Here is a 55,865-nt window from a genome sequence, read left to right on the forward strand (position 1 = left end):
TTCCAGAGCGCCCAGCCCCTGGCCCTGGCCGGCGCCGAGCAGGTCGCCACCACCAGGGTGCGCTGGGTGCATCCCAGCGAAGTGGTGCAAGTCGGCGGCCTGCTGCACGGTGATGAACTGTTGCTGACCACCGGCGCGGCCCTGCTGGGGTTGCGGATCGAAGCCCAGCACGCATACTTGCAGTCACTAGTGCAGCGCGGGGTAGCCGCCCTGGTCATCGAGCCACCCGCAGATGGACCGACCATCTCCGCGAAGTTCATTCAGCGGGCCGAGGAGCTGGGGTTGCCGTTGTTCCGGCTACGGGCCACCGTGCCCTTTGTTGAGTTGGCCGAGAAAATCAACCGGCAGATCGTCTCGGAACACGCCGCAACCCTGCAACAGGCCGACGAAGTCTCCCAACGCCTCGCAAGGCATATTGCCTCGGCGGGGCCGAACCTAACACCCCTGCTGGAGATGATCGCCTCCGCGCTGCGGGTCCGGGCGACGATGGAGGATCTTTCCGGACAGGTCATCGCGGAATCCGGGCCTGAGGGCCAGGAAGATGAGCAAGGGGCCGGCGCTGTTGCCACGGACTTGTTCGTCGGGGCCGACGTGGCGGCGCGACTGGTGCTCTACAGCAAAATCGGAACCGCGCCGGAGCAACTGGAATTGGTGGCCCAGCGGCTGGGAAGCATTGTCAGCCTGGCCTTTGCCCAGCACTACCGTCCTGGACGCCTGCAGATAGCCGACACCTCGCTGTTGCGGGCCATTGTCAGCGGGGCCGGCACACATTTCATTGTCGAGCGGGCCCGACAAGCGCAGGTGCCGGAAAACCATCCGAGCTGTCTCATGGTCTTTCAGAGCTTTGACATGTCCCGCGTGCGCTCGGTGCTGGAAAACACCCTGCATTCGAGGTTCCCCTCCATTCGCACCTATCTGGAGGCCCATCGTCTCTATGCCATGGTCCAGTTGGACCCGCACGATCCGCGCGGAGCGCGGACCCAGCTGGTGCAGCTGCTGCGCGAGGCGTTGAGCGGCATGTCCGTCGAGTGCTGTGTCGGTCCGCTGGCTTCGAAAATTGCCCATGCCCGCTGGTCGCTGGCCGAAGCGCTGACGGTCGAGTCCCTGGCAAGCCCCTTCCCTAACGAGGGGCAGGTCCGCGACGCTTCGGATTATGCGTTGGAGCGGGTGCTTAAGCGTTTTACCGATTCGCAGGCGCTCAACGAGTTTATTGACGAGCAGCTGGGGCTGCTGATCGCGGCGGACAAGGCCAGGGGCAGCAGCCTGCTCAAGACGCTGGAAGTGTGGCTGGGGTCGGGCTGCAATTCCACGTCGGCGGCCAATCGGCTGTACCTGGAGCGGCAAACCATGCATAAGCGACTGACCAAGATCTTCTCGCTGATCGGTGGGGACCCACGGGAGACCGGCAGGATCCTGACCGTTCATCTGGCCTGCCAACTTGCTCTGCGCTTCTAGCCGGGCGGCCGCGGGGCAGCCTGCGAGCCCGGGCCGCAGGGTGGCGGTTAGAGAACGGCGCGTACCGTCTGTTCGAAGCTGACCACGTGTTCGGCGGCCAGTTGGGCTGCCTGCTCTTCGCATCCGTCCAGGATCAGCTCGATCAGCGTGGCGTGTTCGGAAATGTGAGCGTGAATGTCCGGTAACCGGTCCAGGACCATGCACCAGATCCGGGTCGCGAGGTTGTCCAGGCGCACCAGCGTTTCCTCCAGGTGGTGGTTCTGGGCGGCACGATAAATGAGCCGGTGCACTTCCAGGTCGTATTCCATCAGCTGGCGCCGGTCCCGCAATGGATCGAGCTGGCGGATCGCCTGCATCGTGCGGGTCAGCTCCTCGCGCAAGGCGCCGCCGCGATTCTCGGCCGCCCGCTGCGCGGCCAACGGCTCCAGAACCTGACGCATTTCGGAGATGGCGGCCAGCTCGGTGATGTCCACCCCGGTGGCGAAGGTCCCGCGGCGCGGGTAGGAGATCACCAGGTGGTCCACTTCCAGGCGCTTCAGCGCCTCGCGGATGGGGGTGCGCCCCATGCCGAGGTCGGTAGCGAGCAGCGCCTCGTTGATCGGGTCGCCGGGGGCGATGTCCATCATGATCAGGCGGTCGCGCAGAATCCGGTAGGACCGCTCCGCCATGGACTCACTGGCCACGGGTACCTCGGTTGTACTTGTCATCTTGGCGGCTCCCTTCACCTTCATTCTGCCTTGGAATCGTGCGGCTAAAAAATAATTCCCCAACCCATTGACGGGCTGTGAGTTAGATCATACGCTAAGACGCAGACATTGATATATCAGTTGTCGGCAATTCGTACACTTTGGAGGGATAGATGCTGGAAACCCAGTCACCCGTCGCAGAATCGCTGACCCAGTCGTTGGGTGAGCTTGATCCTGAGGTGGCGGCGCGGATTGATGCTGAGTTGGCGCGTCAGCAGCGTGGCCTGGAGATGATTGCTTCGGAGAATCATACGGCGCAGGCGGTGATGCAGGCGCAGGGTTCGGTGTTGACGAACAAGTATGCCGAGGGGTACCCGGGCCGCCGCTATTACGGTGGCTGTGAAGAGGTCGACGTGATCGAGACTCTGGCCATTGAGCGCGTGAAGGAGTTGTTCGGCGCGAAGTTCGCCAACGTCCAGCCGCATTCGGGGGCGCAGGCCAACGCGTCGGTGTATCACGCGCTGGTGCGTCCGGGGGATACCGTGCTGGGGTTGAATCTGGCCCACGGCGGGCATTTGACCCATGGGATGAAGCTGAACTTCTCCGGACGGTTGTTCAATATCGTGCCCTATGGGGTGGATGAGGCGACGAACCTGGTGGACATGGACGAGGTCGAGCGTCTGGCGGTTGAGCATTCCCCGAAGATGATCGTGGCCGGCTGGTCGGCGTATCCGCGCCAGTTGGACTTCGCCCGCTTCCGTGAGATCGCGGACAAGGTCGGTGCGTACCTGTTCGTGGGGAATCCAACCATTCCTGGGTCTCTTCCGGATCCCGGTCGGATAACTGATACGTCAGACCACTACGGATACCGGTGATCTGCTCGTCCGTGGCCCGGGCGCCCTCGGTGGCAGCCGGAGTGCCGGAGTGGCGGTTTGCACCCGTGGTCGGCGCGTCTTCAATGATGGTCATGGATACAGTCCTTCATGGGTCGAAGCGTGTTGGCTTAGGGTAAAACAACACGCTTAAACTTCCGCTTTATGGAAACTCTCTATCGCATACTAAGATTAAGTGAGTGCCCTCACAAGTCTTGGGATGAAACATGTGTCATTCATTCCGCCGGGTCCTACGGTTAAAGCCGAAGCCAACACACGTATTGCCAACACCCCAGGGAGCCATAGGTGACAACGAATCCGGTATCCGTTTCGGAAGAATCCCGCCGCACCATCATCATCACCGGAGCGGGCTCCGGCATCGGCCGGGCCAGCGCCCGCCTGCTGTTGAGCCAGGGGTGGAACGTGGTGCTGGCCGGACGCACCGAGGAAAAGCTGCACCAGGCGGCCGACGGAAATCCCCGCGCCCTCGCCGTGGCCGCCGATGTTGCCCAGAGCGCGGACGTCGCAGAACTTTTCGAGAAGGCCAGTGCACGCTTTGGTCGCATCCACGCCCTGTTCAACAATGCCGGGACCTTCGGGCCCGCCGTCCACGTCGGGGATTTGAGCGAAGAGGACTGGGACGAAGTCTGCGCGGTCAACCTCACCGGTGCCATCAACTGCGCCCGGCAGGCCTTTAATCACATGAAGGACCACGGTGGCGGACGCATCATCAACAACGGGTCCATCGCCGCCCAGGTTCCCCGCCCCCAGTCGGTGGCCTACGCGGTCACCAAGCACGCGATCACGGGGTTGACGCGCTCCATGGAATTGGACGGGCGCCCCTGGGGCATCACGGCCTCACAGATCGACATCGGCAACGCGGCCAGCGAGATCATGGATCAGCTGGGCACCTCCACCGGCGCCCTGCAGGCGGACGGCACGCGCAAGGTTGAGCCCACCTTCGCGCTGGAGGAAGCGGCCCGCGCCGTCGCATTTATCGCCAATGCGCCGGCGAGCGCGGCCGTTAACCAGCTGACCATTACCGCAGCGGGAATGCCCTACATCGGGCGGGGTTAAGCAAACCCGTCACAGGCCACTGCCGGGCGGGCGGGGAGCGGGCGTAGAGTGGGAACCTGGCTGCGGCCAGAAGCACTGACGCACAGCACGGCAAGGAGCACTTTTTTGACGTCCGACAACGCGGCTGCCACGCCCCTGGAAATCATTGAACCGGAGAACTGCGGCAATGCCCCGCGCGCCCAGGTCATTCGCGACCTGGTGGTCGCCGTGCAAAGCAAGGATGCCGAACACCTGGCGCAGTGGCTGGCCGATGACGTGCAGTGGGAAATTGTGGGCTTCCAGCGCCTGTCCGGTTTGACCGAGGTGCTCAAGTGGGTGACCAACGCCCGGGACAACACGCAGCTGCGGATCAACAGCATCCTTACCCATGGCCGGGAGGGGAGCGTGGACGGGCGGGTGACCAATGTACAGAACATTTCCGTCGCCTTTTGCTACATGATCCGTTTCACCAGCACCGCGAAAACGGCAAAGATCGCACAGGTGCGCAGCTACCTGGTCTCCCGGCCCATCTAGGCCGGCAGCTGCCGGAGGGACCCTTGGCTTAGAAGAACTGGCCCAGCAGGCCGGTCAGCTTGTCGAACGCCGATTCCCAGGCGGCGGTACTGCTGGCCAGCACCTCACGGGGCAGCGGGCCCTGGGTGAGGGTAACGATGGTTTGCCCGGCGAATTCCTTCAAGTCGATCCGGGTGTGAATTACCAGATCCAGCGTCATTTCATGCGGTCCGTCGGCGCTGACCAGGCAGGTGTACTCATCGAATTCGGTGATCGTGGCCTTCAACGGCACTTCCTGGGTGGGGTCCTGGTGCTGGTACATGACCAGTTCGTGGCGTCCGCCGACCTTGGGTTCCAGGACCACGGAGGATTCCTTGATCCCCCATCCGGCCGGACCCCACCATTGGGCGATAATTTCCGGTTCGCAGAACGCGGCCCACACGGCGGTGCGCGGCGCGGCAAAATGGCGGGTCAGTACCAGTTCGGTCATCTCATCCATGCCTTGAAGATTACCGCGTACTTCACCGCCACAGCGAGGTATCCGGTGTGCCGTTGGCCTCAGCGTCCGGAAGGACCCGGGGACTTAGCGCGGCTGCATGCGCGCCGCGGTCTGCACCGTCTGCGCATCCGCCTGGGTTCCGCGTGCTTCGTGGGCCCGCAGCACCTTGACCGCACGCTCCCATTTCACCCGTTCCCGCGGACTGGAGTGCACCGAGCGTTCCGCGGGGCCGAAAATCGTCAGGCCAGCGTACTTCAGGCGCCACAGGAAGCGGTATCCCAGGCTTAGTCCGGTGGTATCGGTGATGACGGGCAGTGATGACTCGTCCATGATTTCCCCTTTAGCTCTGCGCCCGATGCGGGCCTTACATCTATTGTAGGCAAATAATTGGGGCACCAACTAATTAGTCGGCGTTATCATCAGCACTTTGTGCCGCGCTGATCAACCGGGTCATCAGCCGCTGGATGTCATGCACATCCTGCTCATCCATCTGCAGCCGGCGCATCATCTGCACCGGGACCTGCAGGGCCTGTTCACGCAGCTGCGCCCCCTTTTCGGTCACCTCGATCAGGATGGCCCGCTCATCCTCCGGATTGCGTCGCCGGGTGACCAGCCCGTGGGCCTCCATGCGCTTGATCAGCGGGCTGAGGGTCCCGGGGTCCAGATGCAGCTGGGCGCTCAGCTCCCGCGCCCCGATCGGGCCCTGTTCCCACAGGGCCAGCATCACCAGGTATTGCGGATGGGTGAGCCCCAGGGGTTCAAGCACCGGACGGTAGGAGGAGATGACCGATCGGGAGGCCACTGCCACCGCGAAACACACCTGGTGCTCCAGCTTCAGCAGATCGTCCTGATTCAACTCCGCCTGTCCCACGTTCGGGCCTACTTCCTTTTTGATGATGCCGCGTGCCGAACCCGGCACCGGGGCTATTGCTCGAGCCGCGCCACCGTTTCAATGGTTTCCCCATCGGGCAGCGTGCCCCGGGCATAGTGCGCATCACGCACCTTGCGGGCCCGTTCCCATTTCATCCGCTCGCGGGGACTGGACCCGACCGAACGCTCGGCCGGACCGAACACGTACAGTGCGCAGTAGCGGATCCACCACCTGAGCCGGTATCCCAGGCTCAGCCCGGTGGTGTCGTGGACAATCGGCAGTGGTCTGTCATCCATGTGGGGCCATCCAGGGTCCTGTGCGGGCCGGGGCGGCCCTATATCCAGTGTAGGCTCACCGCGCGGTTGTGTGGGTGCAGTAACTTGGAAGATGCACCACTCGACCGCGGGCCGCCCCGCCACTTCACCTCAAGGAGATCCGTGAACGTCACGCCCAGCACCATCCCCGGCGCCGTCACTCACTGGATCGCCCACCAGTCCCCGGCCACCTTCTCCTCGGTGATGGCCACCGGGATCATTGGCTACGGGCTGGGTTTGGCCGGGCACCGCACCGTGGGCCAGCTGTTCTCCTGGACCGCGGTGGGCCTGCTGCTGATCCTGCTGGCCGCCCTGGTGGTGCGGCTGATCACCCACGGCCGGGCGATGCTCGCGGATCTGCTCAACCCCTCGGCCGCGTTCGGGTTCTTCACCATCGTGGCCGCCTGCACCGTGGTCTCCCTGGACCTTGGCGCCCTGGGCCTGACCCGCATCTCGCTGGGGATCGCCACCGCCGGCGGGATCCTGTGGGTGGGGCTGTGCTATGTGATCCCGGCGCTGCTGGTGCTCATTGAGCGTCCCGAACCGGGCATCGCGCACGCCAACGGCTCCTGGTTCCTGTGGGTGGTGGCCACCCAGGCGGTGGCCGGCACCTTCGCCTTCCACCCCTACATCTTCCGGCTGGGCAATATTGCGGCGCTGGCGATCTGGCTGCTGGGTTGCATGCTGTACCTGATGATCGCCACCCTGGTGACCATCCGGATGCTGCGCTACCCCAACCATCCCGAGACGCTCTCCCCCACCTACTGGATCTTCATGGGCGCCACCGCGATCACGGTGATGACCGGCTCCCAGCTGCTGTCCCTGGCCAATGCGGGGGTGCTGGAGCCGTGGCTGCACCCGATGATCGCGTTCACCTGCTTTGCGCTGCTCTCGGTGGGGGTCTGGTTCATCCCACTGCTGGTGCTCTTCGGATACTGGCGCCACGTGGTGCGCCGCCACCCGCTGCGCTATGAGACCAGCCTGTGGGCGATCGTCTTCCCGCTGGGCATGCTGGCCAGCTGCTGCCAGTTCCTGGGACGCGAAACCGATTTCCCGGCGCTGCAGCACTTTGGCCAGGGGTTCATCTGGGTGGCGGTGGCCGCCTGGGTGGGCACCACCGCGTTATGGCTAGGCATGCTGGTGCGGAGATCCTAAGCTGGGTGCATGAGCAACCTTGAGCAGGCCCCTGCGGAGATCGGCTGCACGAATGCCGAGCCGACCGAACAGGTCCAGATCCTGGAACCGCGCCCGGTGCCGCTGGGCGGGCCGCGCGCCATGACGGTCTACCGCACACTGCCGCAGAAGCAGCGCAGCCTGATCGGGGCCTGGTGCTTCCTGGACCACTACGGTCCGGACGATGTCTCCAAGAGCCTGGGGATGGCCGTCCCACGTCACCCGCATACCGGCCTGCAAACGGTGTCCTGGTTGTTCACCGGGGCGATCGACCACATGGACTCGGCAGGTTTCAAGGCCACGGTGCGTCCCGGGGAGCTGAACCTGATGACCGCCGGGTACGGGATCACCCATTCGGAATTCTCCACGAAGGACACCACCGTCCTGCACGGCGCCCAGCTGTGGGTGGCGTTGCCGGAGCATGCCCGCAACATGGAACCGACCTTCGAAAGCTACCGCCCCGAACCGCTGACCGGCCCGGGCTGGAGCCTGTCGGTGTTCCTGGGCACGCTGCGCGCCGAGGGGCAGGAATCCACCTCCCCGGTGAGCGTGTACACGCCGCTGACCGGCGCGGAGCTGACCCTTCAGGCGGGGGCCTCACTGTGCATTGAGGTGCCCGAGGGGCACGAGCACGGGGTCATGGTGGACACCGGCGCCCCCACCGTGAACGGCCAGGAACTGGGCCACCGCGACCTGGGCTATCTGGGGCGGGGCACCGGCGAACTGCGCATCCAGGCCGGGCAGGACCCGGTGCGGGTCATCATCATCGGCGGGGAGCCGCTGAACGAGCAGATCCTGATGTGGTGGAACTTCGTGGGCCGCACCCATGAGGAGGTGGTCGCCTTCCGTCAGCAGTACCAGGCGGAGATCGGCGCCGAGCCCGGGGACGCCTCCGAGGACCGCTTCGGCCCCTTCCCCAAGGACACCCCGGCCGCGCTGCCGGCCCCCACCCTGCCCACCGTGCGGCTGCGTCCGCGCGAAAACCCGCCGGTGTAGCGCCACCGGCCAACCGATTTTCCATCATCCGACAACCCAGCGACACAAGGAGCACCATGAGCCAGATCGTCCCGCAGGCTCTGCCCGAACGCGACCGCTACGTCCTTGACGATGCGGGCAAGCACATCGGCGCCGCCCACTACCGCGACTACCAGGGTGAGAACGGGGTGGAGCGGATCTTCTTCCACACCGTGGTCGATGAAGAGTACAGCGGCCAGGGCCTGGCCTCGAAGCTAGCGGCCTTCGCCCTGGATGACACGGTCTCGGCCGGGATGAAGATCGTCCCGGTCTGCCCGTACATCAAGAAGTATGTGGGCAAGCACCAGGAGTTCGAGCCGGACGTGGTCCCGCCGCGCCCGCACCACCTGCAGATCCTGCCCAAGGCCTAACCGGGACGGCGGCCTACCCGCCGAGCGCGTGCAGGGTGAAGGCGCTGAGGAACCCGAGGGTGACCAGCAGCCCGGTGTAGTCGTGGTCCACCGCGTACGCCTCGGGGATCATGGTGTCCGCGATCATGGTCAGGATGCCGCCGGCCGCGACCGCGGTCGCGAACGCCAGCACCTCGGCGGGCATCTGTGCCAGCGCGATGGCACCGATGAAGGCGGCCAGTCCGCTGGCCACCGCGATTGCGCCCCACAGCGCCAGCACGGCGCGGCCCGGGCGGCGGGCCTGTTTCATGTCCGCGGTGCTGGCCAGTCCCTCGGGGATGTTGGAGATGAAGATGGCAGCGAGCATGGTGGGGTTGATTCCCGCTCCGGCCACGACTCCCAGGCCCAGGGCCACCGATTCGGGAATCCCGTCAATCAGCGCCCCGACGGCGATTGCGGTGCCGGAGGAGTCCTGGGTCCGCGGGGTGCTGGCGTGGCGTCGCGCCGTCAGCCAGGCCAGCAGCCGATTGGCGCCGAAGTAGAGCCCCGCGCCGGCGAGCACCCCGGCGACGCTGGCCGCCAGGCCGCCCTGCTGGTAGGCCTCCAACACCAGCTCAAAGCTCAGCGCACTGATCAGCACCCCTGAGCCGAAGGCCATGATCGCACAAACCCAGATCCGCGGAATGCGCAGCCACCAGGCCGCCCCGGCCCCCAACAGCAGGGCCGAACCGGCCACGGTGCCCCACAGCAGGGCTTGAAGGCTCTGGATCATGGCACCCACTATAGCGGTGCCTGGATGCCCGGGCTGAGCGGGATCAGCCCAAAAACACAGCCCTACATTCAAGGCCCTGACATCACCCCGATCGGGTCTGCCGCATCGTGCTGCCCGTGGATGCAGAAATCGGACTCGCTCCTGCCCAGGTGCCAGTGAGGACCAAGACTCTGGACAATCTCTGCTTCGCCGACTCGCCGCCCCGATAACGGCGTGTAGTAGCTCGATTTAAAGACAACCGTGGTGCTTTTGGCGTTGATCTCTGCCGTTACCTGCGTCTTCACCTGCGGGCTGCCGGCCCTCTGGCTGGAGTCGGATGCGCCTTCGGGATTTGTCCTACCGTGGCTCGGGTCAAGCCAGGGGTTGCCCCTACCCTTCGCTTTGCATGTTGCTGAACCGGGAGTAGTGGCCCTGGAAGGCGACGGTAATGGTCTTGGTGGGACCGTTGCGGTGCTTGGCCACAATCACGTCGGCCTCTCCGGGACGATTTTCCTTGTCGTACACGTCCTCGCGGTGCAGCAGGATCACCATGTCCGCATCCTGCTCAATCGAGCCGGATTCACGCAGGTCCGAGACCATCGGCTTCTTGTCCGTACGCTGTTCCGAACCACGGTTCAGCTGCGAGAGCGCGATGAGCGGGACATCGAGCTCCTTGGCCAGCAGCTTCAGGTTACGGGAGAACTCCGAGACTTCCTGCTGGCGTGATTCAACGCGCTTGCCCGAGCTCATCAGCTGCAGGTAGTCCAGCACGATCATCTTCAGCTCGTTGCGCTGCTTCAGGCGGCGGCACTTGGCGCGGATCTCCATCATCGACATGTTCGGGGAGTCGTCAATGAATAGCGGAGCCTCATTCAACCGTCCCATGGTGGTGGCGATCTTGGTCCACTGGGCATCCTCCACCGACCCCTTGCGCAGGTCCTGCAACTGGATCGAGGCCTCCGCGGAGAGCAGACGCATCGCGATTTCATTGCGCCCCATTTCCAGGGAGAAGAACACGGTGGCCATGTTGTTCTTGATTGCCGCCGAACGCGCAAAGTCCAGGGCGAAGGTCGACTTGCCCACGGCCGGACGCGCGGCGATGATGATCATCTGCCCGCCCTGCAGGCCCTGGGTCAACTCATCAAACTCGTAAAAGCCGGTGGGGACACCGGTAATGCCGTCACCGGCGTTGGCCGCATTTTCGATCTCATCGACGGTGCCCTCGATGATCTCGCTGAGCCGGACATAGTCTTCGCTCGAGCGATTCTCCGCAACCTTGTAGACCTCGGCCTGCGCCTCGTTGACGATGGCGTCCACGTCCCCGTCCGGGGAGTAGCCCATCTGCACGATCCGGGTCCCGGCGTCGACCAGGCGGCGCAGCACGGCGCGTTCGCGCACGATCTCGGCGTAGTAACCGGCGTTCGCGGCGGTGGGCACGGACTGGATGAGGTTGTGCAGGTATGCGGCACCGCCTACCCGGACGATTTCGCCCCGCTTGGTCAGCAGGTCCGAAACGGTGACGGCGTCAGCCGGTTCGCCCCGTCCGTAGAGATCAATGATGGCCTCATAGATCGATTCATGGGCCGGACGGTAGAAGTCGTTGCCGCGGACCACCTCAATGACATCGGCGATCGCGTCCTTGGAGAGCATCATGCCGCCCAGAACCGACATTTCCGCGGCGATGTCCTGCGGCGGCGTACGCCCCGCCTCGGAGTCGCGGTTCTCGTAAGCCTGCTCAGCGCTGGCAATAGACATTCAAATCCCCTTCTACCCACCGGGAACTCGGCGACCGGTTCACCGTCCACCTCGTATCGTTCCATCGGACCCCGACAGTTAGGGGGCGCTGGGGAAACTTGTGGATATTTCAGTTCCAGAGCCAACAGTAGGCCTCTTATGTAAGGGCGTAAACTCGCTTATCCACAGGATCTGTGGACAAGCGGCAGCTATCTGTGGAAGGGGTTGTGCAGGAACTGGGGAGAACGCTGTGGATTTCCCCACTTAAACGCAACTAATACCTGATTGACTTGGTGTTTCAGGTTTTCACACGTGTGGATAAAAATTAAGTTTTCCTCCGCGGCATTGTGGGTTTTGGATCTTTTCCACAGCCGGAAAGCCCACAATTCGGGGGCGTGGAGGCGTCAACCACGGTTATCCACCCCCAATCCACAACGCTGTGGAAAGCTTTGTGGATTACTTCAGATCTAAAAACTCGCTACTCATCGCAGGACCACCCATCACGGTCCCTCGGATGCGGGGCTTCGTCCACAGATCCCCGGCCTGCCTCATCTCGGGACTGTGCACTGCGCCTGACACGCAACCCGGTTTGAAGCGGTTAACGCAATGAATCCCACCGCGGCGTACGACGCAGTGGGATTCATCGATGCCGCCCTGCCCTTAGACCAGGGCCGGCACCTTGAGGGTGTGGAAGGCGGAATCATGGAAGATCGACGGGGTGTGTGCCGAGGCCTGGTGGCCGTGCACCTGCAGCAGGACGACCCAGTGGTCCCCGGCTTCGACCTCGTTGTAGATGGAGGTATCGAGCCAGAGGGTGGATTCCTCGATGAACAGCGCCTGTTGCTCGGTGATGTGGGTGTGCAGCCCGGCGAAGCGGTCACCCTTCTTCGAGGCGATCTGGGCGCAGACCCCCTCGTTGCGGCTGCTGAGCACCGAGACTCCGATGCGCTGTGCCCGCCGCAGCTTCGGCCAGGTGTTGGAGGTCTTCTGCACGGCGAACATCACCAGCGCCGGATCCAGGGAGACCCCAACGGTAAACGAGGAGGCAACAATTCCGGTCTTGACGCCATTGATTTCGGCGCACAACGCCGCGACGCCCGAGGGGTGCTGGGCGAAGACCTTGCGCAGGGTCAACGGGTCGAGATCCTGATTCAATGACATGATTCGTATCCTTAGCATCAGGCCCACCGTGGTCGGCGACGGTCGAATGCCCATAGCGCCGCAGGGCCAAGCTGCTGCACTGTGGATTCGAAGGTTTTACGCCTCGGTGTGCGGTACTTGTTCCACGCGGTGGCGCGCGGAACCGAATCCTCACCTGGAGCACCCCACTACCGTTTAGAGGGTTGCCGGCCAGCTAGCCAGGGCTTGTCAGCTGACGCTCTTGATTCTGTCTACGACACTATGGCCCGTCGCGGCGTAACGTCAAACATTTCCTGTCTTATACCGCAATCTTCGACATATTGTTTCGCCCGCCCCCTCCTTCCGCTAGGCTCGCCGCCGATAATTTCGCCCGGCGCAGCTCAGCAACGGACACCGCCTCCTACGCTGGTCGCCCCGCGGGCGCCGTTGAGCGCAATGGCACGCAGTTTCTTTGTCTGGGGTTCAGTTTCATGCCACGATGTCTTGCGAGGTGCCCTGCGTCACAGTGCGGGGCCGGATAGTTACCGACCCCGAGGAGCCCCCATGGCATCGTTGCTGGCCAACCACTCAGAATTGACTCCCCTGCGCTTCCTGGAACGCTCCGTGGAGGTCTACCCGGAGAAAACCGCGGTGATTCACGGTTCGCGCAGCTACACCTGGGCCCAGTTCGAGGAGCGCGTCCAGCGGCTGGCCCAGGTGCTGGCCCAACGCATTTCCCCGGGCGACCGGGTCGCGGTGCTGGCCCCGAACACCCCGGAAATGCTGGCCGCCCACTACGCGGTCCCGCTGGCCGGCGGCATCCTCGTTGCCCTGAACACCCGCCTGGCCGCCCACGAGCTGCAGTACATCTTGTCGCACGCCGAGGCCCGGCTGCTGTTGGCGGACACCGAGCTGCTGGGCAACACCGCACGGCTGCGCCAGGAGGTGGCGAGCCTGGAGGCGCTGATCGAGGTCACCGACGACCAGTACACCGGCCCGCGCCCCCAGGTGCCGGTCGACGCGGTGTTGGAGGACCTGCTGCGCCACGCCCCCGCCGACCGCCTGCCCTATGCGGTCGGCGACGAGCGGGCCCCGATCTGCCTGAACTACACCTCCGGGACCACCGGCAAGCCCAAGGGGGTGCTGTATTCACACCGCGGCACCTATCTGAACGCGCTGGGTGAGGCGTTCCACCAGCAAATGGACGCGCACACCCGCTACCTGTGGACGCTGCCGATGTTCCACTGCAACGGCTGGTGCACGCCCTGGGCGGTAACCGCCGCCGGCGGCACCCACCTGTGCCTGCGGGCGGTGCGCGAGGACGCCGTCTGGGATGCCATCGACCAGCTGGGCACCACCCACCTGTGCGGGGCACCAACCGTGTGCTCGATCATCGCCGACGCGCCCCGGGCTCACCGTGTGGGCCAGCCGCTGCGCATCACCACCGCCGGCGCTCCCCCGTCACCGGCCATCATTGGCAAGCTGCACCGGCTGGGCATCGAGGTGGTGCACGTCTACGGGTTGACCGAGGTCTACGGCCCGTACACGATCTGCGAGTACCAGCAGCACTGGGATGAGCTGGACGCCGAGCAGCGGGCCGCCAAGCTCTCCCGGCAGGGGGTGGGCATGGTGACCGCGGAGTCCGCCCGCGTAGTGGACCTGGACATGAACGACGTGCCGGCCGACGGACAGAGCATGGGCGAAATCGTGCTGCGCGGCAACAACGTAATGATCGGCTACTACAAGGACGAGCCGGCCACCGAACAGGCCTTCGCCGGGGGCTGGTTCCACACCGGGGACCTGGGCGTGATGCACCCGGACGGCTACATCCAGCTGCGCGACCGGGCCAAGGACATCATCATCTCCGGCGGGGAGAACATTTCCACCGTGGAGGTCGAGCAGGTGCTGGCCAGCCACCCGCAGGTGCTGGATGTGGCGGTGGTGGGCATCGCGGATGAGAAGTGGGGCGAACGCCCCATCGCCTACGTCATCCGGGCCAGCGGCTCACAGGTGGATGAGGCGGCCCTGATCGCCCACGCCCGCGAACAGCTGGCCGGGTTCAAGGTGCCGCGCACCATCGTTTTCCCGCAGGATTTGCCGCGCACCTCCACGGGCAAGGTGCAAAAGAACGTGCTGCGCACCCTGCCGCTGCCCTCCGCGGCCACCACGCGCTAAACCCGGCGCGCGGTGGGCTGACGTGCCGGCGCCTGGCTTGCTACGCTGTTGCTCCCCGGGGTTGAGGAGGGCAGCATGCGAGGCCGACACTGCTGGTACCCGCTGGCCGCCCTTTGCCTGCTGCTGGTCGCCTGCAGCGGGCCGGTGCCAATCCCGCCGGCCGCCCCGCAGAGCGACGCCAGCCCCACCGCCAGCGGGCCCACCGGGCCCTCCCCCGCGCACCGCGCGGAGGTCTCGGTCATCACCCGGAACCTGCAGGCCCCGTGGTCGATCTGCCGGGCCATGGACACGACGCTGGTCAGTGAACGGGACACCGCCCGGATCCTGGAGGTCGACACCACCGGGCGCCAGCGCACAGTGGGTACCGTGCCGGGGGTGCGCTTGGGCGGTGAGGGCGGGCTGCTGGGGCTCGCGTTCGCCGAACCGGACCAGCTCTACGCCTATTCGACCGGGGCCACCGGCAACCGGATCCAGCGTTTTACGCTGCACGGTAAGCCCGGCTCGCTGCGCCTGGGGCAGCAGCGGACGGTCATCGATGAGCTGCCCTCCGCCGGGATCCACAATGGCGGGCGGATCGCCTTCGGGCCGGATGGCAAGCTCTACGCCGGGGTCGGGGACGCCGCGCAGCCGGACGCCGCGCAGGACCCCGAGAGCCTGGGCGGCAAGATCCTGCGCCTGGAACCCGATGGCGGCATCCCTGCGGACAACCCGTTCCCCGGTTCGGCCGTCTACAGCCTGGGCCACCGCAACGTGCAGGGCCTTGCCTGGGACGGGCGGGGCCGGATGTACGCCAGCGAGTTCGGGCAGAACACCTTCGATGAGCTGAACGAGATCCGTGCGGGGGGCAACTACGGCTGGCCGCAGGTGGAGGGCCAGGCCGAACGGCGCGACCGGCGGTTCACCGACCCGATCGCGCAGTGGCCCACCGGGCAGGCCAGCCCCAGCGGGATCGCGATCGCCGACGGATGGGTGTACCTGGCCAACCTGCGCGGGCAGCGGTTGCGCCGCGTGGAGCTGGCTAACCCGCAGCACCAGCAGGAGCTGCTCACCGGCCAGGGGCGATTGCGCGCGGTGCTGGAGGTCGGGCCGGGACAGCTGTGGATGCTGACGAACAACACCGACGGGCGCGGCACCCCACAGCCCGGGGATGACCGGATCATCCAGCTGCGCCTTCAGGCGCCGCCGGGCAGCTAGTGCCGCGGCCCGTCCAGCATCCGGGCGAGCCTGGCGCGCCAGCGGGCTGGCCGGGCCGGGGCCGGACGCATCAGGTAGAGGGCCCACAGGCACAACCCGCCGGCCACCGGGGCGTGCAGCTGCATCCACTCATACCAGCTGGCGGTGCCCGCCAGCACCCACAAATCCACCCAGCCAAGATCCGCCCCGAAGGCGCCCAGCCAGATCGGCAGCACATAGAGGATCCCGCAGCCCACGAACGCGCCCACGTACCGCCATCCGGACGGCAGCCGGGGATCCAGGTGCGCCAGCGCCGCGGCCCACGCCACGGCCAGCAGTGCGCCCACCAGGCGCAGGGGGTTGAGCATCAGCTCCCCCAACCCGGTGCCGGCGGAGAATACGGCTTCACCGGTGGCCGACTGTAGCAGCTGGATCAGGTAGCCGGGCAGCGGGGGAAGCACCAGCAACACCGGCGGCAGGCCGGCCAGGATCAACCCGTTTTTTCGGCTCATTCTCCCAGTATGCCCGGCGTGCTAGCGTGCGTCGGCCAGCAGCCCCGAACGCACCGGCTGCATGTCCCCGGTCTCGATGTAGCGCTGGTGCCAGGACAGCGCCTCATCGAGCAGGTGCGGGGTGTGCTTGCCATAGCTGTTCTTCCGGGCCCGGTCGAAGTAGTCCTGCAGCATCGGGCGGTAGTCCGGGTGCGCGCAGTTATCGATGATCACCTGGGCCCGCTGCTTGGGTGAGAGACCGCGCAGGTCCGCCAGGCCCTGTTCGGTAATCAGGATCATGGTGTCGTGCTCGGTGTGGTCCACGTGGCTGGCCATCGGCACGATCCCGGAGATCTTCCCGCCCTTGGCGATGGAGGGGGACATGAACACCGACAGGTAGCCGTTGCGGGCGAAGTCCCCCGAACCGCCGATGCCGTTCATGACGTGGGAGCCGACCACGTTGGTGGAGTTCACGTTGCCGTAGATGTCCGCCTCGATCATCCCGTTCAGTGCGATGCAGCCCAGCCGGCGGATCACCTCGGGGTGGTTGCTCATCTCCTGCGGGCGCAGCAGGATCCGTTCCCGGTAGTAGTCCACGTTCTGGTTGAACTCGGCGATCCCGGCCTCGGAGAGCGAGAAGCTGGTGGCGGAGGCGAATTCCAGGGTGCCGTCCTTGATCAGGCTGAGCATCCCGTCCTGGATCACCTCGGTGTAGGACTGCAGTCCCTTGTAGCCGCCGCGGGACAGGCCGGCCAGCACCGCGTTGGCGATGTTCCCGACGCCGGACTGGATGGGCAGCAGCTTCTCGGTCAGCCGCCCGGCACGGATCTCATGGTCCAGGAAGTCCAGCAGGTGGTCCGCGATCTTCTCGCTGGTTGCATCCACCGGGGCGAAGGGTGAGAGCCGGTCGGGTGCCTTGGTCTCCACCACGGCGATGACCTTGGAGACGTCCACGTCCAGGTAGGGCTGGCCGATGCGGTCCTTGACCGTGGTGATCGGCACGGGCTGGCGGTGCGGGGGCAGGGCGGTGCCGTAGTAGATGTCGTGCATCCCGTCCATGGCTGCGGACTGTTCCTCGTTGACCTCGATGATCACCTTGTCGGCCATCTCCAGCCAGGTCTTGTTGTTGCCGACCGAGGAGGAGGGGATCAGCTGGCCCTCGGCGGTCACCCCCACGACTTCGACGATCGCCAAGTCGATCTTGCCGTAGAAGCCGAACCAGGCGTGCTGGGCGACGTGGGAGAGGTGGATGTCCATGTATTCCATCTCACCGTCATTGATGCGTCGGCGCAGCTCCGGATCCGACATGTAGGGCAGGCGCAGGTTCATGCCGTCGGCCTTGGCCAGCACCCCGTCCAGTTCCGGGGCGGTGGATGCGCCGGTCAGCACGTTGATCTTGAAGGCCTGGCCCGCATCATGGGCCTGCTGCATGTGTTCGGCCAGCGCGCCGGGCACAGCCTTGGGGTATCCGGCACCGGTGAAGCCGCTCATGGCTACGGTCATGCCCGGCTGGACCAGCCGTGCCGCGTCAGCGGCACTCATCAGGCGGTCGGTGAATGCACGGTGGTGAATTCTGTGGTGCACGGGTGGTCCTCTCTGCGATCGATACGTACGACGGTGTGGCGTATCCCAGCGAAACACTCTATCGCCGTCGGCGGGGATGATTCCTCTTTTCGTGCGCCATGGAAGGTGAGGGGGCGAACTGCTCGCTGGAAAGTAGTGAATCTGCGGTAAGAGGACAGTGAATGTGCCGCTCGTTACGCGCCATGTTGCCAGGACATGACCCCGGACACGCGCGCACTTGAAGTGGCCCACAGCCGATGCGGACTCCCCTGTGTTGCAAAAATGCCGTGGTGCGCCGTGCCAGCGCATAGGCTAGCTTCCAACAAGGGGCCGGCTGTTCAGGGCCGGCCAAAGAATGTGAGCCACCACCATTAGGAGCCTTAGATGGATGACACCGCCTCGGACCCACTGCTTTCGCAGATGCGCCGGAACAGCCGATTCACCGAAGCCACCGGCCTGATCATTGACGAGGTCAGCAGTACCTCAGTCACCGGGCACGCGCAACTGGGCGAGGAGCACCATACCCCGTGGGGCGTGGTGCACGGGGGCGTGTACGCCTCAATGGTGGAAACCGCCGGCAGCGTCGGGGCCAGCTACGCGGTGGCCGACCGGCAGCAGTTCGCCGTAGGGGTGCACAATGCCACGGACTTCCTGCGGCCCACCAGTGCCGCCCAGGTGCGGGTCACGGCCCGGGCCCTCTTCCAGGGCCGGACCCAGCAGTTGTGGGAAGTAATCATCACCGACGTCGACAGCGGCAAGGACCTGGCCCGCGGGCAACTGCGCACCCAGAACATTCCGGCGCCACAGGATTCCGGGCAGTAGTCCTTCCACGAGAATCCCTTGTCACAGGTGAATTAAGATTCCCGCCCTGCCGCTTGGCGGGAGGCGGTCAAAACCCGCTCCAGTGCCGCAACCCGCCTAATCTAGGCCGCGCCCAGCCCACCAGGACGATCAGCGCCACCGCAGGCTGCGCAGTGACGCAAAAGTGATTACGGCTGCGTGGATGGACAGACCAGGTTGAGCGCTTCGACGGTAATCCGCCCAGCCAGCAGGAATACGACCTCGGGAAGGACCACCGTCGGGGCATCGAGCAACAGCGCTGGGTGACATGCAGGTCGGTTACCCGTCCGCTACGGCGCATCCACAGCAGTGCGACCCAGGGCACAAGGAGCACAAAAAAACCGCGACCAGCGTGGTTGGCCAGCTAGCATTGGGGTGCCGCACGGGGAGGCTGCGCAGAAGCAACAAAACCACTACCGGCAGCGCAAAGCGTTCCTAGTCAAGCAAGTAAATTTGTGCACTACCCTAGCGAAAAAGAAGTGCCAAACCCGTTGATAATGTACCTATGTATAGATTAAACTTAAGTCGTGAGCGAGAGTAGGCTAGTACTCCAGGTGAAACGGGCACTGTTGCCCTACCTGGTTTTGCGGCAACTGCAGGAGGAACCGGCGCATGGTTACCTTATCCTTGCACGGCTGGAGCAGTTGGGGGTTCACGGAGTCAAAAGCGGGACCCTCTATCCGCTTTTGCGCTCCATGGAGGAAAACGGAGAAGTCACGTCCCACTGGCAGACCGCTGACAGTGGACCGGCCCGCAAGGTCTTCCAGCTTTCCGATCAGGGAATTGCCGCGATCGAACTGCTAACCGAATGGTTTTCGGATTTGGATTTTACTGAACAGGACGAGGAGCGGGCATGACATCGCTGGATTCATACATCGAGGAACTGCGCACGAGCCTGGCGCTTCGTGATCTGCCGCCGCAGACCATCAGAGAAATCTTGCGAGAGGTGATCTCCGAATGCTCCACATATGACCAAGCCCAGTCCCAGTTCGGCGCTCCCGATCAATACGCCGCGCAATACCCGCCCGGCACCCCGCGTAAGTACCAGACAATTTTCACGATCATCGGATTGGGCGCCGCCCTGGCCTGGCAACTGGGGATGCATTTGGTGCGCGATCTGCTCTTCGAACCAGGAAGCTTCACGTCCGTACTGCTTACGAACCTTCCGCCCCTGGCCTTTATCGCCGCCGGCTTGCTGACCGACTTCTTGCGCTTCACCCGCCGCGCACGGTTGAGCCGTTAAACGTCAGCGGGTGGCCTGCCTTCCCGAAGGAAAGCAGGCCACCCGCTGTACAGAAGTGGTCGAGAAGACTTACTTCTTGGCCGCAGCGACGACCTGCAGGCGCAGGTTGGCGCTGACGTCGTCGTGCAGACGAACGGTGGCGGTGTAGTTGCCGGTCGACTTGATCGACTCGGTCAGCTGGATGCTGCGCTTGTCCAGCTTGCCCAGGCCAGCAGCCTCAACGGCGTTGGCGACGTCGGCGGTGCGCACGGTGCCGAACAGGCGACCGGTGGCACCAGCCTTGACGGTCACCTTGACCGGCTGGGACTTCAGCTTGGCAGCCAGTTCCTGCGCGTCCTCGAGGTTCGCGATGGCGCGAGCGGCACGTGCAGCCTTGATCGACTCCACCTGCTTCTCGCCGCCCTTGGTCCACACGATTGCGTGGCCGCGGGGCAGCAGGTAGTTGCGTGCGTAGCCGTTCTTGACCTCGACGATGTCGCCAGCGGTACCAAGACCGGATACTTCATTAGTCAGAATGATCTTTGCCATGGTGGTATCCCTCTTCCTTAACCGCGGCCAGCGCCGGAGTAAGGCAGCAGGGCCACTTCGCGGGCATTCTTGATAGCCTGAGCGATCTTGCGCTGTTCCTGCACGGACACGCCGGTCACACGACGAGCGCGGATCTTGCCGCGGTCGGAGATGAACTTGCGCAGCAGTGCGGTGTCCTTGTAGTCGATGACGGTGATGTCAGCGGCCTTCAAGGGGTTGGACTTTGGTTTGGGCTTACGGATTTCAGCCTTAGCCATCGTGGAGCTCCTTTAGTTTGGGAGCCCGCAGATTCCTCTGCGGGATGGTGAATAAATAGTGGTTAGAAAGGCGGTTCGTCGCTGCCGGGATTGCCCCAGCCGCCATGGTTGCCGCCGCTTGAGCCGCCGGTGCTCCACGGGTCGTTGGATGGTGCATTCCATCCGCCACCCTGCTGCTGTTGCTGCTGCTGTGGGGCACTTTGCTGCGGGGCGTTGGAGAAGCCTCCACCGCCGCCAAAGCCGCCGCCTCCGCCGCCGGAGCGCTGGGTGCGGGTGACCTTGGCCGAAGCGAAGCGCAGCGAGGGGCCGATCTCGTCGACCTCCAGCTCCATGACGGTGCGGCGTTCGCCTTCCTTGGTGTCGTAAGAACGTGAGCGCAGCCGGCCCTGGGCGATGACGCGCATGCCCTTGGTCAGCGACTCGGCAACGTTCTCTGCGGCTTCACGCCACACCGATGCACGAAGGAACAGGGCTTCGCCGTCCTTCCACTCATTGGTCTGGCGGTCGAAGGTGCGCGGAGTCGAAGCGATCGTGAAGTTCGCGACGGCGGATCCGGAGGGCGTGAAACGCAGTTCCGGGTCGGCGGTCAGGTTTCCGATCACGGTAATTACAGTCTCGCCTGCCATGCTCTCTCCTCAGGTTGTTCGAACGTTGTTCTTACGAAGTGGAAATGCTGCTCGCGTAATTAGACGCGGGCTTCTTCCGGACGAGTGACCTTGTGGCGCAGGATCTGCTCGTTAAGCTTCAGCTGACGCTCGAGTTCCGAGGAAGCGGCCGGCTCCGACTTGTAGTTCACTACAATGTAGATGGCTTCGGACTTCTTCTGAATCTCGTAAGCCATCTTGCGACGGCCCCAGATGTCAACGTTGTCGATCGAGCCGCCAGCGGAGCGGATGACCTCGAGGTACTTCTCGATGGTCGGTTCCACGGTACGGTCGTCGACCTCGGGGTCGATGAGGACCATGAGTTCATAAGCACGCATGTGAACCCACCTCCTTTGGGCTAAACGGTCACGGTATTTCCGCAACAGGAGGTTCTTTGCGTTATCCAATGCCTCCCGTGCCCGCTTTTTGGGCACGATGCAGCACAGACTTTCCAATCCTACCCGATTCCCGGCGGCCGGGGATGCGCGGGTGGCCCAGATCATGTTCGATGATCCGCATGCCGCCCTGGTTCCCGTCTAGCGGCCGTCCAGGGCAGCTTCCAGGCGCTGGCCGAACACCGGTGCCAGGGTGCGCATGTAGGTGTCGGAAATATGGTGCTTGTCCCGGTAGACCAGCACGTTGCCGATCACGACCGGGCACCGTTGTGCAATGCAGAACTGGTCACTGAAGTCCAGGACCTGCACGCGCGGTTCCCTGGCCGCCGCTTCGCGTGTCACGTCCCCCCGTTCGAAGGCCTTGGAGCGCGCAACGGAGCAGCGCGACAGATCCTGCTGATGCTGCTGCACGCAGTCCCGGGCATACTGCTTTGTTCCCGGGCGCGGGGTGTCCACCACGGCAAAGACATCCAGCCCGGCATCCTCCAGCTCGCCCCAGAGTTGCGCGTACCCCTGCGCCGGGTCACCGACGAACTCGGCCCCCGCCCAGTTCGCGGTGACGACGGCGTCAATGTCCGTGCGGGAGGTGAGCAGTTTCGTGGTCTGCCCGGTGGCCTGTCGGCAGCTGATGCTCCCCTGCCGTTCGGCCGTTCGCTCGCCCGCACTGTAGGGGCAGGAGTTCTTCAAGTAGGTGATTACTCTCCAGCCCCGCTGGACGGCATGAGCGTGCAAGGCCTCATACCAGTGGGCGGCGTGTGAATCACCGACCAGGGCCACGGTGAAGGTGGCCTGCGGGCTGCCGAATTCACATTCGGTGATCGAGGTTGACTGTGGTTCCTGCACGCAGGACCCCAGTTGTGGCTGGTCCTGCTCGGCCGTGGCCGGGATGGGGACGATCTGGTTTTGGCGGGGCAGCAGCGCCGGGGCGCCGGCGGTGACCGAGGCGGCCCCAAAGCCCTGGGGCGGCGCGCTGAGCAGGGCCGTGACTTCGCGCCGTTCGCGGTCGATGGACTGCTGCTGCAGCAGCACCGGGGTCAGCGCCAACAATGCCACCAGCCCCATGGCTACCGCCCCCGCCCCCAATGCGCGGTGCGGCGAACCTGCCAGTGGACGGTAATTCCGAGCCGGGTTTTCCACCAGATACAGGCTGGCGGCCGCCAGCGCCAGACTGATCCCCAGCAGCACCAGAGACTCCACCGGCGAGCGGTTGGCCCCGGTGAACTGTTCGGCGAAGACGATCAGCGGCCAATGCCACAGGTACAGCGAATAGGAAGCCAACCCCACCCACTGCACCCACCGCCAATGGACCACAGGCCGCAGCGATCCGAGGCCGCTGGTGTCCCCGGCCGCAATGATCGCTGCGCAGGCAAGCACCGGCAGCGCCGCGGCAATCCCGGGAAAGACCGTGGCCGCATCATAGTTCCCGGCCGCCCAGAGGATCAGGGCCAGCCCCAGCAGCACGGCGGCGTTGCGCACGGACCAGGCGCACACCCAGCGTGGAAGGCGCAGCCTGCCGGCGGCGCGGGCGTGCACGGCCAGCGCGAGAAGCCCGCCGGCGGCCAGCTCCCAGATGCGGGTGGTGGTGACGAAGTAGCCAGCCGCGTTGCCGCGGTACCCAGTAAGGACCGAATAGCTCAGGGAAAGCCCGGCCGCGACGCTGAACCCCACCCACAGCACGCGTTCCAGGCGCGCCGGCGTGCCGGCCCCGCGCCCGGTGCGGGCGCTCAGCCAGCACGCGCCGAGCACCAGCAGCGGCCAGAACAGGTAGAACTGTTCCTCAACGCCCAGCGACCAAAAATGCTGCAGCGGCCCCGGCGCCTGGTCGGCGGCCAGGTAGTCGACCGAGTCGGCCGCCAGCACCCAGTTCTGCACCGAGAATGTGGAGGCGAGTGCTTGGATCCCCAGCTCCTGCCATTGGGTGCGCGGCAGCAGCAGGAGGGATCCACCGACCACCGCCGCGATGACCACCAGGGCCGCGGGCAGGATCCGGCGGGCGCGGGCGGCAAAGAACGCGGGCAGGTTCACCGTGGCGGTGCGCTGCGCCTCGCGCAGCAGGTGCCCGGTAATCAAGAAGCCGGAGATCACAAAGAAGATGTCCACTCCGATGTACCCGCCGGGCAGCAGCCCCGGTTCCAGGTGGTAGGCGACCACCAGCAGCACCGCCAGGGCGCGCAGGGCCTGGATTTCGGGCCGGAAATTCTTTGCGGGCACGGAATTCGAGCTCATGGTCTTCGATCTGAGCATGTCCGGGTTAACTCCCGGTGACCAGATGATGACCAGTTGCGCGCCGCCCTGGCGGCGGGAATTATGCCGCGAAGAATTCCTTGGAGACCCTGCTCAGGTACCAGGGATCATCCACGCCGCACATTTCGCGGGCCGAATGCATCGACAGCAGGGGGATGCCCACGTCGATGGTGCGGATGCCGATCCGGGTGGCGGTCAGCGGCCCGATGGTGGAACCGCACGGCACCTGGTTGTTCGAGACGAACTCCTGGTACGGGACCTGCGCGGCCTGGCACCAGCCGGCGAAGGCCGCGGCGCCCACCGCGTCGGTGGCATAGCGCTGGTTGGCGTTGATCTTCAGCAGCGGCCCGGCGTTCAGCTGCGGACGGTTGGCCGGGTCATGGCGTTCGGGATAGTTCGGGTGCACGGCGTGTCCGGCATCGGCAGAGAGGCATACCGAGTTGGCCAGAGCCCGGGCGGTGTGTTCGGCCCCGGCCTGGAAGGAGGCCTGGATCCGGGAGATCAGTTCCTCCAGGAACGGTCCGGCGGCCCCGGAGCGGGAGGCCGAACCCAGCTCCTCGTGGTCGAACGCCGCCAGCATCGCAATGTGGTTGCCGCTGGGCTTGCGGAAGTGCTCAATCAGGGCGATCAGTCCGGCATGCACGCTGGAGAGGTTGTCCAGCCGCCCGGAGGCGAAGAAGTCCTTGCCGTGCCCGAACACTTCCCCGCGCTGGGCGGCGGCGGTGAGCACGTCATAGCCGGCGATCTGCTCGGCCTGCACCCCTGCCGCGGCGGCCAGTTCACCCAGGATGTCGGCCTCGGCCAGGTCTCCGGCCCCGAACACCGGGTTGGTGTGGGTCTGCTTGTCCAGCTTCAGGCCCTCATTGACCTGGCGGTCCAGGTGGATGGCCAGTTGCGGGATGCGCAGCAGTGGTTCGGTATGGGCCAGGTGCACCGAGCCGTCGCGCAGCACCAGCCGTCCGGCCAGCACCAGCTCGCGGTCCAGCCAGGAGTTCAGCAGTGGCCCGCCGTAGACTTCCACCCCGGCCTGCCACCAGCCGTTGGAACCGGTGGTCGGCTTCGGCTTGAGCTTGAATCCGGGGGAGTCGGTGTGCGCCCCGAGGATGTGGAAACCAGTGGTGGCCGTGGCGGCCTCGGGCTGCACCCAGGCGATGACCGCCCCGTCGCGCACCACGTAGTAGCCGCCGGCGCCCAGTTCCCAACCCTGGGTTTCATCCAGTGCGGTAAACCCGGCCGCGTCCAGGCGCCGGGCGGCGGTGGCGGCGGCGTGGTAGCTGGAGGGCGAGGTGGCGACATACTCGGCGAGGTCGGCAATATGGGCCATAGCAGCGGCGTGTGCCATTACTGGATGCTCACTTCCTTCATGGGGTTGCTCGGCCCGTCGGCGTTGGCGGGGCCTTCTCTAGCTTAGCCCTCCGCCGCCTGGCTCACAGCTGCCCTCCGGGGGCATGGCAGGGCCGGGGCGCTTCAGCGCCCCGGCCCCCTTGTCCGGCTACTGGCCCTCGTCCTGCTGCTGGGCGTCGCCGCGGGCGTTTTGCTCGGCGACCGGTTCGACAGCGTCCTGGACCTCCTGGGGATCGGTGTCATCCGGGAAGGGTTCGGTTTGCCGGTGGGCTTCGACGTGGTCCGGCTGCTTGCCCTTGACCATCCCCTCGGTCTCCTGCTTCATCTGGTCATCGAGATTTGATCCGTGTTTGGTGTTGCCGCGTTCGGCCATGACGTTCTCCTCCCTACGTGGCTGCGCCACGCTCGTGCCGGTTGGGTGCCTCACGCTAGCACCGCACCGGAGGTGACAGAAGGCATTGCGGGTGATCCCCAAGAAACGTTCAGGCTGCCGGGCCACGCCGGTGGCGCGGCACGCGTTCGTTGGCGCTGACTGGGAATCCGCACTGTACTCCCCCGCCGCAGCGGCAGCCGGGAGATGATGTGCCCATGTGGATTGGATGGATCGAGTTTGATCTGCTGCTCGGCGACGTGCACTCGCTGAAGCAGAAGCGTTCGGTGGTGCGCCCGGTCATTGCCGAGATCAAGCGAAAGTTCGAGGTTTCCGTGGTGGAAAGCTCTCACCAGCAGCTGCACCGCCGCGCCGGGGTCGGGGTGGCGGTGGCCGCCGCCGACGCCGCCCGCATGGTGGAGGTGCTGGACGCGGTGGAGCGGCTGGTCGCTTCCCGGCCCGAGGTGGATTTGCTCAGCGCCCGACGCGGGACGCATTCCTCCACGGACGACTAGATTCCACGGACCGTCGGGGGTTCGCTTAGTAGTCCAGGCCCTGGGAGGGGATCACCAGCCCGGTCTCATAGGCGTAGACCACCGCCTGCACGCGGTCACGCAGGTGCAGTTTTGTCAGGATGCGGCGCACATGGGTTTTCACGGTCGCCTCGGAGAGGAAGAACCGGTGGGCGATCTCCGCATTGGACAGCCCCTCGGCGAGCGCGCGCAGCACCTCCTGCTCGCGCGGGGTCAGGTCATCGAGCAACGGGTCGCGTTCCGGGGTCCCGGCCGGGCGGGCCGGGGAACCCCCCGCGGCGGTGCGCACATAGGTTTCCAGCAGCCGGGCTGTCACCCGCGGGGCGACGACCGCGTCCCCGCTGGCGACCAGGCGGACCGCGGAAACCAGTTCCTCGGGGGCCACGTCCTTGAGCAGGAAGGCGCTGGCCCCGGCCTGCAGCCCGGAGAACGCGTACTCGTCGAGGTCGAAGGTGGTCAGGATGATGATCTTGGTTTCCGGGTGGGCCTTGGCCAGCCGCTCGGTGGCCTCGATGCCGTCCATCCGGGGCATGCGCACGTCCATGAGCACCACGTCGGGGGCCAGGGTTTCGGCCTGGGTCAGCGCCTCGAGCCCGTCGGCGGCCTCCCCCACGATCCGCATGTCCTGCTCCCCCTCCAGGATGAGCCGGAAGCCCATGCGCAGCAGCGGCTGGTCATCGACCAGCATCACCTTGATCATCTGTTCCATTGGGACTCCTCCTTGGGTGTGGTGCGCTGGGGCGCGTCGGTGTCGGGCAGCTGCAGGCAGGCCTTGACGATCCACCCGCCGTGGGCGCCGGGTCCGGCGTTGACGCCCCCGCCGAACAGTGCGGCCCGTTCGCGCATGCCACGCAGCCCCTGCCCGGAGCCGGCGCTGGGCCCGCCGCTTCCCTGTCCGTTGTCCACCACCTCGATGCGCAGTGCCTGCCGGTCCCGGTCCAGGCGCACCGAGACGGCGGTGACGTTTCGAGCGTAGCGCAGCGCGTTGGTCAGCGACTCCTGCACAATGCGGTGCACGGTGAGCTGGAAGGCGGCGTCCTCCGGCAGCGGCTCACCGGTGTAGGTGTAGGTCAATGGCAGGCCGGCGACCCGGAAGCCCTCCAGCATCTGGGCCATGGACCCCTCGGTGGGCTGCGGGGCCAGCTCCCCGCCCTCGGTGTTGCGCAGCACCCCCAGCATCCGGCGCATGTCGGCCAGGGCGGCCCGCCCGGTGCCGGAGAGTTCGCTGAGCACCGATTCGGCGCGGGCCGCGTCCTTGCGCCCCACCACCCGGGCTCCGTCGGACAGGGCGATCATCACCGACAGCGAGTGGGCGACGACATCATGCATCTCCCGGGCGATGCGGTTGCGTTCCTGCACCTGGGCCAGGCGGGAGACCTGGGAGGCCCAGTGGTTCAGCTCGGCCTCGTGGATCCTCGAGTTGCGCACGTTCAGCCCGATGATGGCGGCGGTGAGGTACACGGTGGCCAGCAGACCGCCGGCCACCCCCAGGAACAGTGCCTGTCCGCCGTAGTCGTCCACGGTGGTGCCGTCCTCGAAGACCAGTCCGCTGGTGCCGGGGTAGCCAATAACCAGCAGCAACAGCAGCTGGAACGCGGCGGCCAGCACCGCCAGCGGGATGGAGCGCTTGCCCGAATAGTTCGTTCCCACGCTGTACAGGGCGATGATCATCCCCACCCCGGAGTAGCTGGCGTCGTTGCCTGCCAGTACCATTCCGGCGCAGTCCAGCACGAATACGATCACCAGCACGCTCATCGGCGCCCGATTGCGCCACAGCAGGGCCACGCCGACCGCGAGCATCAGCAGCAGCACCCCGACCGGGTTGAAGTCGCTGATGTAGGCGGCCGGTACGAAGGAGAGCAGGCTCAGGAACAGGTACACCGCCGAGGTGCCCACGGCGACGAACACCGGGTGCTGGCGCAGGTAGCGGCGGATCCAGCCCACCCGCTTGGCGGTGATCGCGTCGAAGGAGACCACCGGGTCGGCGGTATCGGACTGGCTCATGATCCCCAATATAGTCCCTGGCCAGTGCGTCCGCTCCGGGTGCCGCGGGCGGTCACCTAGATGTCCCGGGCCTTGAGCAGGATCCCGGCCAGCACCAGCGGGATCAGCATCCAGCCGCCCACCACCAGCAGCTGCTGCCAGGTTTCCCAGTCCGAGGGGTAGCTCAACGGCAGGGCCAGGGACATGCCAGCCTGGTCGGGCAGGAACGGGGCGACCTTCTGGAACCAGTCCACCAGCGAGGCGATGATGCTGGTGGCGATCGGCACCACGAAGAACAGGGCCACCAGCACCGTGATGCCCCCGGCCGAGTTGCGCAGCATGGTGCCCAGCGCCAGCCCGATCATCGTCACCATAACCAGGTACAGGGTGCCGAACCACATGGCGCGCTGGAACGGTTCGGAGGTGAAGTTCAGCGGCATCGAATACATCTGGGCCAGCGGCTTGCACACCAGGTAGGATAGGGCGAAGGAGGCCAGGCCCACCACGACGGTCACCCCGGTCATCAGCAGCGCCTTGGCCGTGAGCACCCGCAAGCGCTGCGGGCTGGCCAGGAAGGTGCTCACCGCGGAACCGGTGGTGAACTCCCCGCTCATCAACAGCACGGCCAACGCGCCGATGATCAGCTGGGCGAAGGAGAGCCCGGAACCGATCATTTCGGCCACGAACCCCTCCGAGGCCATGTCCGGCATGCCCGGGGTGCCGGCGGCCGGCGTGCCGGCGACCATCCCCACGCTCCACAGCACCAGGGCCGCGAAGCCGACCATCACCAGGATGGAGACGGCCACCAGGATCCGGGTGGAGGTCAGGGCGAAGAACTTGATCGCCTCCCCGCGCAACACGCCCCAGAGGCTGACGTTGCCGCCCAGAACGGGCACTGCGTGCTTGCTCATCGGTGGTCCCTTCGTGCTGCCAGTTCCTGCTCGGACTGGGTCTGGTATTCGATTGCGTCGCGGGTCAGCTCCATGTAGGCGTCCTCCAGGGTGCGCTGCAGCGGACGCAGTTCGCTGAGCACCACCCCGGTTTCCAGGGCGCGGCGCCCAATGTCCTGGGAGCTGGGCCCGTAGACCTTCAGCGTGGTGGCGTCCTCGCGCACCAGCTGGACCCCCTCGGCCGCCAGCGCGTTCATCAGCACCTCCAGCTGCTCGGACTTCACCAGGGTCTGGCGCACCTCGGCCTCCAGGAACTGGCTGATCGGGGCGTCGGCCATGATCCGTCCGCGCCCAATCACGATCAGGTGGTCGGCGGTCTGCGCCATCTCGCTCATCAGGTGGGAGGAGATGAACACGGTCTTACCCTCGGAGGCCTGGTGGCGGGCCAGGGTGCGCACCCAGGCCACCCCTTCCGGGTCCAGGCCGTTGACCGGCTCATCCAGGATCAGCACCCGCGGGTCCCCCAGCAGGGCGGTGGCGATCCCCAGCCGCTGGCCCATGCCCAGGGAGAAGCCGCCGACCTTCTTGCGCGCCACCTGGCGCAGCCCGGTCAGCTCCAGCACCTCATCCACCCGGGAAAAGCTGATCCCGTGGGTGGCGGCCATGGCGCGCAGGTGGGAGCGCGGGGTCAGTGACTTGTGCACGCTCTTGGCCTCCAGCAGCGTGCCCACCTCGGTCAGCGGGTGGCGGGATTCGCCCAGGCGGCGGCCGTTGACGGTCACCTGCCCGGCACTGGGGCGGGCCAGTCCCACCGCCATGCGCATGGTGGTGGACTTGCCGGCGCCGTTGGGGCCGAGGAACCCGGTGACCATCCCGGGCTGGACCGTAAAGGAGACGTTGTCCACCGCGGTCTTCGCGCCATATCTCTTGGTTAGCTGCTGGGCCTGAATCATGCTTCCAGCCTAGGCTCTGCCCGTCGGGCGGTCACCGCCCGCAATGTTGATTTTGCTGATCCCCCATAAGGATGAGTTCACCCCGCCCCGGGCGGGGACCGGGTCTAGCTCAGCGACTGGTTCAGCGAAAAGACCAGCCCGAAGATCAGCACCGCGGCAAAGGGCAGGGCCAGCACCACGAAGGTCTTCCACTGGTCGCGGGCGATGGCGATGAATTCGCGCAAAAATGCGCTGGGCCGGTAGTAGGCGGCGGTCTTGCCGCCGAAGGAGGCGGCGTCGTAGCCCAGCTGGCGGGAGGCCAGGGCGGCGCGCAGGCTGTGGTAGTCGCTGGTGACGATCCACAGGCACTCCTCCCGGCCCTGCTCCCGGAGCAGCTGATGGGAGTACTTCAGGTTCTCCACCGTGTCCCGGGCCCGGTCCTCCACCAGGATCCGCTGCCGGTCAATCCCCTGCTCCTGCAGGTAGCGGGCCATGCTCACGCCCTCCGGCTCCGCTTCGTCACCCCCCTTGCCGCCGCTGGGCACAATCCAGGAGCTTTCCGGCGGCAGGCGGCGGAAGAGCTCAATCCCCTTGTCCAGCCGTCCGCGCAGCAGCGCCGGCACCTTGCCGTCGATTGTTCGCGAGCCGAGCACCACAATCCCCGAGGGGTCCTGGTAGACCGGGAACTTGGCGTACACCCAGGCGTAGAGCAGCACCATGGCGAACATCATGGCGGTGAACACCGAGCCCATGAACAGCACGAACGCGCTGACCAGCCCCAGCCAGTGGTGGGAGAGCACCAGCAGCACCGCCAGCGCCGGAAGCCCCAGCACCAGCAGCCCGGCGATCAGCGAGAGCAGGTTGCCCAGCCGGGCCCCCTCCCGGCGCCACATCAGCACCCCGTTGTAGATCAGCACCCCGGCGAAGATCAGGACCATCAGCGGCAGCGAGAACAGCAGCAGCGCCAGCACGAATCCGGCCCCGGGCACCGTGCTGGACAGCGCCTCGGTGATGCTGCTCAGCGTCAGCAGCACCGCTGGCAGCAGGACGGCGGCGTTGATCAGTCGGCGCGGTTCGGAGCGGTACATCCAGATGAAGACGATCCACAAGGTGGCAAGGGTGATCAGTGTGGCCATGCCTCGATCCTATTTCATCACCGGTTTCCGCGGCCGGACATGGCGCTGCCGGGGCTCAGCGGATCCCGAACTCATGTGACAGCATGGCCTTGGCCCCCAGGTAACCGCCCATGCCGTGCACCGACGGGCCCGGCGGGGTGGCCGAGGAGACCAGGTACAGTCCCTTGGACTGCAGCCACCACGGATTGGTGCTGACCCGGGGGCGCCGGACACTGCCCAGCAGATCCATGGTGCCCCCGGACAGGTCGCCGCCCACCAGGGCAGGGTTTTGCCGCTGCAGTCCGCGCGCGGTGCGCACATGCTGTTCGAGCACCACGTCCCGGAAGCCGGGGGCGGCAGCTTCAAGCTGGGCTGTGATGCGCGGTGCCATGTTGGCATCGGAGCCCAGCGGGACATGGCAGTAGGCCCATAGCACCTGCTGCCCGCCCGGGGCCCGGGTGTGGTCAAACTGTGAGGGCTGGGAGACCAGCACGAACGGATGATCGGCGGGACGGCGGCGACTTTCCCGTTCGGTGCGCAGCACCTGCCGGGCGGTACCGGCCAGGTGGATGGTGCCGGCCTGGGCCAGCAGCGGATCCCTCCAGGGCACCGGTTCACGCAGCACATAGTGCACTACGCAACTGCCTGGGGAACGCCGGGGATTCGCCAGCCGCTGTGCCAGGGCATGCGGAATCCGACCTCGCCCGAGCCGGGCGGCGGTTTCCGGGGAGGTGTCCAGCAAGATGGTCTGCGCGTCCAGTTCCCCGAGTTCTTCGATGCGGCGCCCGATTTCAATCCGTCCTCCGTGGGCCCTCAACTCGGTGGCCAGCGCCTGGCTGATCGCCTGGGAGCCGCCCCGGGGTATCGGCCACCCGCCCGCGTGGGCAGCAGCCGCCAGAAACAATCCGGCTCCGGCACCGGCCGGTCCGCGCGAACCACCGGCCACATGGGCGGCGCAGCCGGCCAGCAGCGCGGCCGCCTTCGGGTAGCGCCGGCTCAATGTCTGTTGCAGACCCATCCCGCCCAGGGTCGCGGCCCCAAACGCGGCCAGCGTTCCAGGATGGGCAGGTAGTCGCAGCAACGGATTCAGCAGGGTGCCCCCCAGCTGGTTAATCCGCTGCACGAGCGGGCCCAGGAGTCCGGCGAAGACCGCGCCCTGACCAGGGGCCAGGTTCGAGCCCGAGGCCAGGTGCTCTACGGTCCGGTCCAGATCCTGCCAGGCGTAGGCGGTGCGCTGGTCGAGCACGTGGGCGTAGGACATCTGGGGCACAAGGAAGTCCACTCGTTCGCGGACCTTCAGGTCGGCGAACGCCGGGGAGAGCAAAGCCATGGGGTGCACCGCGCTACCCACATCGAAGACCGCCTCGGACCCGTCCAGGGGGATGGTGCGCGCGGCGCCGCCGATGGTGGTGTTGGCCTCGTAAACCGTGACATCCAGGCCTGCCCGTGCCGCCACACACCCCGCCGCCAGCCCATTGGGTCCGGCCCCGACCACGGCGACCCGGCTCATTCAGCGCTCCTGCCGCCGGCGGAGGTGGTGGCTTCGGAAGCGGTGCTCCCACGCCGACTCCGCATAATGCTCCAACTGATCCGATCATCCGCCCCGGCGAACTCGCCCGCTTGCGGATCCTCCTGACCCACCGCTCTGACTGGGTCATATTCCGGCTTTAGAATACTTTGAATGACACGGAACATAAGGTATCCGAGCATGAACATATGGGCCAGGACCAACACGACGTAACCCGACTCGGGGAACGCGTGATTGGCCTCCACCTCCGAGGAGTAGCTGTGGATGTAGAACCACAACCCATAAAAGTGCAGCACCTCCACCGCCATCCACACAGTGAATTCCTTCCACCGCGGCAACGCCAGGGCAAAGAGCGGAATAAGCCACACGATGAACTGCGGCGAATACACCTTGTTCACCAGCACGAACGATCCCACAATCAGGAACACCAGGCTCGCCACTCGCGGACGCTGCCGGGCGAAGAAGGTCAACAACGCCACCGCCACGCAGGCCAGGAAGAACAGAACCAGCCCCAACCGGGAGATGGCATGGGCCTCCAAATGCGCCATCCCCGGCACCTTGGCGGCGACAATGTTCCACACGTGCCAGAAACTGGATAGTCCGGCACCGCGTTCGGAAGTGAACTTGAAGAAGTGGGCGAAGGACTCCGGGAAGGCCACGGCGTAGGGGATGTTGACCGCCAGCCACGCCGCCAATGCCGACCCGCCGGTCACGGCAAAAACCCGAAGCTTGCCGGTGCGCAGCGCAAGGACAAGCACGGCGCCCAGGAACAGGACCGGGTACAGTTTTGTGGCGGTCCCCAAACCAATGAGCACCCCCGCCAACACCAGGTGCCGACGTGCAAAGCTGAGCATCCCCAGCGCAAGCAGGGCCACTGCCCACATGTCCCAGTTGATGCTTGCCGTCAAGATCATCCCGGGGGCAATGGCGACCATGGCCGCATCCCACGGACGACGCCCGGCCATGCGGGCAGTGCACAGTACGGTCACCAGCCAGAGCACCGAAACCAGGACCAGGTTGAAGTCAAAGTACAACAAGGCGCGGTTCACTGCCGTCTCCGGAACCAGGGCCGCCACCCCGGAAGCGGCCGCGCTCATCAGCACCGGGTACTCGAATTCGGCTCCCGCGCTGAAAGGGGCCCACGGATTTTCGGCAAAGCCCCGCGCCCCGAAGAGCGGAACCCAGTCGGTGTAGCAGGCCATGAGGTAGGGATTCTGCCCCGTCCAGCCGTTGACGCGGCAGGGGTTCTTGGCCAGTAGCATCAAAAGCGAACCGATGACGGTGAGGATGATCAGCACCCGTTCGACCGTAAAAATCCCCGGGCTCACCCGCCCGGGATCGCTGCGCCGTCCCAATGGACCACCAATAACGCGAGTGAACTGACGCAGGAAGGCGTCACTGCGCGAGGGCACGGTGATCCGCCACGGCTGGCGGGTCTGCTGTCGCTTTCTTGGCTCACCCATGATCCCCACCCTAGTTGTTGGAAATGGCGAAGACCCGCATCAGGCCCGCTTGTCCTGCATGTGTTAACCCATGACCCCCGCGTCCCACCGCTTCCTGGGCGTCGCTGCCTTTCCCCCCCCGTACGAGTTAATGGAGCTGCCCAAGACGTTAGGTGTGACCAGACGACCTCCGGCTTTGACTTACCTTAATCTTCATCTTGGAGAACAGTTAAAAGCAGTCAAACAAGTTTCGCCGCTATGGCAGATTACTTGTTAGAGACGGAAAAGAGCCGGTTTCTGCTTCTAAAGGAGCTTCTCCGTCACTCAACGATGAGGTGCAGTCATTTGACCCGGGTCTTCGAGTCGAACCGCGCGGTGATTTATGAGTGGACTCGGTTACAGTGCTTCGTCCAGACCGAGACCTGATACCCGACGGCTGCGCTGCTCTACGGTGCACGACTTTTATTGGTCTCCAAAACCACTTCAAGCGCCCGTATCAAGTTAATCGACACTCATTTCTCAGGACCTAGTGAGATTGGGGGGGAACCAAGCGGACAAGGGTGTCACATGCGTCCATGGCCTGTTCATCATGAGTAGCAAGTACGACAGTTGCCCCAGCGCGTGCTCTTTCTTCCAGCAGGCGAATCACCATCGAGCGATTTTTTTCATCAAGAGACGCCGTCGGTTCGTCCGCAAAGACACAAGTGGCTTCCTTCGCTATGGCCCGAGCTAACCCAACTCGCTGCTTCTCACCACCGCTCAGGCGTGAAATCGTTTCCGACTCGCGACCATCCAGTCCTACTGCTTCGAGGGCTGACTGGATCCGCTCTAGGTGTGATGTCCAGGGACGTTGTTGAGTCGGTCGAAGGGTACGCCGCCAATCGCAGAGTGGTGTCGGTGGTGGTTGTAGAAGTGGAGCCAGCCGGGCAGCGCCAGGCGTCGTTCGGCCTCTGAACCGTAAAACCTGGCATAGGCCCAGCCGTCCCCGAGCGTGCGGTGGAATCGCTCGATCTTCCCGTTCGTCTGCGGCCGGTAGGGGCGTGTCCGCTTGTGTCGGATGCCGAGCCGAGCGCAGAAGTCCCTCCATGCGTGGGATCTGTATGCCGACCCGTTGTCGGATAGGACTCGCTCGACGGTCACGCCTCGTTCGGCGAACCAGGCCACGGCGCGTTCGAGAACTCCCACCGCTGTGCTCGCCTGCTCATCCGACCAGATTTCTGCGTATGCGACGCGGGAGTGGTCGTCGATGACTGTGTGAACGAACGCCGTCCCGGTGCGCGGCTTGTGATCTTTTCCTCGTGGTAATCCCGGAGTCGCGAGCTTGTTCCGTGCGCCTTGCTGCCGACCTACGTAACGATGTCCACCGCCGTCGGGGATGTTGCCGAACTTCGTGACATCGACATGAATCAACGATCCCGGATGAGGATGCTCATATCGCCGCAATGGCTCGCCAGTGACACGATCGATATGCGAGAGGCGGTTCACGCGGCAACGGACGAGGACCGCGTGAACAGTCGACGTCGAGAGACCAAGTCGCGCAGCGATCTGGGCTGGCCCCAGTCGAAGCCGCCAGCGCAGGTTGATGATCTTCTTCTTGACATGCTCGGGCGTCCTGCCTGGGATCCGGTGCGGCTTGCTGGAGCGATCCTGCATCCCAAACTCACCCTCTTCCCGGTAGCGGCCTGCCCATTTCCGGGCAGTGATCGGGGAGACCATGAACATCTTTGCGGCGATCGTGGCCGGATAGCCGTCTTCGACAATCAGCCGAGCTAACCGGAGACGGGCACGAGGAGTGAGAAGAGCGTTCGGATGGGTCATCAATTGGCCTCCGCCGCGGTCTTCGTAAGCGCGCGTCTGGTGAGAAGCATGATGACGAGAGCGATCGCTGTCAGCACCGAAGCGACCCAAACCGGCGCGAGCAGCCCCAGCCCGGTCGCGAGCCCGAGCGCACCAAGCACGGGCCCCGCTGCAGCTCCGATATTCAATGCTGCGGTTGCGTACGAACCGCCCATCGTTGGCGCACCCGATGCTGCATACAGCACACGCGTGATCAGAGTACTGCCGACGCCGAACGACAGGAATCCCTGAACGAGGACGAGGACGATAAGCGCAACGGGATGAGATGCGACCACTGCCAACACGATCCAGCCTGTCAGCAATAGCGGTCCGCCGACTGCGAGCACGAGGCCAGGTCGTTGATCTGATAGTCGTCCTGCGATCGTGACGCCAAGGAACGATCCGATGCCGAACATCACCAGCGCGACGGACACCCACGCTTCGGCCAAGCCCGCGGTCTCGGTCACGATGGGTGCCAGGAAGGTGAATGCCGCAAAGGTCCCTCCGTTGATCAGCGCTCCGAGTGCCATGGCCAGGATGAGCCGCGGCGTCGCCAACTGGCTGAGCTCGACACGGAGCCTTGGTGAGGTCGCGCTAGTCTCGCTCCGACCAACATTGTTCGTGACGCCACGAATGACTCCAACGGCCGCGGGAATACAGAGGATGGCGATCGCCCAGAACGTCGTTCGCCAGCCCAGCGCTGTGCCGAGCAGTGCCCCGGCGGGGACGCCCACGACGGTTGCGATCGTCGTGCCGGAGAGCAGGATCGACAGTGCACGCCCCTTCTGGTTCGCTGGCACGAGGGTAGTGGCCGTGCTCAGTGCTACGGCGAGGAATCCTGCGTTTGCGAGAGCGCTGAGCACCCGGGTGATGAGCAGGAGAGAGAACACTGGTGTCATCGCTCCGATGACGTGGCTTCCCGCGAACACGAGAAGGCAAACGATCAATGTGAGCCGCGGTGGCCAACGGCGAGCGAATGCCGCCATCACTGGCGCGCCGACGACCATACCGACTGCGAATGCGGAGGTCAGCAGGCCCGCAGTGCCGACCGAGACGTCAAGTTCGGTCGCGATCGCGGGGAGCAATCCCGCGAGCATGAATTCTGAAGTGCCCATGACGAAGACCGCCAGGGCAAGCATGTAGAGGGCAAAAGGCATCGAGTACTCCGAGGTGTGAGATCAAGAAATGGTTCTTCTTGTCACCACGGCCAGCGCCCCGGGTACGCCAGACATACGCCCACACAGATCGTGGGCGTCGTAACTAGTGGTTCAAGGGGCTGGCGGTGTGACCGACAACCCCTGACCTGTCTGATTCGGGACTCGACATGCCCCAAACTCTAACATGCCTTCAATGGCAAGCGGTCTGGACAGATACTTCTTGAATCGGCACGGTGTCATTACGGGCGGGGGCCAGAACAACGTCCCTGGACATCACATCTAGGTGCATCTTTCGGCGACGTGACCCCAGTCCGATTCCTACGTTGTACAACACCGTTTCTTCATCCACCAGCCCGTAGTCTTGAAAGATGAATGCAGCGTGGTCTCGCCAAAAGTGTCTGCGTCGCTTATCTGTCCATTTTGTGGCGTCCTCCTCGTTCACTTGGATCATGCCCTCGTCCGGGACAACCAGCAGACCCAGGCAATGCAATGCCGTCGTCTTCCCTGCGCCACTGACACCGACGAGCCCCGTCACTTCTCCGGGTCGACAAGTCACATTGATGTTAGACAAAACCACTTTGTGCGCAGCTTTGACACTGACTTGAGATAGTTGTAATTCCACAGTTCTCCACAAAAGATAGGCAAAAGGCGACGGTCGATACGAGTAGGTTACAAGTAGTCTCAGGGACCTCTACTGATCAAACTCGTGAACCGTCTGCGTAGCGCTCGGACGTGCAATTGCATGCTCAGCGGCAAATAGAGCATTGGCAAGAGCAATACCCACCAAGGTGAAAGACCTAATTGAACGAGGAATAGCACGCCGAAAACAGATATGAATGCCGCGGAAACGCATTCCCACAGCAGTCGGCGGCGCGCGATCCAGGCCCAACTATAGCCAGTTGTCCGGAGCACAAAGATCCGTCGAGAAAGCCTCCCAGCCCAGACCTCCGCGCCGACAGCGGTACTCAGCGCCAATGCAGCTAGGACAAGCCCCAGAGACAGCCACCTTAACCACATCGTTTGATTCAGTAGCTGTGCTCTGAGCATGCCAGCGTCGGCCGCGCGATCAACCGACAGAATTACGTCGCCAGCTCCATGACGATCAAACGCCTGCCGCACAGCATCGGTATTCCCAAAAATGACATTGCCGGTGGAAATGGAAGACAACAACAAATTTCCCGTAAGAGCTTCACCTGCATTCTCCACGACTAGCACCACTGGGTCCCGATAGAATTCGAGTTCTCCCGTAGCTCCATCAATCGCTGCCAGTGGCTTTGATCCTTGCCAACGCACGAAGTGCACATCAGGGGCATCTAGTCCCGCAGAATCCGCCAACCACAAAGGTAGCGAGTCTCTCATAATCTCTGCGGCTTCTGCGGAAAGCTCCGTCTCTCGCGCAGGTATCCAATCAGGTCCTCCGACCGGACCGATACCCATGAGTTCTAAAAACGCTTGATCGGTAACAATCAGCGAAAGCGTAGGTTCTCCCGCACCAGGCTCGTTAGGTCCCGAATACACATTCAGGGCTTTGGAAAAAGCGAGTTGCTCCTTGCTGGAGAGGTCTATGGCAGCTTCCCGAGTTGGTTCCTCCAACTCTTCAGCTGCTGACAGGGAACGGATTGAGACCCACCCATCCAAGTGCGACCATTCTTGGGCCTGATCTGCTGCGTGTTGAGTTCCAATCAGACCTGCAACGAGGAAGGGTAGCGCCAGCGCCGTAATGGCTACCGACAACAGGCGTAGTGCTTCGCTGGGAAGACCGAAACCCGCTCCAGGCAATTCCCGACGTGCGATAGCTTGTCTAGTAGGCCAAGACAGCGCGACGGCAAACGCCCATGTTAACAAGGCAAGAAAAATCAACAGCATCTGCCCGATCAACAGAGGAACCATAAACCTGCTGGCGTACTGCAGACCACTCACCACGAACACGGCAAATATAGAGATGACCGAGAGAAGAGCTATAGGGACCACGACCCACCGTACGAGAACGCTGGCATCTTCCTTAAGGATTTCGGTGGTGGATTCCCCAGCCAGGAACTGGAGATCATGTCGTCGAGCCCGCGATAACACCCACATCAGGACACTTGTGACCAATAAGACTCCAGATGTCAGAAGCGCTAAGGCAGCCCCACTTTCCACCAAAGACTGCAAGAGCATGTGCCGCCAATCAAAGGCTGTCCACCAGGCCTGACCTCCCAGACTCTCGACGACATCGGTAAACGACTGCCGCTCGGCCATATTCGCGCCCACCGGCACGTAAGACGCTGCCAAATTGTGATCGCCCAATTCCGATGCGGACAGAAATTCGGTGTGTTGCCAGGGTAGAAAAGGCTTCTGTCCAGTGACGCCGTCAGAGGAATCCGGGCCGATTGTGTAAAAGGTGCGTGCATTAGGATCCTCGTCGGCCGGGGCTTGCAAGAAAAGCGAGACTTCGGTTCTTGCACTCCACTCCGTGAGCTCCTGTAAAACTTGTGTACGAGGTGCGGGGGAATCCTCAAGAGATATCAGCACTGTTGCGTCGCTACCCAACGGGAAATAGCGATCAGCGGTATTGACGAAAATTGCGGCTAGAAGCGCGAGAAGCGATGCTGCAATGAGGGAGGCTGCCGTCACTAATTTCGTCACTAAGTCTTAATCCTCAATCTAAATTTAAGCAGGAAAAGTAAGCCGTACTCGACTATAAAGAGTCCGCTAGTGCTTCACGAAAACCAGGATGCAACTTACCGCGTGCTGCAATTGGCGGTGAACCGCCGACCGGCGGAAGGTAAACCGGACGCCGACTCAAGCACTGCCAGCAACCCACCCGCCAATCCCCGGGCTTCCAGCTTGTCTTGGGCCGCAAGGACTGTGGGTGGCTTTCTGAACCAAATGGACGGGGCATTTCCAGCCCGCGTTGAATTCCCTCCCCGGCGAAACCTGTCACCAGCGAAGAACCAGGCGCTCGAGCAGCACTTGCGCCGCCCGTCAGGGAGGTTTCTGAAGATACAGGACATGCAATCTACTGTCGGCACGTTGGCCAACTTCCGACCCGCCTATAGTGAGGACATGGAAACGGGGCAGCAGCGGGCCATGGACGCGGCCATTGAACTGGTGGGGACCCAGGGGCTGCGTGCCCTGACCCATCGTCGGGTGGATGAACATGCCGGTCTGCCCGCGGGTTCCACCTCCAACTACGCCCGCACCCGGGCGGCCCTGGTACATGCGGTCATGGATCGGATCATCGAGCTGGAAGCCCGGGCCACCGAGGCGGCCACGATGCCGGCAACGGCCGCACAGCTGCTGGAGTCCATGGCCCGGCTGATCGATGCGACCACCGGCGAGCGCCGGGTGCTGAGCACCGCGCGGCTGATCCTGTTCATGGAGGCCAGCCACGATGAGCGGTTGCGGGAACGGGTCATGGCCGGCCGGGTGATCCTCGAGCGTTTTGTCACCGCCGCCCTGCAACGCCTGGGCGCCGGGGATCCCCGGTCCGGGGCCAGCGCGCTGATGGCGTGCGCGGAGGGCATCATCCTGCACCGCATCGTTCGCCAGGACCGCTCGGATGCCCGGCCCGCGCTGCGCCTGGTGCTTTCCGGCATCCTTCCTATCGACCCGGTCGGTGCGTAGGCGGGTAATTACACCTGCACTTCACCCCGCGTTTACCCAAAGGGGGCGCAACGGTTAACTCCGGCTCCTAGCGTCAAGGACGTGAGCAATACCAACCAGCCCAGCGTCTTGGCGATCATCCCGGCCCGTGGAGGATCCAAGGCGGTACGGCTCAAGAACCTGCGCAAGGTCGGCGGCCAGAGCCTGCTGGGCCGTGCGATCCAATCGGCCCAGGCCGCGGCCTCAGTCAGCGAAGTCGTGGTCAGCACCGATCATGAACAGATCCGGCAGGAGGCCCTGGCCTACGGCGCCAGCGTTGTCGACCGCCCGGCCGAAATCGCCGGGGACACGGCCAGCAGCGAATCGGTGCTCCTGCACGTGCTCGCCCAGCGCGCGGAGCACCCGCAGATCACCCTGTTCATCCAATGCACCTCCCCCTTCATCGACCCGGCGGACCTGGATGCCGCAGTGCAGCAGGTGGCCTCCGGCAAGACCGATGTCAGCTTCGCCGCGGTCCCCGATCACGGCTTCCACTGGGGCCTGTCCCCGGAGGGCGCCGCGGTGGCCGTTGGCCACGACGCCGCCCACCGCCCACGCCGCCAGGACCGGGAACCCAGGTTTCGGGAAACCGGCGCCTTTTACGCCATGAACACCCCAGGCCTGCTGGCCAGCGGGCACCGCTTCTTCGGGACCCTGGCGATCCAGCAGGTACCGGTGGAGCACGGCATCGACATTGATTCGGAAGCCGACCTGCACTGGGCGGACCAACAGGCGACCGGCGCCGCCGGACACATCGAGGTGGATGCGGTGGTCACCGACTTCGACGGGGTGCACACCCCGGACACCGCCTATCTGGATGAGCAGGGCACCGAATCGGTGCGGGTTTCGCGTTCAGACGGGATGGGGGTCGAACGGCTGCGGGCGGCCGGGGTGAAGTTCTTGATCCTGTCCAAGGAACGCAACCGGATCGTTTCCGCCCGCGCCGCGAAGCTGCAGGTGGAGGTCGCCCAGGGCATTGAGTCCAAGGCCGAATACCTCTCACGCTGGATGGCCGATGAGTCCATCAACCCCGCCCGGGTGGCCTATCTGGGCAATGACATCAATGACGTGCCCGCCATGGAACTGGTGGGTTGGCCGGTCACCGTGGCCGATGCCCGTCCCGAGGCCCACCGTGTGGCCCGACACCGACTTACCCGTGCCGGAGGGTCCGGCGCGGTGCGTGAACTGGCCGAACTCGTGTTGGCCGCGCGCAGCAGGTAAAGACCGTCCGGGGCTGGTCCGCAGCCCCACGACCACAGACTTTCCACCACTACGAAAGGCAGTATCCATGACCACCGTGAACACCGAAATCAAGCCCGTTGCCATCGGCGAGCACCTGCTCGGTGCCGGCCAGCAAGTGTACGTGATCGGCGAAATCGGAATCAACCACAACGGTGACATCGAGATCGCCAAGCAGCTGATCGACGTGTCGGCGGCCGCCGGCGCGAACGCCGTGAAGTTCCAGAAGCGCACCCCGGAGATCTCCACCCCGATGGACATGCGCGACAAGATCCGCTCCACCCCGTGGGGCGAGATGACCTACCTGGACTACCGCTACCGGGTCGAGTTCGACCAGGCCCAGTACAAGGAGCTGATCTCCTACGCCGCCTCCAAGGGCATGCACGCCTTCGCCTCCCCCTGGGACGTTCCCTCGGTGGAGTTCATGGAGGCCCAGGGAGCGGTGACCCACAAGGTCGCCTCCGCCTCGGTCACCGACCTGGAGCTGCTGCGGGCGCTGGCCGAGACCGGCAAGCCGATCATCCTGTCCACCGGGATGTCCACCATCGAGCAGATCGACAAGGCCGTGGAAACCCTGGGCACCGACAAGCTGGTGCTGATGCACGCCACCTCCACCTACCCGCTGCCCCCGGAGGAGGCGAACCTGCGCACCATCGAGACCCTGCGCGATCGCTACCAGGTGCCGGTGGGCTACTCCGGGCACGAACGCGGCCTGCAGATCTCCCTGGCCGCCGTCGCCCTGGGCGCGGTCACCGTGGAACGCCACATCACGCTGGACCGCACCATGTGGGGCTCGGACCAGGCCTCCTCGCTGGAGCCCAAGGGCTTCGAGGCGCTGATCCGCGACATCCGCATCCTGGAGCAGGCCATGGGCGACGGGGTGAAGAAGGTCTTCCCCGGTGAGCTGGCCCCGCTCTCGCGCCTGCGCCGCGTCGACGGCTAACCCGGTCCCGCCCGGGAACCACCCCTGATTCCGGGGCCCGCCACGGGCCCCGGAATTCGCGCTTTGCCCGGCCTGGCCCGCCGCAGCCCCTCGCCCCGCCACCTGCCCCCGCATGAAAGATCCGCAGTGACCGCAACGCACACCCCCACCGGAACCGCACGGGTTCCGGGATTGATCAGCGTCATCATCCCGGCCTACAACCAGGAGCCCTACATCAACGACGCCCTGGACTCGCTGGCCGCCCAGCGCCTGGGCCGCCACCGCCTGCAGGTCATCGTGGTCGATGACCACTCCAGCGACCTGACGCCCACCCTGGTGCAGGACTACCGGGACCGCTTCGAGGACCTGCGGCTGATCACCCACCCGGAAAACCGCGGGGTGTCCGCGGCCCGCAACACCGGGTTGGCGGCGGCCACCGGCAGCTACGTCACGTTCCTGGACCCGGATGACTGGTTTTCCCGCGACCACCTGGCCTCCCTGGCCGACGGGCTGGAACGGCTCGAGGTGGACTTCGTGCGCTGCGACCAGGTGCGGGTGCGCGGCACCAGCCGCAGCATCCACCGTGCCCCGCAGGCGCTGCACAATGTGGTCCTGGACCCGCGGGAGGACATCCTGCCGGTGGATGCGGCCAGCATGATCGACTACCCGTATGTGTTCACCGGCATGTACCGCCACGACGTGCTGGGCGACACCCAGTGGTTCGACCCGGCGCTGGCCACCTGCGAGGACCGGCCCTGGCTGTGGCGGCTGTACCTGTCCAGCACCAGCTACGCGGTGGTGGGTGAGGCCAGCCAGTTCTACCGGCGCAACCTGCCCGGCTCCCTGACCCAGGTGTTCGACGAACGCCAGCTGCACTTCATCCCGGCCTTCGGCCAGATCGTGCAGCTGGTCAGCCAGGACCGGGAGGCCGACCGCTTCCTGCCCAAGGCGCTGCGCCAGTTCTTCGCGATCGCCTGCCACCACCTGGACCGCATCGGGCAGTTCCCCGCCGCGCTGGCCGCCGAGCTGCGCCGCCAGCTGGGGGCCGCCCTGGCCCAGCTGCCGCCCGGGCCGATGGCCCAGGCGCTGGAACAGCTGGACCCGCGCCGACGCAAGCTGCTGCGCACCGTGTACACCCCGGCGCCGGTGGGGGTGGGAGCATGATCCAGCTGCTTGCCGCCTCCACCAGCTTCCAGGTCATGTGCCTGGCGGCGATGCTTGACGCCGGACTGCTGCCCCCGGCCGAGCGCCGCATCCTGGTGCTGGCCAACGGCTCAATGGCCCCGGAGCTGACGGTGCCGCTCGATGAGGTGCCCGGCTTCCCGGCCCTGGCCGAGCGTTTCGATGCGGTCGTGGACTTCGGGGCGCTGATCGCCCCGCGCCGGGTCGGGGCCTTCAACCCGCGCACCGAGGAACTGGTGACCTTCGAACGCCTGCTGCGCACCGCCTGGGGCCTGGGCCGCGAACCGGTGCACCTGGTGCTCGAGTCGATCCAGGTCAATCCGGCCCAGGCGCTGGCCCGGATCTTCCACGACGCACCCATCACCGTGCATTCCGATGGCCTGATGTCCTACGGGCCCACCCGCAGCAGGCTGCCGCGCCCGATCGCCCAGCGGATCGCCGGCACCTGCCATGTGGATCTGGTGCCGGGGCTGCGCCCGCTGCTGCTGCACGAGCTGTGTCCACGGCGTACCGTGGTGCCGCTGCCGGCGCTGCGCCGGGTCTTCGACGAGGTGGCCCGCGACCCGCAGGTCACCGGGCTGCTGCCGCGGGTGCCGGCCGACCATGCCCTGGTGCTCGGCCAGTACCTGGGGGCGCTGGGACTGCTGGATGATGAGCAGGAACTGGAACTGCACCGTCAGATGCTGCAGGAGGCCGCTGACTGCGGAGCCGGGCACGTGGTGTTCAAGCCGCACCCCAGTTCCTCCCCCGCCTCGGCACGCAGGCTCGCCGTCCTCGCCGCACAGCAGGGCCTGGGGTTCACGCTGCTGCGCACCCCGCTGCTGGCCGAGACCGTGATCGGGGCGCTGCGCCCGCAGCGCGTCATTTCCTGCTTTTCCACCGCACTGGTCACCGCCCACTACATGCTCGACATACCGGTCAGCGCGGTGGGCACCGACGCGCTGCTGCAGCACCTGGCCCCGTACCAGAACTCGAACCGGATCCCGCTGACCCTGATCCACGCGCTGTTCCGCCAACAGCTGCCGGCCCCCTCCCGGGTGCGGTCGGGTTCGGTGGATGAGCTCAGCGCCCTGGTGCGCGCCGTGTCGTACTGCATGCAATCCGGGCAGCTCGAATCCCTGCGCGCCCAGACCGAAGAGTACCTGGAAGCCAACTATGCGGCCCACCCGGAGTACTTCAAGCGCCGCCGGCTGGCCAAGCTGGACCTGCCCCCGCGCTGGGCCCACCCCAACTCGCAGCGCAGCCCCGTGCTCCGGTTGCGTCGCGCCGCCGGCCGCTCGGTGCGCGGCATGCAGCGCCGCGGGGCGCGGGCCTTTAGCAGCATGGCCCGTCGCCTGGAGTCGGGAGCGCGTGGGTGAAAAACATCGTGCACCGTCCGCAGGCGGAGGTCAGCCGGCCGCGCTTCGGCCACTGCCGAGTCTGGGTCGAATCCCCACTGCAGCTGCTCTCCGCGGTGGAAACCCATGCAGCGGGTCTGCTGGGCAGCAACACCCGAATCGTGCCACGGCAGAACATGCCGCTGGAGGCCACCACCAAAGCACTGCTGCAGGCCGCCCCCCGCGGGCTGGCGATTGCCGAGCCCTCCCGCAACCCACCGGCACCGCTGTCCACCGATGAACGCTGGGTCACCGGGGACGCCTACTCGGGAAGGGTGCAGCGTGCCCTGCTGGGGCCGGTGCAATCCCGTGAAGTGGTCATCATCGACGACGGGCTCGCCACCTTGGCGCTGATCCGCCAGCTGACCAGCCAAGATCCGGTACCACTGGTGCGGGAGCGGGTGGAGAACTCCGCGGGCCGCAGGGCACTGGGACTGGCGCTGTGGTACCGGCTGCGTTTCATGGCGCGCGATCAGCGCCTGCTGATCGTCTCCGCCCTGGACGTGGATGAGCCCACGCGGGAACGCATGGAGCAACTGGGCATCAAGTTTGCCCAGCACCGCTTCGAATGGCTCACCGCCCAACCCGTGGCCGAGAGCTTCGCCGAACCCACCTTGGTCATCGGCTCGGCGATGAGCACCGACGGGCTGATCCATCCCGAGCCGTATCTGGAATGGCTGCGTGATGTGGCCCAGGACGGGCCGCTGGCGTATTTTCCGCACCGCCGCGAAACCCCGCACCTGCTCGAGCTGATTGGCCGGATCCCCAATGTCCGGCTCAAGGAGCACACCATTCCCATTGAAATGCGCCTGCGCCGGTTGCGTTCCGGGCAGCTAATCCGCTCCTTGCCCTCCACAGTGGTGCCTTCGCTGCGCCTGCTGCTGGGTACGCAACGTCACCAGGTCATTCCCCAAGCGGTGCCCGAACACTGGTGGACCGCCGCGACATCCCGGCAGCTGCGCGAGCACCTGTCCAATTCCCTGAAGGTGTGATGCCCGGTGACTCCCTCCATCTTGGCCGTGGCCGACTCCGACTCGTACCTGAAGCTGGCCGCCCATCTGCTGCACCAGCTCGGCGACGGATGGCGGCGGCGGGTCGTGGTTGTCCGCACCCCCACAAGCCCCACCGACGAGCAGATCCGGGCGGCGTTCAGCGGCACGGATTTGGACCCGCAGCACGTCCAAATTCTGCCGCTAAGTCACCTCACCGCCGGTACCGTCACCGAAGATGTGCTGTTCGCTTCGGCCACCGGGCCGATTGTCTCGGAAATTTATGCCAGGATCCTGCGCAGCGAAACGGTCGATGCACGCCGCACGGCGCTGGTTTCGGCGCTGCCGGGAGTAGCTTTCCCCGCGACGGCGAAAGGCTGGAACTATCGTCGGGCAGGGGATGCCTTCATCTGCCATTCGCACGCCGAGGTGCGGGATTTCTCCTTCCTGGCCGACTCCGAACCCGGCCACCAGCCCACCCTGTTGCTGGGCAAGTTGCCGTTTTTGACCAGTCCTGGCTTCCCCGCCACTTGTAGCCAGCCGATTAACCGAGTCGTGTTTGCCGCCCAGGCCAAGGTTCCGAGCGCACGTGATGAGCGTGAACAGATCCTGCTGGCTCTGGAAGGCACGGCCCGGATGAACCCGGGTACCGAGGTCATCATCAAGTTGCGCGCCCGGGCCGGAGAACCGCAAACACATCTGGAGCAATACCCTTATGACGCGCTGTTGGAGCAGATGGTCCAGGACGGACGGCTCTCCCGGACCAGCCACATCCGTTTTGCCACGGGGGCGTTGCACGAATTTCTGGTTCCGGGAACGGCGTTGGCCACGGTTTCTTCAACCGCGGCACTCGAGGCCCTGGACCACGGGTTGCCGACCCTGGTCATCAACGACTTTGGCGTTGACGTTTCACTGATTAATACGGTGTTCGTCGGCTCCGGGATTCAAGGCAGCCTGCAGCAACTGCAGATGCTCGGACTCAGTAATCCGAACCGCGCATGGCTGAGGGAAAATTACTTTCATCGCAATGCCCGCGATCTGCATGACGCACTGCAACTCCTAGCGTCTAGAGCGCAGACTGGAACGCTGCAGACAGACGAGCAAATGCTGTCACGTCTGAAGAACTTTCCTCTGCGGCAGCGCGTACGCACCGTAATGCCCCGCCCAATGCTGGAAATTGCCCGAAAGTTGCGGCGGATTCTTGGACAGGCGTGAAATGAGAGCTACCAGACACCTCATGAGCATCTGAAATTTTGCTAATGACATAATATTTCATGATTTTTCAAGCCAAATAACGTGCTCTACGCTCACCGAGCGCGGTCGTTCATGCCCAATAGAATTTTTGGTACTGACTTTGTTTTCAGTCATTACCGACCGAACTCAGGGGACTTTCCGTCCGCATGAGGTCGGGTGGTAACAGTAACGAGCCTCGCTTCCCAATCTCTTCGCCGAAGCGGGAATGAAAGTGCATAGTAAGGGACTTAAGATCTATGGGGGAGCCTGTTTGCGGATAACTCTTATCTCTTGGATCCGCTCCCCAAAGCTTTCATCGTTTTCCAAAGGAGTTCATGTGTCGGCGAACCCGATCAGAGTTGCCATCGTCGGTGTGGGTAACTGTGCCACGTCACTTATCCAAGGCGTCGAGTACTACCGCGATGCGGCAGCTGATTCCACCATTCCGGGTCTGATGCACGTTCAGTTCGGCGACTACCACGTCAGCGACGTGCAGTTCGTCGCCGCTTACGACGTCGATGCCAAGAAGGTTGGACTGGATCTTGCTGACGCAATCCTGGCCAGCGAGAACAACACCATTAAGATCGCGGATGTGCCGCAGACCGGAATCACCGTCCAGCGGGGACATACCCTGGATGGCCTGGGCAAGTACTACCGCGAAACCATCGAGGAGTCCTCGGCCGAACCGGTGGACATGGTTCAGTCCCTCAAGGACGCCCAGGTCGATGTACTGGTCTGCTACCTTCCGGTGGGTTCGGAAGAAGCGGCCAAGTTCTACGCACAGGCTGCGATTGACGCTGGCGTTGCCTTCGTCAACGCACTGCCGGTCTTCATTGCCGGCACCCCGGAATGGGCGCAGAAGTTCACAGATGCTGGTGTTCCGATCGTCGGCGACGACATCAAGAGCCAAATCGGCGCCACCATCACCCACCGCGTCATGGCAAAGCTCTTCGAAGACCGTGGGGTTGTCCTGGACCGCACCTACCAGCTAAATGTGGGCGGCAACATGGACTTCAAGAACATGCTCGAGCGCGAGCGTCTGGAATCCAAGAAGATCTCCAAGACCCAGGCGGTCACTTCCAACACCTCAGCCGCCCTGGGTGCCGATGACGTACACATCGGCCCGAGCGACTTCGTGTCATGGCTGGACGACCGCAAATGGGCTTTCGTGCGCCTCGAGGGACGCAACTTCGGTGATGCGCCGGTCAATCTCGAATACAAGCTGGAGGTTTGGGATTCCCCGAACTCCGCGGGCGTCATCATCGACGCGGTGCGCGCCGCGAAGATCGCCCAGGACCGCGGCATTGGTGGTCCCATCCTCTCCGCTTCCAGCTACTTCATGAAGTCACCGCCGGAGCAGTACGACGACGAAACCGCGCGTCAGAAGGTAGAGGCCTTTATTCGCGGCGAGATCGAGCGTTAACGGTCCACTCCGCTCGGAGTCTTCAGGTGCCCACCGTGTCCACAAGGCGGTGGGCACCTGCATTTAAGACCTCTCGTGGTCGGACTGTGAAACTCCTGCATTGTTCCCAAGGCCTTCGTCATCTGGGTGCGGCAAGGCCCGCCGGGCCACAGGCCGGCGGGCCTCGTCTGGATATTCGGTTGCGGTTCCATCATGTATCCCCCTTGGTCTGGCACTGACGGTAATGGCGTCAGCCGGCCCCTAGCGGATACGGAAGTACATTTCCGGTGGAACGTGATTCTTCATTTCACGTTCGCGACGTGCCTGATGGAATCGCGTTTCCTTGAAGCGATCAGTCTGATCGCCGCGGTAGCGCTTTTTCACTAGCCTCCCCTCCTTTCCGTTTGCGTCGAAAGGACGGGGACAACTTGAGGGTTCGAAAGCGAACTACGCGCTTTCAGGCTCTCCGGTCCGGCGAAGATCAATTCCGCGGCGCGGATAGCACGGGTTGGAGTAGTGCAAAGAGGGGCAGACATGAGAAAAGTTCCTAGAGGTTTCGGTCGAATACTGACTATTCAGCCTCAGGAACTTTTTGATGAGTTAGTGTGAGAGAACTAGATCGTCATCTGTCCGGAGGCTGGGGAAACTCGCCGCACGCGGGCGTAAAAGCCGGCAAATCCGCCGCCATTAGTCCAAGAAATCTGGATCATATTCATGTTTCCCACCTCCTTAGGTCTGCTCGAGTCGATCGCACCTCAGGTGCGAGACTGCAACGTTTATTGTCTCTTCGATCTCGTTAGTCTCATTGAGACTTCCCAATCACGATACCCAGCATAACTGAACTCTGCGCGGAATATCCAGCCTCAAGGGAAAATACTTTAAAGATTCTTCGGCTTCACGGGCCACGTGGTGCCGCCGGACGTGTGAAGGCTGCTGTCCCCGAAGCAGAAGGCGGCTGCAGCTACCAATACATAGCCACGGCAGTTACGTAGCCACGGCAGTCACCCGGGAAGCCTTCGGGCAAGTGCTACCGTCACGGAAAGCACAAACAGCCGCCGTCCTGCAATCACCACACGGCAGCGCGCAGGAGGGCGGCAAACCCGCAATGTGCGCGGCTTAGTCCCGCGACTCGGGCTGCTCGGCCCACCACTGCAGGAGGCGTTCTCTGGCCTTGTCCTCCCCCAAGGGGCCTTCGTCAAGGCGCATGTTCAACAGGAACTTATACGCACGTCCCACTACGGGCCCCGGAGAGATCCCCAGCAGCTTCATGATCTGCTCGCCGTCAAGGTCGGGCCGAATGGAATTCAGCTCCTCCTGCTCAGCAATCTGCTGGATCCGGGTTTCCAGGTCGTCGTAGGCGAACGATAGGCGATCGGCCTTGCGGCGGTTGCGCGTCGTAACGTCCGAGCGGGTCAGGCGGTGCAGACGCTCGAGCTGGGGACCTGCATCTGTCACGTACCTACGTACCGCGGAATCTGTCCAGCCGGCTTCCCCGTAACCGTAGAAACGCATATGCAGTTCAACCAGACGGGCAACGGCCTTGATCGTTTCCTTGTCGAAACGCAGGGCACGCATCCGCTGCTTGACCAACTTGGAGCCCACCACGTCATGGTGACGGAAACTGACCGAGCCGTTGCTCTCGAATTTCCGTGTCGCCGGCTTGCCGATGTCGTGCATCAGGGCAGCGAAGCGCAGCACAAAATCGGGTTTCGGAACCGCTCCGTCGGCATCGGTCTCGTGATCAATCGCCTGCTCCAGCACGGTCAGTGAATGCTGGTAGACATCCTTGTGCCGGTGGTGCTCGTCGATCTCCAGACGTAACGCCGGAACCTCGGGCAGCATGATGTCGGCCAGCCCGGTTTGCACCAGCAAATCGATACCCGATCGCGGGTCCGCGCCATTGATGAGTTTGACCAGCTCATCGCGGATTCGCTCAGCCGAAATGATCTCGAGCCGGTCAGCCATGTGCCGCATGGCCTTGCGAACCTCCGGTGCAACGTTCATTCGCAGCTGCGAGGTGAAGCGCGCAGCCCGCATCATCCGCAGTGGATCATCCGAAAAAGAGACTTCCGGAGATCCCGGCGTACGAATCAGCCCCTCATTCAGGGAGGCGACTCCGTCAAAGGGATCGATGAGTTCCAGCTGCGGCAAACGCAGTGCCATGGCATTCATGGTGAAATCGCGCCGGAACAGATCGTCTCGCAGATTATCGCCAAAGGCCACGACGGGCTTGCGAGAATCCTTGTCATAGGCATCCGCGCGGTAAGTCGTGACTTCAATGGTGTCCCTGCCCTTACGCAGCGCGATGGTTCCGAAGTCACGGCCCACATCCCACGTTGCGTCCGCCCAACCCTCAATGACGCTCAGGGTCTGATCCGGCAGCGCGTTGGTCGTGAAATCCAGGTCAGGTGAGACGCGTCCAAGGTAGAGATCACGGACCGGTCCACCGACCAGCGACAGCTCGAATCCAGCTGCGACGAAGCGGTCAGCCAACTCGAAAATGACCGCGGGAAGAATCTGGCGCAGCACTGCGTGGGAAGGAAGTTCGTACATAGTCCTTTAAGGGTGCCAGATTTCCCGGCCCCGTGTGCACGTACTCGGTGGTATTCACTGCGACAAAACTCTCCGCGTCACGTTGTTAACGGAATGTTAGGCGTTTTGTCGATACAGTGGTTTCATGAACCGTCCGATCCCGTCCGCACCTAAGCGCACGCCATTGACAGCGTCAATGGCGCATGCGCACGCGGCTGGAGGGCACCAACAGCTGCCCACCGTCGAGGAGGTTTCCTCCGGCGGTATCGTGATCGATTTCGATGATTCCTCCTTCCCCGTAGCAATCATCGCCCGGTACAACCGAGGCGGGCGGCTCGAGTGGTGTCTTCCCAAGGGCCACCCGGAGGGCGAAGAGACCAATGAGGAAGCCGCGATCCGGGAGATCGAGGAAGAGACCGGAATTGCCGGTCGGATTCTCGCGCCCCTGGGATCCGTGGACTACTGGTTTACCGTCACCAACTACCGGGTCCACAAAACGGTGCACCACTTCCTGCTCGAGGCCACAGGTGGCGAGTTGACCATCGAAAACGATCCGGACCATGAAGCCGTGGACGTCGATTGGGTTCCCCTGAACGCATTGGGCAAGAGGCTGTCTTTTCCCAACGAGCGGCGCATTGCCGACCTCGCGCGCGAGGTGCTGACCCGCTATGTCACCGGTGGTTAGCCAACAGGGTTCACAGGTGAATCGCCCCGGAGAACGCCGGCACGGAATCTACAGAAAAACAGCGTCTTCGACGGCCACGTGACTCTAGCCAAATCACCCACATATCCCGTCGTATCGCAGGTAACATGAGGGATGGCGGGGAATCCGCCTGAATGCTCAACCAACCCTTGGAGATGCACGTGTCGCAGTCCATCGATGTCGGGTCCGTCCTCGGCGGTCGCTACCAGGTCACCGAATTTGTCTTGACCTCCGCCGAAGGAGACCTTGTCCTCGAAGGCATTGACCAGGTGCTGAACAGATCCGTCAGTATTCTGGTTGCGTCGACGGACAATTCCTCACAGTTGGCCAGCAGCGCGCGCGAAATCGCGATGGACGAGCGTTCCGCTGCGGTCCAGGTCCTCGATCTTGGCGTTACGGACGCCAATCAAACTTATCTCGTAGCCAACCTGGCCAATTCGGCGGACTTGCTCGACTTGGTGGTTGAGCGCGACGCTCCTTATGTCGAGCCGTTTTTCACAGATACTCTGGGCACCGAAATCTTCGGTGAAACTCGTCAGGCAGTACCGCAGACCTACGAGGACGACGACGCCTACTACGAGCACCTCCGCTATGAGGAGGAGCCGGAAGAGCAGGGCCGTATCGGAAACGCTCTCAGCAGTGGATTCAGCGGTCTGAAGAACAGGTTCGGACGCAAGAATGCGTCCGCTGAAGGTGATGAGCAATCACTGCCTTCTGCAGAGGGCGATGATGTCGACCCGAAGACGGCTCCGCAGGAGACGTCTTCTCCAAGCACCACACCGGTTGCGCCGATTAAGGGCTCGGAAGGGGGCGCTAAGCCTGCCGACAGGGCAAAAGTCACCCGTCTTGAGGACGACGAGCCGAATGTCACCGCCACGGCGGCGTTGTCTTCGGCCGAGCTTTCCAAGGGCAAGGAACCAAAGTCTTCCAAGGACAAAAAGAAGCCTGCTGCCGCAGGGGCGACGTCAGCGGCAGCTGCAGCATCCGAGTCTCCTAAGAAAGAACCCCGCGGGGATAAGCCAACTGGCTCTCAAAAGGCCAGTGGGGCTGCGGGGGCCGCCGATGCCGGCGGGGTTGCTGCTGCCGCAGCAGCCGCATCCGGCAACGGCTCGAAGGCCAAAACCTTCCCCGCCGCAGCCAAGAACGTTCCTGCCTCCAACGCAGATTACGAAAATCCGGAAGAGAACAACGAAAACAGCAGTAAGGGAGCTCGCCTGTTGGTGGGCGCCGTGCTGATCGCTGTACTCGTCATTGGGGTAGTTTTCGCGTTTAACTTCCTCGGCCGTGGTGGAGGCGATGAGCCCGTAGCTCAGACGCCGCCGAACGAAACTCAGGAGCAGCCCGCCGAGCCGAATGAGGAGTCCCCTTCGGACACCGAGTCCCCGTTGCCTGCCCCGGAAATTGCTGATGTTTCCCGGCTGGTGCCAGGGAACCAGAAGCTGAACGCTGAAACCGATGACACTCTGTCCAAGATGATCGACGGTAATCCTGCCAGTGTTTACAACACCTACTCGTATACCACCGCGAACTTCGGCGGTTTTGCCTCCAACATGGTGTTTATCCTCGAGCTGGAAGATGAGTCGAAGATCAGCGAAGTTCAGCTTGACGGCCTCAACGCCTCTGGAGGCAGCTACCAGATTCTGATTGGTGACAGCGAAGACCTGGGCGAAGCAAACTCCGTGGCCAACGGCTCATTCACGGGCCCGTCGCTGACTGTTCCAGTGAATGAAGAGCAAGCCACGGGCCAATACGTCTTCTTGAACGTTACTGAACTGCCGCGTCGCGCTTCTGGCGCGAATGCATCTCGTCCCTTTGGGCTGCAGATTGGTGAGTTCTCGGCCAAGTAACACTGACGGAATTTTTCACCGTTATCAAACGTTGAGGTGCATAGTGAGGTCTAACCGCACTATGCACTTCGCATTTACATGAAATGAAAGGGTCCCTCCCCCGTGGCTTCAACACAGAATGATGAAATCCGCGATGTCATCATCGTCGGTTCCGGTCCAGCGGGCTACACGTCAGCAATTTACACTGCGCGCGCGAACCTGAATCCACTGGTCATTGCCGGTTCCGTAACCGCTGGTGGAGAACTGATGAACACCACCGACGTGGAAAACTTTCCTGGTTTCCCACAGGGCATCATGGGACCCGACCTTATGGACAATCTGCAGCAGCAAGCCGAGCGCTTTGGCGCTGAAGTACTCTTCGATGACGTGACGCATCTGGATCTCACCGGAGACATCAAGAAGGTCACCGTCAACGACGGCACCGTCTTCACCGCGCACTCCGTTATTGTTTCGACCGGGTCAGCGTACCGCGAGCTTGGCCTGGAAGATGAGAAGCGTCTGTCCGGCAAGGGTGTCTCCTGGTGTGCAACCTGTGATGGGTTCTTCTTCCGTGATCAGCAAATTGCAGTTGTTGGCGGCGGAGATTCGGCCATGGAAGAAGCACTCTTCCTGACCAAGTTTGCCTCGAAGGTGTACGTGGTGCACCGGAGAAACGAACTACGGGCCTCGAAAATTATGGCAGACCGCGCCATGGCCCACGAGAAGATCGAGTTCGTTTGGGACTCTGAGGTTGTCGGGATCGAGGGTGCTGAAAAGGTCGCCGGACTACGCGTAAAGAACCGTAGCACCGGTGAAGAGAAGACTCTGCCCGTCACGGGCGTTTTCGTCGCTATCGGCAACGATCCACGCACCGAGCTGGTAAAGAATCAGCTCGAGCTGACTGCAGAGGGCACTATCGCTGTTGACGGACGCACTTCTCAAACCTCGTTGAAGGGCGTATTTGCCGCCGGCGATGTCATCGACGCTCGGTACCGGCAAGCGATCACCGCCGCAGGTTCTGGATGCGCAGCCGCAATCGACGTTGAACACTTCCTGGCGGATCTAAAAACCCCCGTACAGGCGACGAATTAAGCTCTACAGAAAGGTGGTTGTCTCTCATGAGCAACGCAAAGGATGTCACCGAAGCAAGCTTCCAGGCGGACGTGCTGGAAGCAAGTAAGCCGGTAATCGTTGATTTCTGGGCAGAATGGTGTGGCCCCTGCCGACAGCTGAGCCCCATTCTTGATCAGATTGCCGTCGAGCACGCCGACAAGGTAGACGTCGTCAAGATCAACGTCGACGAAAACCAGGGCATCGCAGCAAAGTACGGAATCACCAGTATTCCTGCTGTCTACGTTTTCAAGGACGGTGAACACGTCGCTACGTCGATTGGCGCCAAGCCGAAGCCTGTTCTCGAGAAGGAATTCGCTGCCTACCTCTAGGTAGTGAAGAACGAAGTATCGACCACTAAGGGTGGCGGATCAGTGATCCGCCACCCTTAGTGGTCCTTTTCTACCGGAGAATAACCCCTGTCATCGGACGATTAGCGGATCAAAGGCTCTGGAAGAATCGAAGCTTGAAATCAAGTATATTATTTTGTTTTTTCTGTTACCAGTCCTCGACTGATAATCCCGAAGGATCATGCCCGACATGCAGGCCGCTTTCGGCTGATGGCACTGTGAAGAATGATTGCTGTCTTTCCTTCGCTTTCTGCGCGCCGCGTGCTTCTTCCCAAATCTAGCAATGA

56 protein-coding genes, 1 pseudogene and 1 riboswitch (1 of these 58 running past the window's edge) are annotated in these 55,865 nt (G+C 63.9%); of the genes and pseudogenes, 25 read left to right on the forward strand and 32 right to left on the reverse strand.

Going from position 1 to position 55,865, the window contains the following annotated elements:
* On the forward strand, positions 1–1,455 hold the 3' portion of the coding sequence (locus GcLGCM259_RS14860) for a PucR family transcriptional regulator (RefSeq protein ID WP_175419466.1). Its footprint begins 39 nt before the window's first position; the window shows 1,455 of its 1,494 coding nt (coding positions 40–1,494); the start codon falls outside the window, past its left edge; the stop codon is at positions 1,453–1,455.
* A 47-nt stretch (positions 1,456–1,502) separates the two neighbouring features.
* Here GcLGCM259_RS14860 and GcLGCM259_RS14865 read toward each other — a convergent pair whose 3' ends face one another.
* Entirely contained in the window at positions 1,503–2,162 is a 660-nt protein-coding gene (locus GcLGCM259_RS14865) for a GntR family transcriptional regulator (RefSeq protein ID WP_138176023.1), read from the reverse strand.
* A 152-nt stretch (positions 2,163–2,314) separates the two neighbouring features.
* Here GcLGCM259_RS14865 and GcLGCM259_RS14870 point away from each other — a divergent pair.
* From GcLGCM259_RS14870 to GcLGCM259_RS14880, 3 genes and pseudogenes are all read left to right on the forward strand, one after another.
* Positions 2,315–2,938, forward strand: a pseudogene (locus GcLGCM259_RS14870) (PLP-dependent aminotransferase family protein); the annotation flags it as partial.
* A gap of 381 nt (positions 2,939–3,319) precedes the next feature.
* Positions 3,320–4,090: an SDR family oxidoreductase gene (locus GcLGCM259_RS14875; RefSeq protein ID WP_175419467.1), complete on the forward strand. Its 771-nt coding sequence runs from the start codon at positions 3,320–3,322 to the stop codon at positions 4,088–4,090.
* A gap of 105 nt (positions 4,091–4,195) precedes the next feature.
* Positions 4,196–4,603, forward strand: coding sequence for a nuclear transport factor 2 family protein (locus GcLGCM259_RS14880; protein ID WP_171021204.1), 408 nt, complete (start codon positions 4,196–4,198; stop codon positions 4,601–4,603).
* A 28-nt stretch (positions 4,604–4,631) separates the two neighbouring features.
* Here the strand turns inward: GcLGCM259_RS14880 and GcLGCM259_RS14885 are convergent, their stop codons facing one another.
* The 4 genes from GcLGCM259_RS14885 to GcLGCM259_RS14900 form a co-directional block, all read right to left on the reverse strand.
* Positions 4,632–5,081, reverse strand: a complete 450-nt coding sequence (locus GcLGCM259_RS14885) for an SRPBCC family protein (protein WP_138176516.1) — start codon at positions 5,079–5,081, stop codon at positions 4,632–4,634.
* Positions 5,082–5,165: 84 nt separating this feature from the next.
* Positions 5,166–5,411 carry a hypothetical protein gene (locus GcLGCM259_RS14890; protein ID WP_054821247.1) on the reverse strand — a complete coding sequence of 82 codons (246 nt, stop codon included), beginning with the start codon at positions 5,409–5,411 and terminating at the stop codon, positions 5,166–5,168.
* 73 nt (positions 5,412–5,484) lie between these two features.
* Positions 5,485–5,952, reverse strand: coding sequence for a MarR family winged helix-turn-helix transcriptional regulator (locus GcLGCM259_RS14895; RefSeq protein WP_138927098.1), 468 nt, complete (start codon positions 5,950–5,952; stop codon positions 5,485–5,487).
* 53 nt (positions 5,953–6,005) lie between these two features.
* Positions 6,006–6,248 carry a hypothetical protein gene (locus tag GcLGCM259_RS14900; RefSeq protein WP_054821246.1) on the reverse strand — a complete coding sequence of 81 codons (243 nt, stop codon included), beginning with the start codon at positions 6,246–6,248 and terminating at the stop codon, positions 6,006–6,008.
* Positions 6,249–6,389: 141 nt separating this feature from the next.
* On the opposite strand from GcLGCM259_RS14900, the gene GcLGCM259_RS14905 reads away from it, so the two are divergent.
* The 3 genes from GcLGCM259_RS14905 to GcLGCM259_RS14915 are packed head-to-tail and all read left to right on the forward strand — an operon-like array spanning position 6,390 to position 8,824.
* Positions 6,390–7,421 (forward strand): tellurite resistance/C4-dicarboxylate transporter family protein, encoded by a 1,032-nt coding sequence (locus GcLGCM259_RS14905; protein ID WP_138927099.1) that lies wholly within the window; start codon positions 6,390–6,392, stop codon positions 7,419–7,421.
* Between the two features lie 9 nt (positions 7,422–7,430).
* Positions 7,431–8,435, forward strand: a complete 1,005-nt coding sequence (locus tag GcLGCM259_RS14910) for a pirin family protein (RefSeq protein WP_138176510.1) — start codon at positions 7,431–7,433, stop codon at positions 8,433–8,435.
* Positions 8,436–8,491: 56 nt separating this feature from the next.
* Positions 8,492–8,824 (forward strand): GNAT family N-acetyltransferase, encoded by a 333-nt coding sequence (locus GcLGCM259_RS14915; RefSeq protein WP_054821244.1) that lies wholly within the window; start codon positions 8,492–8,494, stop codon positions 8,822–8,824.
* 13 nt (positions 8,825–8,837) lie between these two features.
* On the opposite strand, the gene GcLGCM259_RS14920 is transcribed toward GcLGCM259_RS14915, so the two are convergent.
* From GcLGCM259_RS14920 to GcLGCM259_RS14930, 3 genes are all read right to left on the reverse strand, one after another.
* The gene (locus GcLGCM259_RS14920) at positions 8,838–9,575 is read right to left on the reverse strand and encodes a ZIP family metal transporter (RefSeq protein ID WP_138927100.1); all 738 of its coding nucleotides are present in this window, start codon (positions 9,573–9,575) and stop codon (positions 8,838–8,840) included.
* A 369-nt stretch (positions 9,576–9,944) separates the two neighbouring features.
* On the reverse strand, positions 9,945–11,309 hold the full coding sequence (gene dnaB / locus GcLGCM259_RS14925; protein WP_054821444.1) for a replicative DNA helicase: 1,365 nt from the start codon (positions 11,307–11,309) through the stop codon (positions 9,945–9,947).
* 639 nt (positions 11,310–11,948) lie between these two features.
* The gene (locus GcLGCM259_RS14930) at positions 11,949–12,449 is read right to left on the reverse strand and encodes a flavin reductase family protein (RefSeq protein ID WP_138927101.1); all 501 of its coding nucleotides are present in this window, start codon (positions 12,447–12,449) and stop codon (positions 11,949–11,951) included.
* 108 nt (positions 12,450–12,557) lie between these two features.
* Positions 12,558–12,675, reverse strand: a riboswitch (SAM riboswitch).
* 296 nt (positions 12,676–12,971) lie between these two features.
* Here GcLGCM259_RS14930 and GcLGCM259_RS14935 point away from each other — a divergent pair.
* Positions 12,972–14,582, forward strand: coding sequence for an acyl--CoA ligase family protein (locus GcLGCM259_RS14935; RefSeq protein WP_138927102.1), 1,611 nt, complete (start codon positions 12,972–12,974; stop codon positions 14,580–14,582).
* Between the two features lie 75 nt (positions 14,583–14,657).
* A complete protein-coding gene (locus GcLGCM259_RS14940; protein WP_138927103.1) occupies positions 14,658–15,776 on the forward strand; it encodes a PQQ-dependent sugar dehydrogenase in 1,119 nt (372 codons plus the stop codon).
* Here GcLGCM259_RS14940 and GcLGCM259_RS14945 read toward each other — a convergent pair.
* Together GcLGCM259_RS14945 and scpC are read right to left on the reverse strand one after the other, a co-directional pair.
* Positions 15,773–16,267: a hypothetical protein gene (locus tag GcLGCM259_RS14945; protein ID WP_138927104.1), complete on the reverse strand. Its 495-nt coding sequence runs from the start codon at positions 16,265–16,267 to the stop codon at positions 15,773–15,775. The two genes, GcLGCM259_RS14940 and GcLGCM259_RS14945, sit on opposite strands and share 4 nt — an antisense overlap.
* A gap of 21 nt (positions 16,268–16,288) precedes the next feature.
* Complete coding sequence (gene scpC / locus GcLGCM259_RS14950; protein ID WP_138176497.1) at positions 16,289–17,788, reverse strand: succinyl-CoA:acetate CoA-transferase ScpC; 1,500 nt, start codon at positions 17,786–17,788, stop codon at positions 16,289–16,291.
* A gap of 405 nt (positions 17,789–18,193) precedes the next feature.
* Here scpC and GcLGCM259_RS14955 point away from each other — a divergent pair, with 405 nt between their 5' ends.
* From GcLGCM259_RS14955 to GcLGCM259_RS14965, 3 genes are all read left to right on the forward strand, one after another.
* The gene (locus GcLGCM259_RS14955; protein WP_054821277.1) at positions 18,194–18,631 is read left to right on the forward strand and encodes a PaaI family thioesterase; all 438 of its coding nucleotides are present in this window, start codon (positions 18,194–18,196) and stop codon (positions 18,629–18,631) included.
* A 545-nt stretch (positions 18,632–19,176) separates the two neighbouring features.
* Positions 19,177–19,506 carry a PadR family transcriptional regulator gene (locus GcLGCM259_RS14960; RefSeq protein WP_138927105.1) on the forward strand — a complete coding sequence of 110 codons (330 nt, stop codon included), beginning with the start codon at positions 19,177–19,179 and terminating at the stop codon, positions 19,504–19,506.
* Complete coding sequence (locus GcLGCM259_RS14965; protein WP_138927106.1) at positions 19,503–19,892, forward strand: DUF1700 domain-containing protein; 390 nt, start codon at positions 19,503–19,505, stop codon at positions 19,890–19,892. Before GcLGCM259_RS14960 ends, GcLGCM259_RS14965 begins: the two co-directional genes overlap by 4 nt.
* Before the next feature lie 69 nt (positions 19,893–19,961).
* Here GcLGCM259_RS14965 and rplI read toward each other — a convergent pair whose 3' ends face one another.
* The 7 genes from rplI to GcLGCM259_RS15000 all read right to left on the reverse strand — a co-directional run bounded on the left by rplI (position 19,962) and on the right by GcLGCM259_RS15000 (position 25,731).
* On the reverse strand, positions 19,962–20,420 hold the full coding sequence (gene rplI / locus GcLGCM259_RS14970; RefSeq protein ID WP_138176495.1) for a 50S ribosomal protein L9: 459 nt from the start codon (positions 20,418–20,420) through the stop codon (positions 19,962–19,964).
* A gap of 17 nt (positions 20,421–20,437) precedes the next feature.
* Positions 20,438–20,677, reverse strand: a complete 240-nt coding sequence (gene rpsR, locus GcLGCM259_RS14975; RefSeq protein WP_013350683.1) for a 30S ribosomal protein S18 — start codon at positions 20,675–20,677, stop codon at positions 20,438–20,440.
* A gap of 62 nt (positions 20,678–20,739) precedes the next feature.
* Positions 20,740–21,303, reverse strand: a complete 564-nt coding sequence (locus tag GcLGCM259_RS14980; protein WP_054821276.1) for a single-stranded DNA-binding protein — start codon at positions 21,301–21,303, stop codon at positions 20,740–20,742.
* 59 nt (positions 21,304–21,362) lie between these two features.
* Positions 21,363–21,659 carry a 30S ribosomal protein S6 gene (gene rpsF, locus GcLGCM259_RS14985; RefSeq protein ID WP_054821275.1) on the reverse strand — a complete coding sequence of 99 codons (297 nt, stop codon included), beginning with the start codon at positions 21,657–21,659 and terminating at the stop codon, positions 21,363–21,365.
* A 198-nt stretch (positions 21,660–21,857) separates the two neighbouring features.
* The gene (locus tag GcLGCM259_RS14990) at positions 21,858–23,942 is read right to left on the reverse strand and encodes an acyltransferase family protein (RefSeq protein ID WP_138927107.1); all 2,085 of its coding nucleotides are present in this window, start codon (positions 23,940–23,942) and stop codon (positions 21,858–21,860) included.
* A gap of 79 nt (positions 23,943–24,021) precedes the next feature.
* Positions 24,022–25,302 carry a M18 family aminopeptidase gene (locus GcLGCM259_RS14995; RefSeq protein WP_054821657.1) on the reverse strand — a complete coding sequence of 427 codons (1,281 nt, stop codon included), beginning with the start codon at positions 25,300–25,302 and terminating at the stop codon, positions 24,022–24,024.
* A gap of 150 nt (positions 25,303–25,452) precedes the next feature.
* Positions 25,453–25,731: a hypothetical protein gene (locus GcLGCM259_RS15000; protein WP_246049657.1), complete on the reverse strand. Its 279-nt coding sequence runs from the start codon at positions 25,729–25,731 to the stop codon at positions 25,453–25,455.
* 161 nt (positions 25,732–25,892) lie between these two features.
* Here GcLGCM259_RS15000 and GcLGCM259_RS15005 point away from each other — a divergent pair, with 161 nt between their 5' ends.
* Positions 25,893–26,189, forward strand: a complete 297-nt coding sequence (locus tag GcLGCM259_RS15005; protein WP_138927108.1) for a DUF503 domain-containing protein — start codon at positions 25,893–25,895, stop codon at positions 26,187–26,189.
* Between the two features lie 25 nt (positions 26,190–26,214).
* On the opposite strand, the gene GcLGCM259_RS15010 is transcribed toward GcLGCM259_RS15005, so the two are convergent.
* The 13 genes from GcLGCM259_RS15010 to GcLGCM259_RS15070 form a co-directional block, all read right to left on the reverse strand.
* On the reverse strand, positions 26,215–26,916 hold the full coding sequence (locus GcLGCM259_RS15010; RefSeq protein WP_138927109.1) for a response regulator: 702 nt from the start codon (positions 26,914–26,916) through the stop codon (positions 26,215–26,217).
* Positions 26,904–28,211: a sensor histidine kinase gene (locus GcLGCM259_RS15015; RefSeq protein ID WP_138927110.1), complete on the reverse strand. Its 1,308-nt coding sequence runs from the start codon at positions 28,209–28,211 to the stop codon at positions 26,904–26,906. Before GcLGCM259_RS15015 ends, GcLGCM259_RS15010 begins: the two co-directional genes overlap by 13 nt.
* 56 nt (positions 28,212–28,267) lie before the next feature.
* Complete coding sequence (locus tag GcLGCM259_RS15325) at positions 28,268–29,101, reverse strand: ABC transporter permease (protein ID WP_054821362.1); 834 nt, start codon at positions 29,099–29,101, stop codon at positions 28,268–28,270.
* Entirely contained in the window at positions 29,098–30,033 is a 936-nt protein-coding gene (locus tag GcLGCM259_RS15025) for an ABC transporter ATP-binding protein (RefSeq protein ID WP_138176485.1), read from the reverse strand. The genes GcLGCM259_RS15325 and GcLGCM259_RS15025 overlap by 4 nt, the downstream gene beginning before the upstream one ends.
* Positions 30,034–30,137: 104 nt before the next feature.
* Complete coding sequence (locus tag GcLGCM259_RS15030; RefSeq protein ID WP_138927111.1) at positions 30,138–31,148, reverse strand: YdcF family protein; 1,011 nt, start codon at positions 31,146–31,148, stop codon at positions 30,138–30,140.
* 55 nt (positions 31,149–31,203) lie between these two features.
* The gene (locus tag GcLGCM259_RS15035) at positions 31,204–32,637 is read right to left on the reverse strand and encodes a phytoene desaturase family protein (protein ID WP_138927112.1); all 1,434 of its coding nucleotides are present in this window, start codon (positions 32,635–32,637) and stop codon (positions 31,204–31,206) included.
* Positions 32,634–34,118, reverse strand: coding sequence for a glycosyltransferase family 87 protein (locus tag GcLGCM259_RS15040; RefSeq protein ID WP_138927113.1), 1,485 nt, complete (start codon positions 34,116–34,118; stop codon positions 32,634–32,636). The genes GcLGCM259_RS15035 and GcLGCM259_RS15040 overlap by 4 nt, the downstream gene beginning before the upstream one ends.
* 505 nt (positions 34,119–34,623) lie before the next feature.
* Positions 34,624–35,019, reverse strand: a complete 396-nt coding sequence (locus tag GcLGCM259_RS15045) for an ATP-binding cassette domain-containing protein (protein ID WP_138927300.1) — start codon at positions 35,017–35,019, stop codon at positions 34,624–34,626.
* A complete protein-coding gene (locus GcLGCM259_RS15050; RefSeq protein ID WP_011113072.1) occupies positions 34,926–35,915 on the reverse strand; it encodes an IS481-like element IS5564 family transposase in 990 nt (329 codons plus the stop codon). The genes GcLGCM259_RS15045 and GcLGCM259_RS15050 overlap by 94 nt, the downstream gene beginning before the upstream one ends.
* Complete coding sequence (cmx, locus tag GcLGCM259_RS15055) at positions 35,915–37,090, reverse strand: chloramphenicol efflux MFS transporter Cmx (protein ID WP_005297378.1); 1,176 nt, start codon at positions 37,088–37,090, stop codon at positions 35,915–35,917. The genes GcLGCM259_RS15050 and cmx overlap by 1 nt, the downstream gene beginning before the upstream one ends.
* 21 nt (positions 37,091–37,111) lie before the next feature.
* A complete protein-coding gene (locus GcLGCM259_RS15860; RefSeq protein WP_011113070.1) occupies positions 37,112–37,165 on the reverse strand; it encodes a chloramphenicol resistance leader peptide in 54 nt (17 codons plus the stop codon).
* A gap of 115 nt (positions 37,166–37,280) precedes the next feature.
* The gene (locus tag GcLGCM259_RS15065) at positions 37,281–37,712 is read right to left on the reverse strand and encodes an ATP-binding cassette domain-containing protein (protein ID WP_175419468.1); all 432 of its coding nucleotides are present in this window, start codon (positions 37,710–37,712) and stop codon (positions 37,281–37,283) included.
* Positions 37,713–37,771: 59 nt separating this feature from the next.
* A complete protein-coding gene (locus GcLGCM259_RS15070) occupies positions 37,772–39,715 on the reverse strand; it encodes a bacteriocin-associated integral membrane family protein (RefSeq protein WP_138927114.1) in 1,944 nt (647 codons plus the stop codon).
* Positions 39,716–40,081: 366 nt separating this feature from the next.
* Between GcLGCM259_RS15070 and GcLGCM259_RS15075 the strand changes: the two genes are divergently transcribed.
* The 8 genes from GcLGCM259_RS15075 to GcLGCM259_RS15110 all read left to right on the forward strand — a co-directional run bounded on the left by GcLGCM259_RS15075 (position 40,082) and on the right by GcLGCM259_RS15110 (position 49,078).
* Positions 40,082–40,696 carry a TetR/AcrR family transcriptional regulator gene (locus GcLGCM259_RS15075; RefSeq protein WP_217496544.1) on the forward strand — a complete coding sequence of 205 codons (615 nt, stop codon included), beginning with the start codon at positions 40,082–40,084 and terminating at the stop codon, positions 40,694–40,696.
* Between the two features lie 81 nt (positions 40,697–40,777).
* Complete coding sequence (locus GcLGCM259_RS15080; RefSeq protein WP_138927115.1) at positions 40,778–41,935, forward strand: acylneuraminate cytidylyltransferase; 1,158 nt, start codon at positions 40,778–40,780, stop codon at positions 41,933–41,935.
* A 67-nt stretch (positions 41,936–42,002) separates the two neighbouring features.
* Positions 42,003–42,896: an N-acetylneuraminate synthase family protein gene (locus tag GcLGCM259_RS15085; RefSeq protein ID WP_054821843.1), complete on the forward strand. Its 894-nt coding sequence runs from the start codon at positions 42,003–42,005 to the stop codon at positions 42,894–42,896.
* A 126-nt stretch (positions 42,897–43,022) separates the two neighbouring features.
* Positions 43,023–44,039 carry a glycosyltransferase family 2 protein gene (locus GcLGCM259_RS15090; protein WP_138927116.1) on the forward strand — a complete coding sequence of 339 codons (1,017 nt, stop codon included), beginning with the start codon at positions 43,023–43,025 and terminating at the stop codon, positions 44,037–44,039.
* The gene (locus tag GcLGCM259_RS15095; protein ID WP_138176471.1) at positions 44,036–45,415 is read left to right on the forward strand and encodes a polysialyltransferase family glycosyltransferase; all 1,380 of its coding nucleotides are present in this window, start codon (positions 44,036–44,038) and stop codon (positions 45,413–45,415) included. The genes GcLGCM259_RS15090 and GcLGCM259_RS15095 overlap by 4 nt, the downstream gene beginning before the upstream one ends.
* On the forward strand, positions 45,412–46,425 hold the full coding sequence (locus GcLGCM259_RS15100) for a hypothetical protein (RefSeq protein WP_138927117.1): 1,014 nt from the start codon (positions 45,412–45,414) through the stop codon (positions 46,423–46,425). Before GcLGCM259_RS15095 ends, GcLGCM259_RS15100 begins: the two co-directional genes overlap by 4 nt.
* Before the next feature lie 6 nt (positions 46,426–46,431).
* Complete coding sequence (locus tag GcLGCM259_RS15105; RefSeq protein WP_138927118.1) at positions 46,432–47,637, forward strand: DUF6716 putative glycosyltransferase; 1,206 nt, start codon at positions 46,432–46,434, stop codon at positions 47,635–47,637.
* 355 nt (positions 47,638–47,992) lie between these two features.
* Positions 47,993–49,078, forward strand: coding sequence for an inositol-3-phosphate synthase (locus GcLGCM259_RS15110; protein WP_054820501.1), 1,086 nt, complete (start codon positions 47,993–47,995; stop codon positions 49,076–49,078).
* Between the two features lie 240 nt (positions 49,079–49,318).
* On the opposite strand, the gene GcLGCM259_RS15745 is transcribed toward GcLGCM259_RS15110, so the two are convergent.
* Both GcLGCM259_RS15745 and GcLGCM259_RS15115 read right to left on the reverse strand, forming a co-directional pair.
* The gene (locus GcLGCM259_RS15745; RefSeq protein WP_279402141.1) at positions 49,319–49,441 is read right to left on the reverse strand and encodes a hypothetical protein; all 123 of its coding nucleotides are present in this window, start codon (positions 49,439–49,441) and stop codon (positions 49,319–49,321) included.
* 732 nt (positions 49,442–50,173) lie between these two features.
* Entirely contained in the window at positions 50,174–51,610 is a 1,437-nt protein-coding gene (locus GcLGCM259_RS15115) for a CCA tRNA nucleotidyltransferase (RefSeq protein WP_138927119.1), read from the reverse strand.
* Between the two features lie 124 nt (positions 51,611–51,734).
* Here GcLGCM259_RS15115 and GcLGCM259_RS15120 point away from each other — a divergent pair, with 124 nt between their 5' ends.
* The 4 genes from GcLGCM259_RS15120 to trxA all read left to right on the forward strand — a co-directional run bounded on the left by GcLGCM259_RS15120 (position 51,735) and on the right by trxA (position 55,560).
* On the forward strand, positions 51,735–52,274 hold the full coding sequence (locus GcLGCM259_RS15120; protein ID WP_138176463.1) for an NUDIX domain-containing protein: 540 nt from the start codon (positions 51,735–51,737) through the stop codon (positions 52,272–52,274).
* Between the two features lie 179 nt (positions 52,275–52,453).
* Complete coding sequence (locus GcLGCM259_RS15125; protein WP_138927120.1) at positions 52,454–54,139, forward strand: hypothetical protein; 1,686 nt, start codon at positions 52,454–52,456, stop codon at positions 54,137–54,139.
* Positions 54,140–54,241: 102 nt separating this feature from the next.
* Positions 54,242–55,210: a thioredoxin-disulfide reductase gene (gene trxB / locus GcLGCM259_RS15130; RefSeq protein ID WP_054820498.1), complete on the forward strand. Its 969-nt coding sequence runs from the start codon at positions 54,242–54,244 to the stop codon at positions 55,208–55,210.
* Positions 55,211–55,236: 26 nt separating this feature from the next.
* Positions 55,237–55,560: a thioredoxin gene (gene trxA, locus GcLGCM259_RS15135; RefSeq protein ID WP_138176459.1), complete on the forward strand. Its 324-nt coding sequence runs from the start codon at positions 55,237–55,239 to the stop codon at positions 55,558–55,560.
* The last annotated feature ends 305 nt before the right edge of the window (positions 55,561–55,865 follow it).

It is taken from the genome of Glutamicibacter creatinolyticus (genome assembly GCF_006094275.1).
In the GTDB taxonomy this organism is placed as follows: Bacteria; Actinomycetota; Actinomycetes; order Actinomycetales; family Micrococcaceae; genus Glutamicibacter; species Glutamicibacter creatinolyticus.

What these genes read in the sequence shown, in the direction of transcription:
- GcLGCM259_RS14930 (WP_138927101.1), bottom strand. Translation starts at nt 12,449, where the DNA reads ATGTCATTGAATCAGGATCTCGACCCGTTGACCCTGCGCAAGGTCTTC.
- GcLGCM259_RS15015 (WP_138927110.1), bottom strand. Translation starts at nt 28,211, where the DNA reads ATGAGCCAGTCCGATACCGCCGACCCGGTGGTCTCCTTCGACGCGATC.
- GcLGCM259_RS15010 (WP_138927109.1), bottom strand. Translation starts at nt 26,916, where the DNA reads ATGGAACAGATGATCAAGGTGATGCTGGTCGATGACCAGCCGCTGCTG.
- GcLGCM259_RS15075 (WP_217496544.1), top strand. Translation starts at nt 40,082, where the DNA reads ATGCAATCTACTGTCGGCACGTTGGCCAACTTCCGACCCGCCTATAGT.
- GcLGCM259_RS14955 (WP_054821277.1), top strand. Translation starts at nt 18,194, where the DNA reads ATGGATGACACCGCCTCGGACCCACTGCTTTCGCAGATGCGCCGGAAC.
- scpC (WP_138176497.1), bottom strand. Translation starts at nt 17,788, where the DNA reads ATGAGTGCCGCTGACGCGGCACGGCTGGTCCAGCCGGGCATGACCGTA.
- GcLGCM259_RS14990 (WP_138927107.1), bottom strand. Translation starts at nt 23,942, where the DNA reads ATGAGCTCGAATTCCGTGCCCGCAAAGAATTTCCGGCCCGAAATCCAG.
- rplI (WP_138176495.1), bottom strand. Translation starts at nt 20,420, where the DNA reads ATGGCAAAGATCATTCTGACTAATGAAGTATCCGGTCTTGGTACCGCT.
- GcLGCM259_RS14945 (WP_138927104.1), bottom strand. Translation starts at nt 16,267, where the DNA reads ATGAGCCGAAAAAACGGGTTGATCCTGGCCGGCCTGCCGCCGGTGTTG.
- GcLGCM259_RS14900 (WP_054821246.1), bottom strand. Translation starts at nt 6,248, where the DNA reads ATGGATGACAGACCACTGCCGATTGTCCACGACACCACCGGGCTGAGC.
- GcLGCM259_RS14920 (WP_138927100.1), bottom strand. Translation starts at nt 9,575, where the DNA reads ATGATCCAGAGCCTTCAAGCCCTGCTGTGGGGCACCGTGGCCGGTTCG.
- GcLGCM259_RS15095 (WP_138176471.1), top strand. Translation starts at nt 44,036, where the DNA reads ATGATCCAGCTGCTTGCCGCCTCCACCAGCTTCCAGGTCATGTGCCTG.
- GcLGCM259_RS14965 (WP_138927106.1), top strand. Translation starts at nt 19,503, where the DNA reads ATGACATCGCTGGATTCATACATCGAGGAACTGCGCACGAGCCTGGCG.
- GcLGCM259_RS14935 (WP_138927102.1), top strand. Translation starts at nt 12,972, where the DNA reads ATGGCATCGTTGCTGGCCAACCACTCAGAATTGACTCCCCTGCGCTTC.
- GcLGCM259_RS14890 (WP_054821247.1), bottom strand. Translation starts at nt 5,411, where the DNA reads ATGGACGAGTCATCACTGCCCGTCATCACCGATACCACCGGACTAAGC.
- GcLGCM259_RS14940 (WP_138927103.1), top strand. Translation starts at nt 14,658, where the DNA reads ATGCGAGGCCGACACTGCTGGTACCCGCTGGCCGCCCTTTGCCTGCTG.
- GcLGCM259_RS15085 (WP_054821843.1), top strand. Translation starts at nt 42,003, where the DNA reads ATGACCACCGTGAACACCGAAATCAAGCCCGTTGCCATCGGCGAGCAC.
- GcLGCM259_RS15120 (WP_138176463.1), top strand. Translation starts at nt 51,735, where the DNA reads ATGAACCGTCCGATCCCGTCCGCACCTAAGCGCACGCCATTGACAGCG.
- rpsF (WP_054821275.1), bottom strand. Translation starts at nt 21,659, where the DNA reads ATGCGTGCTTATGAACTCATGGTCCTCATCGACCCCGAGGTCGACGAC.
- GcLGCM259_RS15050 (WP_011113072.1), bottom strand. Translation starts at nt 35,915, where the DNA reads ATGACCCATCCGAACGCTCTTCTCACTCCTCGTGCCCGTCTCCGGTTA.
- cmx (WP_005297378.1), bottom strand. Translation starts at nt 37,090, where the DNA reads ATGCCTTTTGCCCTCTACATGCTTGCCCTGGCGGTCTTCGTCATGGGC.
- GcLGCM259_RS14910 (WP_138176510.1), top strand. Translation starts at nt 7,431, where the DNA reads ATGAGCAACCTTGAGCAGGCCCCTGCGGAGATCGGCTGCACGAATGCC.
- GcLGCM259_RS15040 (WP_138927113.1), bottom strand. Translation starts at nt 34,118, where the DNA reads ATGGGTGAGCCAAGAAAGCGACAGCAGACCCGCCAGCCGTGGCGGATC.
- trxA (WP_138176459.1), top strand. Translation starts at nt 55,237, where the DNA reads ATGAGCAACGCAAAGGATGTCACCGAAGCAAGCTTCCAGGCGGACGTG.
- GcLGCM259_RS15025 (WP_138176485.1), bottom strand. Translation starts at nt 30,033, where the DNA reads ATGATTCAGGCCCAGCAGCTAACCAAGAGATATGGCGCGAAGACCGCG.
- GcLGCM259_RS15115 (WP_138927119.1), bottom strand. Translation starts at nt 51,610, where the DNA reads ATGTACGAACTTCCTTCCCACGCAGTGCTGCGCCAGATTCTTCCCGCG.
- GcLGCM259_RS15030 (WP_138927111.1), bottom strand. Translation starts at nt 31,148, where the DNA reads ATGGCCACACTGATCACCCTTGCCACCTTGTGGATCGTCTTCATCTGG.
- GcLGCM259_RS15325 (WP_054821362.1), bottom strand. Translation starts at nt 29,101, where the DNA reads ATGAGCAAGCACGCAGTGCCCGTTCTGGGCGGCAACGTCAGCCTCTGG.
- GcLGCM259_RS14980 (WP_054821276.1), bottom strand. Translation starts at nt 21,303, where the DNA reads ATGGCAGGCGAGACTGTAATTACCGTGATCGGAAACCTGACCGCCGAC.
- GcLGCM259_RS14995 (WP_054821657.1), bottom strand. Translation starts at nt 25,302, where the DNA reads ATGGCACACGCCGCTGCTATGGCCCATATTGCCGACCTCGCCGAGTAT.
- GcLGCM259_RS14915 (WP_054821244.1), top strand. Translation starts at nt 8,492, where the DNA reads ATGAGCCAGATCGTCCCGCAGGCTCTGCCCGAACGCGACCGCTACGTC.
- GcLGCM259_RS14865 (WP_138176023.1), bottom strand. Translation starts at nt 2,162, where the DNA reads ATGACAAGTACAACCGAGGTACCCGTGGCCAGTGAGTCCATGGCGGAG.
- dnaB (WP_054821444.1), bottom strand. Translation starts at nt 11,309, where the DNA reads ATGTCTATTGCCAGCGCTGAGCAGGCTTACGAGAACCGCGACTCCGAG.
- GcLGCM259_RS15005 (WP_138927108.1), top strand. Translation starts at nt 25,893, where the DNA reads ATGTGGATTGGATGGATCGAGTTTGATCTGCTGCTCGGCGACGTGCAC.
- rpsR (WP_013350683.1), bottom strand. Translation starts at nt 20,677, where the DNA reads ATGGCTAAGGCTGAAATCCGTAAGCCCAAACCAAAGTCCAACCCCTTG.
- GcLGCM259_RS14885 (WP_138176516.1), bottom strand. Translation starts at nt 5,081, where the DNA reads ATGGATGAGATGACCGAACTGGTACTGACCCGCCATTTTGCCGCGCCG.
- GcLGCM259_RS15035 (WP_138927112.1), bottom strand. Translation starts at nt 32,637, where the DNA reads ATGAGCCGGGTCGCCGTGGTCGGGGCCGGACCCAATGGGCTGGCGGCG.